51 protein-coding genes, 1 tRNA gene and 1 riboswitch (2 of these 53 running past the window's edge) are annotated in these 57671 nt (G+C 37.4%); of the genes, 19 read left to right on the forward strand and 33 right to left on the reverse strand.

Features of this window, described 5'->3' with window-relative positions:
• Window positions 1–109, reverse strand: a riboswitch (SAM riboswitch) (it extends 2 nt beyond the left edge of the window).
• A 213-nt stretch (window positions 110–322) separates the two neighbouring features.
• A complete protein-coding gene (locus tag HDC90_RS02050; protein WP_184463362.1) occupies window positions 323–1336 on the forward strand; it encodes a hypothetical protein in 1014 nt (337 codons plus the stop codon).
• 122 nt (window positions 1337–1458) lie between these two features.
• Here HDC90_RS02050 and HDC90_RS02055 read toward each other — a convergent pair whose 3' ends face one another.
• Window positions 1459–2574, reverse strand: coding sequence for a PLP-dependent aspartate aminotransferase family protein (locus tag HDC90_RS02055; protein WP_184463364.1), 1116 nt, complete (start codon window positions 2572–2574; stop codon window positions 1459–1461).
• A gap of 123 nt (window positions 2575–2697) precedes the next feature.
• Here HDC90_RS02055 and HDC90_RS02060 point away from each other — a divergent pair, with 123 nt between their 5' ends.
• From HDC90_RS02060 to HDC90_RS02075, 4 genes are all read left to right on the forward strand, one after another.
• Window positions 2698–3192 (forward strand): hypothetical protein, encoded by a 495-nt coding sequence (locus HDC90_RS02060; protein ID WP_255497446.1) that lies wholly within the window; start codon window positions 2698–2700, stop codon window positions 3190–3192.
• A gap of 396 nt (window positions 3193–3588) precedes the next feature.
• Window positions 3589–4782 carry an aminofutalosine synthase MqnE gene (gene mqnE / locus HDC90_RS02065; RefSeq protein WP_184463366.1) on the forward strand — a complete coding sequence of 398 codons (1194 nt, stop codon included), beginning with the start codon at window positions 3589–3591 and terminating at the stop codon, window positions 4780–4782.
• Window positions 4783–4882: 100 nt separating this feature from the next.
• The gene (locus HDC90_RS02070; protein WP_184463368.1) at window positions 4883–5506 is read left to right on the forward strand and encodes a histidine phosphatase family protein; all 624 of its coding nucleotides are present in this window, start codon (window positions 4883–4885) and stop codon (window positions 5504–5506) included.
• 90 nt (window positions 5507–5596) lie between these two features.
• Window positions 5597–6337 carry a menaquinone biosynthetic enzyme MqnA/MqnD family protein gene (locus tag HDC90_RS02075; protein ID WP_184463370.1) on the forward strand — a complete coding sequence of 247 codons (741 nt, stop codon included), beginning with the start codon at window positions 5597–5599 and terminating at the stop codon, window positions 6335–6337.
• 338 nt (window positions 6338–6675) lie between these two features.
• Here HDC90_RS02075 and HDC90_RS02080 read toward each other — a convergent pair whose 3' ends face one another.
• Window positions 6676–6990 (reverse strand): HPF/RaiA family ribosome-associated protein, encoded by a 315-nt coding sequence (locus HDC90_RS02080; RefSeq protein ID WP_184463372.1) that lies wholly within the window; start codon window positions 6988–6990, stop codon window positions 6676–6678.
• Between the two features lie 448 nt (window positions 6991–7438).
• Here HDC90_RS02080 and mutS point away from each other — a divergent pair, with 448 nt between their 5' ends.
• The 4 genes from mutS (at window position 7439) to HDC90_RS02100 (ending at window position 11941) form a co-directional block, all read left to right on the forward strand.
• Entirely contained in the window at window positions 7439–10051 is a 2613-nt protein-coding gene (mutS, locus tag HDC90_RS02085) for a DNA mismatch repair protein MutS (RefSeq protein WP_221451775.1), read from the forward strand.
• Between the two features lie 74 nt (window positions 10052–10125).
• Window positions 10126–10653, forward strand: a complete 528-nt coding sequence (locus tag HDC90_RS02090; protein WP_184463374.1) for a C40 family peptidase — start codon at window positions 10126–10128, stop codon at window positions 10651–10653.
• 163 nt (window positions 10654–10816) lie between these two features.
• On the forward strand, window positions 10817–11284 hold the full coding sequence (locus HDC90_RS02095) for a TlpA family protein disulfide reductase (RefSeq protein ID WP_184463376.1): 468 nt from the start codon (window positions 10817–10819) through the stop codon (window positions 11282–11284).
• A 6-nt stretch (window positions 11285–11290) separates the two neighbouring features.
• Window positions 11291–11941 carry a thioredoxin family protein gene (locus HDC90_RS02100; RefSeq protein ID WP_184463378.1) on the forward strand — a complete coding sequence of 217 codons (651 nt, stop codon included), beginning with the start codon at window positions 11291–11293 and terminating at the stop codon, window positions 11939–11941.
• Here the strand turns inward: HDC90_RS02100 and HDC90_RS02105 are convergent.
• Complete coding sequence (locus HDC90_RS02105; protein WP_184463380.1) at window positions 11892–13076, reverse strand: DUF1624 domain-containing protein; 1185 nt, start codon at window positions 13074–13076, stop codon at window positions 11892–11894. The genes HDC90_RS02100 and HDC90_RS02105 overlap by 50 nt on opposite strands.
• A 282-nt stretch (window positions 13077–13358) precedes the next feature.
• Here HDC90_RS02105 and HDC90_RS02110 point away from each other — a divergent pair, with 282 nt between their 5' ends.
• A complete protein-coding gene (locus HDC90_RS02110; protein ID WP_184463382.1) occupies window positions 13359–14783 on the forward strand; it encodes a glycoside hydrolase family 125 protein in 1425 nt (474 codons plus the stop codon).
• Window positions 14784–14920: 137 nt separating this feature from the next.
• The gene (locus HDC90_RS02115; RefSeq protein WP_184463384.1) at window positions 14921–15121 is read left to right on the forward strand and encodes a hypothetical protein; all 201 of its coding nucleotides are present in this window, start codon (window positions 14921–14923) and stop codon (window positions 15119–15121) included.
• Here HDC90_RS02115 and HDC90_RS02120 read toward each other — a convergent pair.
• The 3 genes from HDC90_RS02120 to HDC90_RS02130 form a co-directional block, all read right to left on the reverse strand.
• A complete protein-coding gene (locus HDC90_RS02120; protein ID WP_184463386.1) occupies window positions 15116–15469 on the reverse strand; it encodes a nuclear transport factor 2 family protein in 354 nt (117 codons plus the stop codon). The genes HDC90_RS02115 and HDC90_RS02120 overlap by 6 nt on opposite strands.
• A gap of 103 nt (window positions 15470–15572) precedes the next feature.
• Window positions 15573–18017, reverse strand: a complete 2445-nt coding sequence (locus HDC90_RS02125) for an outer membrane beta-barrel family protein (protein ID WP_184463388.1) — start codon at window positions 18015–18017, stop codon at window positions 15573–15575.
• Between the two features lie 199 nt (window positions 18018–18216).
• Entirely contained in the window at window positions 18217–20574 is a 2358-nt protein-coding gene (locus HDC90_RS02130; RefSeq protein ID WP_184463390.1) for a glycoside hydrolase N-terminal domain-containing protein, read from the reverse strand.
• Window positions 20575–20719: 145 nt separating this feature from the next.
• Here HDC90_RS02130 and HDC90_RS02135 point away from each other — a divergent pair, with 145 nt between their 5' ends.
• A complete protein-coding gene (locus tag HDC90_RS02135) occupies window positions 20720–22873 on the forward strand; it encodes a GH92 family glycosyl hydrolase (RefSeq protein ID WP_184463392.1) in 2154 nt (717 codons plus the stop codon).
• A gap of 446 nt (window positions 22874–23319) precedes the next feature.
• Here the strand turns inward: HDC90_RS02135 and HDC90_RS02140 are convergent, their stop codons facing one another.
• Window positions 23320–23730 carry a hypothetical protein gene (locus HDC90_RS02140; protein WP_184463394.1) on the reverse strand — a complete coding sequence of 137 codons (411 nt, stop codon included), beginning with the start codon at window positions 23728–23730 and terminating at the stop codon, window positions 23320–23322.
• Window positions 23731–23908: 178 nt separating this feature from the next.
• Here HDC90_RS02140 and HDC90_RS02145 point away from each other — a divergent pair, with 178 nt between their 5' ends.
• Both HDC90_RS02145 and HDC90_RS02150 read left to right on the forward strand, forming a co-directional pair.
• Window positions 23909–25954, forward strand: a complete 2046-nt coding sequence (locus HDC90_RS02145; RefSeq protein WP_184463396.1) for a sensor histidine kinase — start codon at window positions 23909–23911, stop codon at window positions 25952–25954.
• The gene (locus HDC90_RS02150) at window positions 25941–26576 is read left to right on the forward strand and encodes a response regulator transcription factor (protein WP_184463398.1); all 636 of its coding nucleotides are present in this window, start codon (window positions 25941–25943) and stop codon (window positions 26574–26576) included. The genes HDC90_RS02145 and HDC90_RS02150 overlap by 14 nt, the downstream gene beginning before the upstream one ends.
• Here the strand turns inward: HDC90_RS02150 and HDC90_RS02155 are convergent.
• The 9 genes from HDC90_RS02155 to HDC90_RS02195 all read right to left on the reverse strand — a co-directional run bounded on the left by HDC90_RS02155 (window position 26568) and on the right by HDC90_RS02195 (window position 33894).
• Window positions 26568–27179 carry a hypothetical protein gene (locus HDC90_RS02155; protein WP_184463400.1) on the reverse strand — a complete coding sequence of 204 codons (612 nt, stop codon included), beginning with the start codon at window positions 27177–27179 and terminating at the stop codon, window positions 26568–26570. The genes HDC90_RS02150 and HDC90_RS02155 overlap by 9 nt on opposite strands.
• A gap of 778 nt (window positions 27180–27957) precedes the next feature.
• Window positions 27958–28176, reverse strand: coding sequence for a helix-turn-helix transcriptional regulator (locus tag HDC90_RS02160; protein ID WP_184463402.1), 219 nt, complete (start codon window positions 28174–28176; stop codon window positions 27958–27960).
• Entirely contained in the window at window positions 28176–28790 is a 615-nt protein-coding gene (locus HDC90_RS02165) for a DUF2975 domain-containing protein (protein ID WP_184463404.1), read from the reverse strand. Before HDC90_RS02165 ends, HDC90_RS02160 begins: the two co-directional genes overlap by 1 nt.
• Window positions 28791–29735: 945 nt before the next feature.
• Window positions 29736–30488: a hypothetical protein gene (locus tag HDC90_RS02170; RefSeq protein WP_184463406.1), complete on the reverse strand. Its 753-nt coding sequence runs from the start codon at window positions 30486–30488 to the stop codon at window positions 29736–29738.
• Window position 30489: 1 nt separating this feature from the next.
• Window positions 30490–31182, reverse strand: coding sequence for a hypothetical protein (locus HDC90_RS02175; RefSeq protein ID WP_184463408.1), 693 nt, complete (start codon window positions 31180–31182; stop codon window positions 30490–30492).
• Between the two features lie 341 nt (window positions 31183–31523).
• Window positions 31524–32021, reverse strand: coding sequence for an Arm DNA-binding domain-containing protein (locus HDC90_RS02180; RefSeq protein ID WP_184463410.1), 498 nt, complete (start codon window positions 32019–32021; stop codon window positions 31524–31526).
• 248 nt (window positions 32022–32269) lie between these two features.
• Window positions 32270–32342: transfer RNA gene (locus tag HDC90_RS02185), tRNA-Lys, on the reverse strand.
• A gap of 180 nt (window positions 32343–32522) precedes the next feature.
• Window positions 32523–33221 carry an NUDIX domain-containing protein gene (locus HDC90_RS02190; RefSeq protein WP_184463412.1) on the reverse strand — a complete coding sequence of 233 codons (699 nt, stop codon included), beginning with the start codon at window positions 33219–33221 and terminating at the stop codon, window positions 32523–32525.
• Between the two features lies 1 nt (window position 33222).
• Entirely contained in the window at window positions 33223–33894 is a 672-nt protein-coding gene (locus tag HDC90_RS02195; protein WP_184463414.1) for an HAD family phosphatase, read from the reverse strand.
• Between the two features lie 189 nt (window positions 33895–34083).
• On the opposite strand from HDC90_RS02195, the gene HDC90_RS02200 reads away from it, so the two are divergent.
• Complete coding sequence (locus HDC90_RS02200) at window positions 34084–35235, forward strand: aldose epimerase family protein (protein WP_184463416.1); 1152 nt, start codon at window positions 34084–34086, stop codon at window positions 35233–35235.
• A gap of 195 nt (window positions 35236–35430) precedes the next feature.
• On the opposite strand, the gene HDC90_RS02205 is transcribed toward HDC90_RS02200, so the two are convergent.
• The 12 genes from HDC90_RS02205 to HDC90_RS02260 all read right to left on the reverse strand — a co-directional run bounded on the left by HDC90_RS02205 (window position 35431) and on the right by HDC90_RS02260 (window position 49294).
• Window positions 35431–36600 (reverse strand): alpha-hydroxy acid oxidase, encoded by a 1170-nt coding sequence (locus tag HDC90_RS02205; protein ID WP_184463417.1) that lies wholly within the window; start codon window positions 36598–36600, stop codon window positions 35431–35433.
• 148 nt (window positions 36601–36748) lie between these two features.
• Window positions 36749–37570 carry an amidohydrolase gene (locus HDC90_RS02210; protein WP_184463419.1) on the reverse strand — a complete coding sequence of 274 codons (822 nt, stop codon included), beginning with the start codon at window positions 37568–37570 and terminating at the stop codon, window positions 36749–36751.
• A gap of 13 nt (window positions 37571–37583) precedes the next feature.
• Window positions 37584–37913, reverse strand: a complete 330-nt coding sequence (locus HDC90_RS02215) for an L-rhamnose mutarotase (RefSeq protein ID WP_184463422.1) — start codon at window positions 37911–37913, stop codon at window positions 37584–37586.
• 1 nt (window position 37914) lies between these two features.
• Entirely contained in the window at window positions 37915–38769 is an 855-nt protein-coding gene (locus HDC90_RS02220; protein WP_184463424.1) for a fumarylacetoacetate hydrolase family protein, read from the reverse strand.
• Between the two features lie 33 nt (window positions 38770–38802).
• Entirely contained in the window at window positions 38803–39567 is a 765-nt protein-coding gene (locus HDC90_RS02225) for an SDR family NAD(P)-dependent oxidoreductase (protein ID WP_184463427.1), read from the reverse strand.
• Between the two features lie 322 nt (window positions 39568–39889).
• Window positions 39890–40663, reverse strand: coding sequence for an IclR family transcriptional regulator (locus HDC90_RS02230; RefSeq protein ID WP_184463429.1), 774 nt, complete (start codon window positions 40661–40663; stop codon window positions 39890–39892).
• A gap of 211 nt (window positions 40664–40874) precedes the next feature.
• Window positions 40875–42365, reverse strand: a complete 1491-nt coding sequence (gene araA / locus HDC90_RS02235) for an L-arabinose isomerase (protein WP_184463431.1) — start codon at window positions 42363–42365, stop codon at window positions 40875–40877.
• 427 nt (window positions 42366–42792) lie between these two features.
• Window positions 42793–43494, reverse strand: a complete 702-nt coding sequence (locus HDC90_RS02240; RefSeq protein WP_184463433.1) for an L-ribulose-5-phosphate 4-epimerase — start codon at window positions 43492–43494, stop codon at window positions 42793–42795.
• On the reverse strand, window positions 43491–45191 hold the full coding sequence (locus HDC90_RS02245) for a ribulokinase (protein ID WP_184463435.1): 1701 nt from the start codon (window positions 45189–45191) through the stop codon (window positions 43491–43493). Before HDC90_RS02245 ends, HDC90_RS02240 begins: the two co-directional genes overlap by 4 nt.
• A gap of 156 nt (window positions 45192–45347) precedes the next feature.
• Entirely contained in the window at window positions 45348–45866 is a 519-nt protein-coding gene (locus tag HDC90_RS02250) for a DUF2911 domain-containing protein (protein ID WP_184463437.1), read from the reverse strand.
• A gap of 107 nt (window positions 45867–45973) precedes the next feature.
• The gene (locus HDC90_RS02255; protein WP_184463439.1) at window positions 45974–46816 is read right to left on the reverse strand and encodes an AraC family transcriptional regulator; all 843 of its coding nucleotides are present in this window, start codon (window positions 46814–46816) and stop codon (window positions 45974–45976) included.
• A gap of 48 nt (window positions 46817–46864) precedes the next feature.
• Entirely contained in the window at window positions 46865–49294 is a 2430-nt protein-coding gene (locus tag HDC90_RS02260) for a TonB-dependent receptor domain-containing protein (RefSeq protein ID WP_184463442.1), read from the reverse strand.
• A gap of 209 nt (window positions 49295–49503) precedes the next feature.
• Here HDC90_RS02260 and HDC90_RS02265 point away from each other — a divergent pair, with 209 nt between their 5' ends.
• Window positions 49504–50031, forward strand: a complete 528-nt coding sequence (locus HDC90_RS02265) for a GNAT family N-acetyltransferase (RefSeq protein WP_184463444.1) — start codon at window positions 49504–49506, stop codon at window positions 50029–50031.
• 13 nt (window positions 50032–50044) lie between these two features.
• Here the strand turns inward: HDC90_RS02265 and HDC90_RS02270 are convergent, their stop codons facing one another.
• Together HDC90_RS02270 and HDC90_RS02275 are read right to left on the reverse strand one after the other, a co-directional pair.
• Window positions 50045–50917 (reverse strand): alpha/beta hydrolase, encoded by an 873-nt coding sequence (locus HDC90_RS02270; protein WP_184463446.1) that lies wholly within the window; start codon window positions 50915–50917, stop codon window positions 50045–50047.
• A 148-nt stretch (window positions 50918–51065) separates the two neighbouring features.
• Window positions 51066–52043 carry an NmrA/HSCARG family protein gene (locus HDC90_RS02275; RefSeq protein WP_221451776.1) on the reverse strand — a complete coding sequence of 326 codons (978 nt, stop codon included), beginning with the start codon at window positions 52041–52043 and terminating at the stop codon, window positions 51066–51068.
• A gap of 99 nt (window positions 52044–52142) precedes the next feature.
• On the opposite strand from HDC90_RS02275, the gene HDC90_RS02280 reads away from it, so the two are divergent.
• A complete protein-coding gene (locus tag HDC90_RS02280; protein ID WP_184463448.1) occupies window positions 52143–52520 on the forward strand; it encodes a helix-turn-helix domain-containing protein in 378 nt (125 codons plus the stop codon).
• 61 nt (window positions 52521–52581) lie between these two features.
• Here the strand turns inward: HDC90_RS02280 and HDC90_RS02285 are convergent, their stop codons facing one another.
• From HDC90_RS02285 to HDC90_RS02295, 3 genes are all read right to left on the reverse strand, one after another.
• On the reverse strand, window positions 52582–53199 hold the full coding sequence (locus HDC90_RS02285) for a response regulator transcription factor (RefSeq protein WP_184463450.1): 618 nt from the start codon (window positions 53197–53199) through the stop codon (window positions 52582–52584).
• A gap of 9 nt (window positions 53200–53208) precedes the next feature.
• Window positions 53209–55149, reverse strand: a complete 1941-nt coding sequence (locus HDC90_RS02290) for a tetratricopeptide repeat protein (RefSeq protein WP_184463452.1) — start codon at window positions 55147–55149, stop codon at window positions 53209–53211.
• 128 nt (window positions 55150–55277) lie between these two features.
• Window positions 55278–55451, reverse strand: coding sequence for a hypothetical protein (locus tag HDC90_RS02295; protein WP_184463454.1), 174 nt, complete (start codon window positions 55449–55451; stop codon window positions 55278–55280).
• Between the two features lie 149 nt (window positions 55452–55600).
• On the opposite strand from HDC90_RS02295, the gene HDC90_RS02300 reads away from it, so the two are divergent.
• Both HDC90_RS02300 and HDC90_RS02305 read left to right on the forward strand, forming a co-directional pair.
• A complete protein-coding gene (locus tag HDC90_RS02300) occupies window positions 55601–56881 on the forward strand; it encodes a hypothetical protein (protein WP_184463456.1) in 1281 nt (426 codons plus the stop codon).
• A 15-nt stretch (window positions 56882–56896) separates the two neighbouring features.
• On the forward strand, window positions 56897–57671 hold the 5' portion of the coding sequence (locus HDC90_RS02305) for a hypothetical protein (protein WP_184463458.1). The gene runs 434 nt beyond the window's last position; the window shows 775 of its 1209 coding nt (coding positions 1–775); the start codon lies at window positions 56897–56899; its stop codon lies off the right edge, out of view.

Raw genomic sequence — 57671 nt, forward strand, 5'->3', positions numbered from 1 at the left:
TTTATATCTCCAAATAACACCATGTTATCCGGTCAGGAATTGGCACCTTCTCTTTCTGAGGGTTGCCAGTGGGTCATCGAGCCAGTCTCTCGCCACTTCTTTATAAATCAACCTGTGAAGATTGACTTTTATTTAGCTTTCTGCCAAATAATATTTCAAATGTCTGAATTAAATTTTAATTGACAAAATAAAATTTCGAATTTAATATAACATGCTGAAAATGAGTGATGTTTTTTTATATCGGTATGGCAAACTAAAACTTTTAATATAAAATTAACGCTTAAAATTCTAAGTTTGTGTTACCTATCTAAATTTAATCATGATGAAAAAAATAAAAGTTTTAGGTTTAGGCCTGCTATTAACTGCAATGTGTTTAAGCAATGCAAACGCCCAATTTGGTGGTTTAAAAGACAAATTACTAAAAGTTGGCACAGCCCAGGGTGCTAAAGCTTTAGGGGTAGACAAGTTTTTAAAACAACCTGCGGCCATTACTACCAGCTTTGAGGATGTAAACAGAGAAGGTGAGCAGCTACCAGATTTTACAAATACACTTAAATTAAAGGCTCAGCCCTTATACCTTTTGCCTAAAAATCCTGACGGTGGCTTTGTACTCTGTGAAGGCCTGTACGAAATGACCAATAAAAGCTACTGCCTAAAAGCCGGAACTTTTGCACCATCAAAAGGCGATGGATATATGTTTGCCCCAGTTTTAGGGCCAAAAGAAGAAATTGTGGTTTCTATACTTAAAAGCGCAGAAAAACATCCTGATGTTGAACAACATGATATTCAAGCGTTATTGTGGACCATTATTGCCAGAACAAAATTTGCCGATTTTAACGGACAGGTTAAACTTACTGCCGTAAAATTATTAACCCCAAAACAACTTACACAATTAGAGGGAGGTGCTTTAGGTGTTTTACCTTTTGATGTAATGGAAAAAGCCAAAGACCAATTACCTGCAGGCGTAAAGGCCGTTTTTGAAGCAGAAAACAATATTCGCCAACTGGTAGCTTCTGGAAATTATACTTATGCCGACTTGGAAAAGTATGCTATTATAGCAGGCATGGCTCCTCCAAGAAGCGATGTGCCAAGCGGTATCTGGACCAAACACCCTGATGGCTACTATGTGCGTTATTTTCCATCAGGTTATTCCATTACCAAAGTACAGGTATATGTGCCAAAAGAATTATTGGCAAATGGAGCTAGGCTCGTTTATGATGCAGCAGGAGATATTGCCTGTCCAGCCAATACAGGATCGCAACGTTTAGCGCAGACTAATGAACCTTTAGAAGCAAATTACGCGTTGAAACTGACTACAGTTTGTAATCCTAAATAGGTTTAAAAATAATATTCGTCATTGCAATGAGGAACGACGAAGCAATCTTAAAGCGCACGCTAGTAACGATCGTTGTAAGACTGCTTCGTCGGCTGAAAAAGCCTTCTCGCAATGACGATTTTTTAACTCAACGCCTGCGCCAAATCGGCGATAATATCTTCTACGTGCTCCAATCCAACAGAAATACGAAGTAAATTTTTAGGTGTTTTACTATCAGGGCCTTCTACCGAATAACGATGCTCAATCAGACTCTCTACACCACCTAAACTAGTGGCCTGAGCAAATAACTGAACTTTATTTACCACTTTACGTGCAGCTTCAACATCTCCTTTAACCAGAAATGACATCATTCCGCCAAAATCTTTCATCTGTTTTTTTGCAATGTTGTGCTGTGGATGATTTTCCAACCCTGGATAAAAAACGGCTTCAACACTCTGGTGTCTGCTTAAATAGTCGGCTATGATTTTTCCATTTTCACAATGGCCTTTCATACGGTAGGCCAGGGTTTTAATACTTCTGGTTAACAGAAAACAATCGAATGGCGAAGGAACCGCTCCACCTGTTTGCTGGATATTTTTGATTTTTTCCCACAGCTCATCTTTTTTCGCAGTTACTAAAATTCCGCCTAGCACATCGCTATGGCCACCAAGGTATTTAGTGCTGCTATGCATTACAATATCAGCGCCTAATAAAATCGGATTTTGTAAAATAGGAGAAGCAAAGGTGCTGTCGCAAGCTAATGTGATGTTTTTGGCTTTAGCTATTTTAGCTATTTCCTCAATATCCGTTACCTTTAACAAGGGGTTTGATGGCGTTTCAATCCAAATTAATTTGGTATTGGGCTTAATGCTCGATTGTATTAGATTTAAATCCGTCTGGTCGATAAAATCAAACTCCAAACTATCGTTAAAAATAGTAAGAAGCTGTTTTTTAATACCCCAATACATATCATCAGGTGCAATAATGTGGCTGCCAGGTTTCAAGGCCTGAAATAAAACCATACCACAGGTGTTGCCGGAAGAAAAAGCAGCTGCATCTTCGCCATATTCTAATTTGGCCACAGTGTTTTCTAAAGCAGACCGGTTTGGATTGCTTACCCTGCTATACATATGCCCTCCAGGATAACCGCCGTCCTCATCGCGAAAAAAAGTTGTTGATAGATTAATAGGCGGGGTAACATCGCCAGTAGTGCTTTTTACAAGATTAGAAGCGTGAATAGCAAGGGTTTCGGGTTTCATGATAATTGATATTGATCGGATTGATATGAGGATGCAATTTAATAATTTGGCGCTAATTTAAGGTTCGTAATGGTTTTGGCAAGATTTATGTAACAAGTTTGACGAAATTTAAATTAAACAAAAATGAAAAGATTATTTATAGCTATCGCAATAGCATGTTCTACTTTAGTAATGTTACAAAGTTGTAACACGGCAAAAAGAGTAACTGCAGGTGTAACAGGTAGCAGAGGTACAGTTGTTCGCGACTGGGTAGTAAGTAATGTAGCTTTAGAAGGTTTACCTGATGGTGCTGTGCAAGGCTTATTTGGCGAAAAATCTTACAAATGTTTCCAGGGAAGTACATGGCACTTAACCAACAGCAGCAATGGTTCTTATACTTTACCGGCATCAAGCGCTTGTGGTTCTGTAATGCAGACTATTTTCTGGTCGGCTGCACCTAAAGACCAAACTTTCCAATTCAAAAAAATCTTTGAAGGCGATAAAGCGAAAAACGTAACAGAAGGTTATCGTTTGATATTAACTGACCTTTCCAGTACACAAATGATCTTGAAATCGCCAATCGAATTTGGAGGCAGAACTGCAAACATCACATTAACTTTTGTACCTGCAGCAAGATAATATTTACATTGAAAAACATATCCCAAAGCACTTCTGAAAAGAGGTGCTTTTTTTGTTATTGGACATATTTGCCACGGAAACACAGATTTACACGGGTTTAGCATTTACTTTCTATGCACAGCCTAAAGCAGTTATTTGTTTTAGCCACAGATCATTCAGGGATAAATTATTTTGTTTTAGCAACATAAAGGTGTTTTTTCTGTGCCTTCCATGTTTCCGTGGCTGGTATTATTATGCTTAAGTGAGTTTTTAATACGATACTCAATCAATATCTGTGTTTATCCGTGTTCATCTGTGGTTAATTATTACAATTGACATCCAAAAATCGAGGTTTGTTACAAGAAAATGATTTTCAAATCGGCTCATTATTGTATTTTTGTTCAAAATAAATCAGGAATGAATACAACTGAGCAAGTTGAAAAAATATTAGCTGATACCAACTTATCAACTGAATTACAAAACATAGCACACAAAGTCCTTCACAGAGAACGGATTACCTTTGATGAAGGTGTTTACCTGTACGAACATGCAGAACTGGGTTATCTTGGTGTGCTGGCCAATTTTATCCGCGAACAGAAACACGGAGATAAAACTTATTTCAACCGGAATTTCCATTTAGAACCAACCAATCTTTGTGTTTACGACTGCAAATTCTGTTCGTACTCCCGTTTAATCAAACAAAAAGAAGAAGGCTGGGCCTTAACAATGGAGCAAATGCTTGATATTGTTAAAAAATACGATAACGAACCTGTAACTGAAGTGCATATTGTGGGGGGCGTACTTCCACAATACGATGTGGCATTTTATTCAGCGTTGTTTACAGCCATTAAACAACACCGTCCAGATCTTCATGTAAAGGCATTAACACCTGTAGAGTACCACTATATTTTCAAAAAAGCTAAAATTGATTACGCAACAGGTATGCGCTTAATGAAAGAAGCTGGATTAGAATCGATACCGGGTGGTGGTGCAGAAATTTTTCATCCTGAAATCAGAGAGCAGATTGCAAAAGATAAATGCACTGGTCAGCAATGGTTAGATATACATGAAGAGTGGCATAAATTGGGTATGCGTAGTAATGCCACTATGCTTTACGGTCATATTGAAAAATATTGGCACCGGGTAGATCACATGGAAAAGCTCCGCGAACTGCAAGACCGCACAGGTGGTTTCCAAACCTTTATTCCTTTAAAATTCAGAAATCAGCATAACCAGATGAGCAATGTGCCTGAATCATCAGTAATTGAAGATTTAAGAAATTATGCCATTGCCCGTATTTACATGGATAACTTCGATCATATTAAAGCCTATTGGGCAATGATCAGTCGTGAAACAGCTCAGCTATCGTTAAATTATGGTGTTGATGATATTGATGGAACTTTAGATGACACCACTAAAATTTACTCCATGGCCGGTGCCGAAGAGCAAACACCAGCAATGAGCACAAAAGAGTTGGTTAACCTGATCAAACAAGTGGGCAGAAAAGCAATAGAACGCGATACGTTATATAACGTGGTTACAGATTTCGAAAATGTTGTTTTCGAAGAGGAAAAGAAACCTCAATATTATAAGCTACCAGTAGTGAATTAATAATTGAATGACGAAATGATAGAATGAGCGAGTGCTTATGATAATGGATGTTAGATTTGCATTCACTCATTCAAAACTTACGCATTCAATAATTTGATAGATGAAAGAAATATACATCATACGCCACGGCGAAACGGAACTTAACAGACAAGGCATAGTACAGGGCAGAGGTATAAATTCTGACTTAAATGATTTAGGCAGGGCACAGGCAGAGGCTTTTTATCAAAAATACAAGGATATTCCCTTCGATAAAATTTACACTTCTGATTTAAAACGTACCTGGCAAACTGTCCAGAAGTTTATTGATTCAGGATTATCCTGGGAAAGGCTGTCTGGATTAGATGAGTTGGCCTGGGGTGTTTGGGAAGGAAAACCAAATACAGAAGATGCCCGCGATGCTTTCCGCGAGATGTTACAGAGCTGGGAGAATGGAGATTATACCGCTCATTTTGAGGGTGGCGAAAGTGTTCAGGATGTTTACGAACGTTTAAAACAACCCATGGAAGTTTTAATGACCCGACCTGAAGAAAAAACCGTTTTGCTTTGCATGCATGGAAGGGCGATGCGCGTTTTCTTGTGTTTATTGTTAGGCAAACCCCTTAGCGGAATGACTGAGTTTCCACACCAAAATACTGTGCTTTATAAAATGGGTTTCGATGACGGGAAATTTACTGTTCTCGAATTTAATAGTGCTGTTCATTTAGACGGAATAGTAATTGGATGATCCCAATATAACTCGTCATCCTGAACTTGTTTCAAGATAGATGCTGAAATAAATTCAGCATGACGATAATAATAAAAATAACATAACACCTTGAATAAGATAAAAATATCGGCTGTTGCCTATACCAATACCAAAGCTTTTATATACGGATTAGAACATTCGGACATAATAAATAAAATTGACCTAAGTTTAGATATTCCTTCAGATTGTGCGGCCAAAGTAATTAATGGTCAGGCTGATATTGGTTTAATGCCAGTAGCAGCTATTCCCTTGGTTCCCAATGCGAATATTGTGGCCGATTATTGTATTGGAAGTGATGGAGGGGTAAATTCCGTGTTTATTTTTAGCGATGTTCCTGCGGCGGAGATTAAAACCGTAAGATTGGATGCTCATTCCCGCACATCAAATAACTTAGCCAAAGTATTGCTTAAGTTCCATTGGAAGAAGGAAGTGGAGTTTACTACTGATCCAAATGCAAAAACTGATGCTTTTGTTTTAATCGGCGATAGAACCTTTGGTAAAAAAGAAGACTTTGCTTACGCTTACGATATGGGACAAGAGTGGAAAAACTTTACCGGATTACCCTTTATGTATGCTGCCTGGGTGGCCAACAAAGAAATCTCACAAGAATTTAAAGATGAATTTAATGCCGCTTTAAAATTTGGTTTAGCACATAGAAAAGAAGTTTTACAGGGATTACCTGAGGTACCGAATTTCGACTTGGAAGATTACCTCTACCACAAACTTCAATTTGATGTTACCGATGACAGAAAGAAAGCTTTAAAGCTGTTTTTGGGATATATAGAAGAACTGGAAAAAGTTAGTTTATAACAAAAAGCAATCTATTTAAGATTGCTTTTTGTATCGTCATGCTGAACTTGTTTCAGCATCTTAATTGCCATTTAATTCTTTTGCGTATTTAATTGAGTCTATAAAAAAGATATTAATATTTTACTTTTGTAGGTCTTATAAGCATGTCTTTTTTTGCAATCATCACAAGCACAGTCGTCTGCAGGATGTACATAGTGACAACCCTTTGCACAACCATCTGGATATCTATTGTATAGCATAGTTATTTCCCATTGATTTGGTACCGACGTTCTCCAATCCACATCTTTTTTATTAAATGATTTATTCTTCAAGAGATTCAAATTTACTGAATCTATATCTTAATACGCTTTCATCTTTCCTGCCACTTTTTCGAGTGTACTTTTTAATTTGGTAAGTGCACCGGTAATGGCCAAATCGTAGGTATTACCCAGATTGGTAACGGCTATAGGGTCCTTTCCCGTAATTCTGGCCTCCAATAAACATCTTTTATCATCTAAACCATCTTTACTGCCATTTTCATCAGAAAGATGAACTTCTAAGCGCGTAACTAAATCGCTGTATCTGCTTAAACCTTCATTTAATTGAGTTTGGATTTTTTCGTCGTATTCCTGGTGTATCGTTAAATTTTTGTCGGTATTCAATTGGATCGTCATAATTAAAAAATTAGGTTAAATTATATTAATATTAACATATAAGAAGGTGAATTGTTTCTAAAGGTTAACTGGTTAATCGTATTAATGGGTTAACTGTATAGGTACCCAGATCTATTATGCAATTGGGTTAAAACAGACCCTTGTACCTAAACCTGGTAGGAGCGAACACGAGTGTAACGAAGTAAATCGGATAACAGGACTTGATAACCCTAAATGCGCAGCACCCTTCATTTCCAAATCATGGTTAACTGCTTGTAAAGCGATTATTGTTTATTGATCATTGATTCTTAATTTTTAGGTCAATTATTTAAACCATATAAATTGGTTAACTGTGATATCCCTGCGATGAACCCATTAAACAAACTAACAATCTTTCAACTTTTCAACAAAACAGTTGTAAAATGTTTATTCGTGTTATCTTTATGGCTTTTGTAAATTAATTTCAGTTTTGGCTAAAGACACAAATAAAGAAACCCCGTTAATGCAGCAATACAACGCGATTAAAGCGAAGTATCCGGGCGCACTTTTACTATTTAGAGTTGGCGATTTTTATGAAACCTTTGGCGAAGATGCCATTAAAACGGCACAGATTTTAGGCATAGTACTAACCAGAAGAGGAACTGGCCCTAATGGCGGTGCTTTAGAACTGGCTGGTTTTCCGCATCACTCGTTAGATAATTATTTGTCTAAACTGGTGAGGGCAGGGCAACGCGTAGCCATTTGCGATCAGCTGGAAGACCCTAAAACAACCAAAACCATTGTTAAGCGAGGTGTAACAGAGTTAGTTACGCCCGGTGTAGCTTACGGTGATAATATTATAAACCAAAAATCGAACAATTTCCTTGCCTGTGTTTTCTTTGATAAAACACAACTGGGCGTTTCATTTTTAGATATATCGACGGGTGAATTTCTAATTGCTCAGGGCAATAGCGATTATATTGACAAACTTTTACAAGGCTTTAAGCCAACAGAGGTTATTTTTCAGAAATCTAAAAGGCAGGCATTTACCGAAAACTTTGGTGATCGTTTTTACACTTTTGGTTTAGATGAATGGCCTTTTACAACGGATTTTGGGAACGAAACCCTGATGAAACACTTTGAGGTTTCTTCGTTAAAAGGTTTTGGTATAGAGCGTTTGCAGAGCGGAATTGTTGCTGCTGGTGTTATTTTACATTATCTGGGCGAAACCGAGCACCGGAATCTACAACACATCACTTCGATTAGCCGTATTGAGGAAGACCGCTATATGTGGCTAGACCGTTTCACCATTCGCAACCTCGAATTAGTGAATTCGCCAAACGACAATGCGGTAACCTTGTTCGATATCCTCGATCATACCTGTACCCCAATGGGTGCACGTTTGTTGCAGAAGTGGATCATTATGCCATTAAAAGAATTGAAGCCAATCGAGGAGCGACTTGGAATGGTGGAGTATTTTGTAAAACATGAGGAACTACAGGGCGAATTTCTAAGTAACATTAAACAGATTGGTGATTTAGAACGTTTAATTTCTAAAGTAGGCTTGCAACGTGTTGGTCCAAGAGAATTGGTAGCACTTAAACGGGCACTTTACCATATTGAAGCTGTTAAAAAGCTGGCTGCCGATTCTAAAAACCCATTCCTGATTAAAATAGCCGATCAGTTAAATCCGTGTTTAGCTATCCGCGAAAGAATTGAAAGGGAACTACAGGCCGATCCTCCAGCTTTATTGGTTAAAGGAAATGTAATTGCTGACGGAATTGACGAAGATTTAGACCGTTTACGTAAAATTGCTTTTGGTGGTAAGGACTACCTGGTGCAGATACAGAAACGCGAAGCTGAAGCAACGGGAATTCCATCGTTAAAAATTGCTTTCAACAATGTTTTTGGTTATTATTTAGAGGTTACCCATACCCATAAAGATAAAGTACCAGAAGGATGGATACGTAAACAAACGCTGGTAAATGCCGAACGCTACATTACACCTGAACTTAAAGAATATGAAGACCAGATTTTAGGTGCGGAAGAGAAAATACAGGCTATTGAAATCCGTTTGTATAACGAACTGATGTACGAAACAGCCAGTTATATTAAACCAATCCAGCTCGATTCGTTTTTAATTGCACAGCTCGATTGTTTATTGTGTTTCTCACAGTTAGCCGCTAAAAACCATTACAACAAACCTAAAGTTACCGAAAATAAGGTGCTTGATATTAAAGGTGGCCGTCACCCGGTAATTGAAAAGCAGTTGCCTGTTGGCACAGAATACATTACCAATGATGTATACCTGGATACAGAAAGCCAGCAGATTATTATGATTACCGGCCCCAACATGGCGGGTAAGTCGGCCATTTTAAGGCAAACCGCGCTTATTGTATTAATGGCTCAAATGGGGTCTTTTGTTCCGGCAAAAGATGCAGAGGTGGGTATTGTAGATAAGATTTTTACCCGCGTAGGGGCATCTGACAATATTTCTTCGGGCGAAAGTACATTTATGGTCGAAATGAATGAAACCGCAAGCATCCTGAACAATATTTCGGACGATAGTTTGATCTTACTCGATGAGATTGGCCGCGGAACGAGTACCTACGACGGTATTTCAATCGCCTGGGCAATTGCCGAATTTTTACATCAGCACCCAACAGCTAGACCAAAAACCTTATTCGCTACACACTACCATGAGTTAAACGAGCTGGCCAATACCATGCCGCGCATTAAAAACTTTAATGTTTCGGTAAAAGAAATGACCAATAAGGTAATCTTTTTACGCAAACTTGTACCTGGTGGTAGTGAACATAGTTTTGGGATACACGTGGCGAAAATGGCCGGGATGCCCACAAAATTAATTGGCCGTGCTAACGAGATATTGAAAAAACTGGAAATAGACCGTACAGAAGGCCAAAGCATAAAAGATAGCATTAAAAAAGTACAGAATCAGGCTTATCAGTTACAGATGTTCGCTATTGATGATCCTGTTCTGGTGAAAATCCGCGATACACTGAATAATTTAGATGTAAATGCATTAACGCCCGTAGAAGCCTTGTTAAAACTAGATGAAATACAAAGATTGATTAAGAATTAGGAAAGATTAGAAGTTTAGGGCGGAAGGTTTAAGGGCAAAATACCATTAATCTCTAATACATTAATATTACATTTATGCAGCTTACTATAAATCTTACACCCTATACCTTTCACCTCAAAAAGAATATATTCTTTTTAATTGCAATCATATTCTTCCTTTCGTCATGCGGTACGCGAAAGTATACGGTTAAAAATGATACGAAAGCTTCTAAAGCAGCAGATGCAATGGCAAATTTACGAAACAAATCGCTCTATCGTTTCATTACCGACTGGACAGGTGTAAAATATCGTTTTGGAGGTTTAGATAAAAGCGGCATTGATTGTTCTGGTTTTGCTTTTTTACTGGAGAAAGAAATTTATGGGGTTACACTTCCGCGTATTTCACGCGAGCAGGCCAATGTGGTGAAACGTAAAAATATCGATAACTTGAAAGAAGGAGATTTAGTGTTTTTCTCTTTTGGCGGCAATGATGTAGATCATGTAGGTGTATACCTCAACAATGGTTTTTTCGTGCATGCAAGCACTACCAGAGGCGTAATTGTTGATGATTTAACTTTGCCTGCCTATCAGCGTGTATTGGTTAAATCGGGCTCGGTGAATTAAATCCAATCGTTATTTCGGACGGTCAATTTCTAAGAGAATATTATAGGCGGTTCGTCATTCCCAACTTGATTGGGAATCTTAAAGCTTCTTGCATTACGATTCCCGCCTGCGCGGGAATGACGAGCGTTTTAAAACAAACTTTATCATTTTTTGTTATTCATTTATGCGTATATTTTCCATAATCTGCTTATCTTTAATTGCTTATTGCGCTACGGCGCAGGTAAGGTTGCTCAAATTGGATGAGTTGGATAAACGCATTGCGAATGGAAAAGATACAACTTATGTAATCAATTTCTGGGCAACCTGGTGTTCGCCTTGTGTGGCCGAGTTGCCGAATTTCGAGAAATTACGTTTAGCCAATTTAAAAAAACCGGTTAAGGTGCTTTTGGTGAGCCTGGATTTTAAATCAAAATTGCAAAAGGAAGTAATTCCATTTGTACAACAAAATAAAGTTAACGCTGAGGTATTTCTTTTAAACGAACCCGATCAGCAACAGTACATTGAACGGATAGATAAAAAATGGTCGGGCGCTATTCCTGCTACATTATTTGTAAACAAGAAAGCCCGACGTTTTTATGAAAAAGAATTTACGGAAACTGAACTGAAAAACACTTTGTTAAACTTAAAATAGATCGTAATGAAAAGATTGATTTTAATGGCTTTTATGCTGATCTCAGGGGTCGCATTTGCACAGACTGAAGGTTATAAAGTGGGCGATGTAGTAAAAGATTTCTCACTTAAAAACGTAAACAACAAAATGGTTGCGCTGGCCGATTATAAGGATGCAAAGGGATATATTGTAGTTTTTACCTGTAATACTTGCCCTGTGGCAAAAGCTTATCAGGCGCGTATTTCGGCTTTAAACGCCGCTTACGCTGCAAAAGGTTATCCGGTAATCGCGATTAATCCAAACGACGCAGAAGCCGTCCCTGACGAAAGTTTTCAAAAAATGCAGGCACTTGCTTCAGAAAAGAAATTCAATTTTCCTTATCTATTAGATCCCGATCATATCGTAACCAAACAATTTGGTGCGACCAAAACACCACACGTATTTGTACTGAACAAAACCGATAAAGGAAATGTGGTTGAGTACATTGGTGCGATAGATAACGATCCCGAAGAGGCAAACACTACAAAAGTAGAATATGTTAAAAATGCAATCAATGAATTATCAACAGGCAAAAAGCCTGCAATTGCATCAACTAAAGCCGTTGGCTGTAGTATAAAATGGAAAAAAGCTAAATATAACTTAGCCACCATTGCCGATGAGTTTGCTTATATTGCTTAAACCAGCTGCACGGAAGATACAAAGAGGCTACAACACAAAACCATATTAAATACACTATTGGTAAACTAAAGCCAAAGGCGGCTGGTCTAAATAAAAATGGTACCTGCACAATTTCTTTGCTGCTATAACCTGTAGCAAAAAATGCCAATACCAGGAGGGTATGCAACAGGTAAAAGTGTATTACATAATAAAAGAAAGGTACAGCGCCATACACCGAAGTTATCCTGGTAAACCGGTTATTCAGGTTTTCGGCGAAAGCTAAGAATAGCAGCGCCGGACCTAAAGTCATTGCGGTATATTGTAAAGACGGCGGATATTTGTTTACATTAAAAAAGGAAAGTAGATTCTTAAAGAAATCGTGGTATTCTTTTCTCGGAACTGGATCGCCATATATATTAATCAGCCTTAAGGAGAAAAACACAAATATAGTGAGCAAGCCTACAATTAGTAAATTACGCTGCCGGCGGTCGGCAGCATAACCTTTTTTGTACCATACGCCAATTCCATAACCCACAAACATTACGCCCGTCCACGGGAGGATGGCATAAAATACGCCAATGAGGTGATTGGCCGAAAGGGGTACAACAGTTCCGGATGCCGTGAAAAATATTTTTAACATCAAACCTTCGGCGCCTGTTGGAGCAGGGAATAAGTTGAAAAGATTATGCCCAAAAACCAATATCAGGCCGATTATAAGCACGGTTTTATGCGAAAAGCGGCTGGTCAATGCCAAAAATATCATACTGGTGCCAATAGCCCAGATCACCTGAAGAATAATAAAATTATAGAATGGATTAAAGGTTAATCCGAATGTGATTACCACAACTTCAATCAGGATTAACCACAACCCGCGCTTTAATAAAAATAAGCTCGCCTGGGCCGCTGTTTTGTGCTGTGCTGATAAATAGGCTGATAATCCTGATAGGAAAACAAAAATTGGTGCACAGAAATGCGTAATCCAACGGGTAAAAAATAATATTCCTGTAGTGGTGTCCGGATTTAACGGATCTCCGGTCATGGCCCCAATATGGAAAAAATCTCTCGTATGATCGAGCGCCATAATGATCATCACTAATCCGCGGAGTATATCAATAGATAAAATCCGTTTAGATAAGGTAGCGTTATCAGCATCCATAAGCTTAGGTTTGGAAATTTAAATATACCCATTCAAAAATTATTTTTACTGGTATACTTTATTACCTTTAGATTCATCAAAAATGTTATCTGGATCTATTTCAATATGATGTAGAGGAAAATCGATTTAGGAATAGTTTAATTAGCTATAATGATTTTGATGTTCGAAAAATTATCATAATATTTGTTAAGCACTAACCGAATAATATCTACCACTACTATTTATCGTAATCGATAGATTTCGCTTAGTATAAATTAAACCAAAATATCATAACACATCATAATGAAAAGAAGAACATTTATACAAAACACAGGCTTGTTGGGGGCAGGAGTTGTCGCATCAAAATTTTCTTTTGCTGCTAATCTGGCGTCAGAATTCCCTGTGGTGCGTGTAGCTGCAGCAAAACGACACTTTCAAAGTAAAGCTGTAGATGCTGCAATTAAAACGTTCCAGGCAAACGTTAAAAATCCCGAATTAGCCTGGCTGTTCGAAAACTGTTTCCCAAATACTTTAGATACTACGGTTTATCATTCGGAAAAAGATGGCAGACCAGATACGTATGTAATTACTGGAGATATTGACGCCATGTGGTTACGTGATAGTTCGGCGCAGGTTTGGCCATACCTTCAATTTGTAAACGAAGATGAACCACTTAAAAAATTAATTGCCGGCGTTATTATCCATCAAACTAAGTGTGTTTTAAAAGATCCTTATGCAAATGCTTTTTACGGCGATGCAGATAAGGTAGGTGAATGGAAAACCGATAAAACGAATATGCAGCCTGGTGTGCACGAGCGTAAATGGGAAATAGATTCCTTATGTTACCCAATCCGTCTGGCTTACCATTACTGGAAAAAAACCGGAGATAAAACACCTTTTGACAGCAATTGGAAAAAAGGAATCGAAGCTACTTTAAAAACCTTTAAAGAGCAACAGCGCAAAACGGATAAAGGGCCATACCATTTTCAGCGCGAAACTACCCAGCCAACCGATTCATTGCCAATGGCCGGTTACGGTTTTCCTGTAAACCCCGTTGGCCTTATCTGCTCTGCATTTCGTCCGAGTGATGATGCCACCATTTTTCCATTTCTGGTTCCCTCAAACTTTTTTGCTGTATCGAGCTTAAAGCAGGCAGCAGAAATGATTAAAGCTTTACAGCACGATCAGGCTTTGGAAAGTGCTTTATTAAACCTCGCTGATGAAGTGAGTACTGCATTACAAAAACATGCGATCGTTAATCATCCGAAATATGGTAAAATTTACGCCTTTGAGGTTGATGGTTTTGGAAGCTCGTATCTGATGGATGATTCTAATGTGCCGAGTTTACTGGGCTTACCTTATTTGGGTGCAATGAAAATTGAAGATCCGATTTATCAGAATACCAGGAAATTTGCGCTTTCTAAAGATAACCCATATTTCTTTAAAGGTACAGCTGCTGAAGGTATTGGAGGACCGCACGCTGGTCAGGATATGATCTGGCCAATGAGTATTACTATGCGTGCACTAACTTCAAAAGATGATGCAGAAATTAAATCCTGTATCGAAATGTTACGCAAAACACATGCAGGCAAAGGTTTTATGCACGAGTCTTTTAATAAAGATAATCCTGCAAACTTTACGAGGGCCTGGTTTGCCTGGTCTAACACTTTGTTTGGCGAGTTGCTTTGGCGGACTTACCACGAAAAACCAGCATTATTAAAAGTTTAATATATTTGACCGTATTGAATGGTGTTGGTTCCTGATTTTAATATTCAGTTCAATCCCCAATCAATACGGTTTTATTTTAGATTAAGGTTTCTCCTACAGTCGTAAAACATATTTCAGCCTTCATTTACCTTTTACAAATGATAACAATAAGTGATAACTTGCCTACTTCTACACTTTTAGAACTGAAAGTAGGGGATGAGATTACAAACGAGCATGATCGATTCGGTACAATAAAAGATATCGAGATCAGTGAAACGGATGAATTTTTGATGTTTCTTTTTCAGTTGGAAACCAGTTACATTATCGTAAAGAAACTCAAACAGGTTTGTTTACTATAAAATTGGTCGGGGATCAAATATCACCTGGAACGATTTAATCTTCTCATCTTCTAAATGGTACCAGCCACAGGCAAATATGGTTTTCTGCCCCATATCAATGTCGTACCATAAGCAAACATCTTCATGATCTAAAAATACTTTTTTAACCTTGTATTTGAATTTCATTTTCTTCATGTCTTCGATATAAACATCGGCTCCTTTTCTTTCGCCCATAACACCTTTAAACGTCATGTCGTCTTGAAGTTGCTGTCTGGCCAGATCAAAGTTTTCGGTATTTAAGGCATTGATAAAATCTAGTACAATAACGCTGGTATTGTGCTCGGTGAGTAATTTATTGGATGTGTCCATACTTAAATCTATGCACTTTTAAACAAAAAATAACAGGAAATGTTTTGCAATTGGGTGATAGATTTTTTAATATCTAAGCTTATCTTTATTGCTGCTTGTTCTATTAATTATTGATTAAATCGTCGTTGTTTACGCCTCTTTTTTTCGACAGGTTTTCTTTTAACTTCCCGAAATTATAAGTGAAGCCAACATAAGTTACTCTAAATGGTGAGGTGGTTGTTGATTGAATCTTAAAATTGGCATCCTCAGTAAACGACCTGTTTGTCCTCCACTTGTTAAAAAACTTATTAAAATTGATTGTTGCACTTAGTTTTTCGTTGAAGAATTTATAGCCGAAGTTGATCTGATAAAAAGGAAAAGTATTAAAGGTATTGATCAGGCTATAGGCTGGTTTATCAATACCACCATTACCACTGATAGAAAACGATTTTATCACTTTGTAATTGAAATACATGGCAACTTGCCAGCTAAAACCCTGTTCCTGTTGGGTTGAAATAATGGTGTTTTCAATTTTATTATAACGGAGTGTTGAGTTTATACCACCACTAATTTTTCTTAAAGAGGTAGATAGCGTGAGTATGGCACTTGCTTCTCTATTTTTTCCAACGTTGCCATATTGTGTTGTACTTACTCCGTTAAGCTCGTTGAAAGTAGTATATTGTATAATCATATTTCCCGAATAAGATGCACTTAAGCCGAATGTGATAAAATTACCCCCTTTAAGTAAGCGGTTTTGGAATGATAGCGTATGAATAGTCTGTGCACTTAAATCGGGGTTGCCATAAGAAATATTCAAGGGATCATTATTGTTTACAAAAGGATTTAAGGTATTGATATAAGGACGCTGCAAACGTTTCGTATAGCTTAATACAACCGTATAATTTTTGCCTAATTTGGTATTTGCAGAGAAATCAGGGATCAAGGCCGTGTAATTTTGCCTTACCTCGGTATCTGAACTAAAAAAATTGCCATTTACGCTAGTATTTTCTAAACGTATGCCTGTACGGAAGTTTAACTTTTTGAGTGTAAATGACAAAGAGCCATAGCTGCTGTAAACTTGTTGTTTATAAGCAAAGTTATCAGAGTTAAAGTAGTCAGGTTCGAACGGTAGATTTTCATCTGTTTTGCTTAAACTTAAATAGTTGGCTTTTGCATTTCTAAAAACAAACTTCACTCCGGTTTCCAGTTTTATTGATTTGGTAAATGGTTGGATGAAATCGGTTTGGATAGTGTATTCGCTATTTTTTGAATTGCTTTCATTCTGCCTGAACAGGTCTGACCTAGCTGTATTCATCAAACTATTGTTTAAGCCGTCATTTTTACTGAACTGACCATTAAACCTAAAACTCAGCTCTTTATCCGGACTGCTTTTAAATTTTTTAATAAAATCGCTTCCAATACCAAAAGAAGGAAAGTTATTCCTGATATTTTGGTCAAATAAGTCATACTGTATTGCTGTACCTGCAAAGGTAGTGGTAATATTTTGGTCGAGTCTACTTTTATTGTTTCCTCCACCAATGTTTGCATAGGCCACTATAGTTTGTAAACTATCTATGCTGTAACTTGTTTCAAAAAGGCCGTTATTTGAAAAACGGTTGGTAATGCGCGCTCCCTCTAAAAATCTTTTCTGGTAAGCAGTTGATTGTAACGGTGTGGTTTCGCTTGTTATCTGCGACTTATTATTGTAATTTCCACTTAAGAAATAGGTTCCTGTCATGGCAAATTTACCAGATTGGATACTGAAATTGCTACTGCTTTGGTAGTTGATATTTGAATAATAAGCACTTAAATAGCCATTGTAACCTAAAACAGCTTTTTTGGTAATAATATTGATCAAACCTCCTATACCTTCAGCATCATATTTGGCTGAGGGCGCGGTAATGACCTCAATTTTGGAAACTACAGCTCCAGGAAAGCCTCTAAGTGCATCTTTAACATTAAGTGCAAACATGGCTGTTTCACGTCCGTTGAGTAATACTTTATAATTAGACTGGCCATTCAATTGTATATTCCCTTCGCCATCTATGCTCAACATTGGTATCTTTCTGAAAATATCAGTTAAGTTTTCACTTTTAGCAGATGGATCTTGATCTACATTATAAACAAGTTTATCTTTATCTTGAGTAATTAAAGCTTTTTGACCTGTAATATTGATTTGTTCAAGCTGGTTAATGGAAGGTTTCATCAGAAATAACTTTATATCTGCAGGCATACCATGATAAAATTTAAAGTTGTTCGTTAGTGAAGTATAACCAAAAAAAGTAATCGAAAGTATATAGATACCTGTGTCTGCATTGATGGTAAACCGCCCGTTATCATCTGAATAAGAATTAAATACGATAGATTTAGCTACATCATTTTTAATCAAATTAACGGTAGCATAGGGGATGGGCTTCTGAGTAGTCATATCTTTTACCACACCACTAAATTTCACCTTCACTTGTGCCTTTACACTTAAAAAAGGTAATACAAATGGCATCACAAAAAGTACGAATAGTTTCGTATATTGATTGACAAAAAAGACATAACAGTTAATTCCAGATTTCATTTATTACTTGAATTTTATTGGTTTTTTAAATAGACGCCTTATAAATAAAATGGTTGCATCTAATTTGAAAATGAAATATTTTTAGATCAATTCAAAGACAGTCAAATTTAAACCAGGTCGTTAATATTAGCAATGACTATAAACAGCTATTTTTAGCTTGGAGTTAAATAGTTAAAAAACTGTTTCACTGCATTTTTGCTTATTTATTCAATCCTTCAAAATGATATATTTTCCCTATTTCTGTCTTAAAACTGTATTTAAAATCATTTTCCGCTTTGTCATTTGTAACTCCATTTAAGTTTGCTTTTAGTGCATTTGGACTTCTTATAATGCAGTTTTCGCCAGATAATGATTTAATAGAGAGCTTTAGAATTTTACCATCTTTCCACTGCAGATCGGTAATTTCGAAATTACCCCTGGCCCTTAAACCCTGGATACTTCCGGTTGACCATTGGTTGGGCAGGGCTGGTAAAAATTGCAACTCACCAGCCTGGCTTTGTAAAAGCATTTCTGACACACCTGCGGTATAACCAAAATTACCGTCAATTTGAAAGGGTGGGTGTGCGCAGAATAAATTGGTATAAATTCCACCTCCTTTGTTATAATCGGTACCTGAGCCACCAACAGGAGTGATAAAATTCTGTAATATTTTATAAGCATGATTGCCATCCTGCAACCTCGCCCAAAAATTAATTTTCCAAGCCATAGACCACCCTGTTGATTCATCGCCACGGGCAGTTAAAGTTACTCTTGCGGCTTTGGCAAGTTCTGGTGTTTTAATGGTACTGATCTCTCTTCCGGGATGCAAACCAAAAAGATGTGAAATATGCCTGTGTTGGTCGGTGGGATCATCGCGATCGGTTTCCCATTCCTGCAGCTGGCCCCATTTTCCGATTTTAGGTTTTAATAAGTGCGCTTTAAGATCTGCAATATGTTTTTTATAATCAGCATCAATCCCTAAAACTTCAGCAGCTTCAATATAGTTGGTAAACAGATCAAACACAATTTGTTGATCGTGTGATACCCCATCTTCGGTTGGTCCGTGTTCTGGCGACCAGCCCAAGGGCGATACCAATGTCCCGTCTGGCCTTCTTTTTAAATGATCATCCCAAAATTCACAGATTTCTTTGATAATCGGGTAAGCAAAATTCTTCAGATAATTTTTGTCTTTTGTAAAGGCATAATGCTCCCAAAGCGCTTGTGCATACCAGGCACTTCCAGGCGTATTCCATAAAAAACTCATGCCACCAAAAATATTGTTTTCTGTTTTTACCGTCCAGCCTCTTGTATTGGGATACTGCTTACGGGTGGCTATTGCACTAACCTCTCTCATGCTATTAATGTAATCCAGGTAAGGGATCTGACATTCTGAAAGATTGGTCGGCTCAGCCAGCCAATAATTCATCTGGATATTGATGTTAGAGTGGTAATCGCTGCTCCAGGGCGGGGTATTGCTTTCATTCCAAAGACCTTGCAAATTGGCAGGCAAACCACCTGCCCTCGATGAGCTGATTAACAGGTACCGGCCATATTGAAAAATTAAAGCTTCAAGTGCCGGATCGGCCAGTTTTTTATAATTGATCAGCCTTTGATGGGTAGGTAGATTCTGATTGTTCGCATTGCTGGGGCCCAGGTTTAAGCTTAAGCGGCTAAACAGCTGGCTATAATCGCTAATGTGTGCATTTAACAGTTTATTGTAACTTTTGGCTTTAATTGCATTTAAAACGCGTTCAATTTTAGGCGCAGGTTCTTCGCCTTTCCAGTTTTGCTCACGTTTATTAACGTAATTGGTAGCTGCAGTAAAAATAAGGGTAAACGCATCTGCATTTGTTATTTTTAATTTTTCCTTGTCACCATTTTTGATTGCCTCGAGCTTCCCATTTTCTACTTTAAGTATAGCGGTTGCCTGATATGTCATGCCGTTTGGTAGTTTACCAGTAAGCTGAATAGTATTTCCGCTCACTGTTATTGTACCCTGATGTGCATCTTTTAAACTAATGCTGGCTGAATAAGCTTTTTTCTGGTTAGCGGTAAAACGCAGCACCATCACTTTATCCGGAAAGCTACAAAAATACTCACGTTTAAACTGCGTGCCGTTTTGTGTGTAATTAATGGTATGTACTGCATTGGTAATATCCAGCTTGCGGCTGTAGTTAGTAAATGCTTGATCTTTATTATTGAAATCGATAAAGAGATCGCCAAAAGCTTGATACATGCCACGGTCATTTTCATCGCCCGTCCACAAAGTATTATCGTTAAACTGAATGTGTTCCTGATCAACACCGCCAAAAATCATCCCGCCAATGCGGCCATTACCAATAGGATATGCCTCTGTCATCCATTTTGTTGCAGGTTTATTATCCCACATGGTGAAAGCATGATTTTCTTTATTTTGAGCCAAAAGGTAGTTTGCTGAGCTGAGGAAGAGTAAACACGATAATACGGTGCAAACAATATTTTGCCTGTAATTTGGAAGCATGTTGGTCATTTGATTAGTGTGTAGCCAAATATATAGATAATCAAACGATTGTGCTGCCAGCCAAGTAGATAAATACATATCGATTATTGGTATACTATTCAATTATTTAAGCATCAGATAATTTGCAACAGCGAATTTTAGTTGGTAACTATTATGATATTTTGGATTGGATTTTAATAGATTTTCTATATTTGATACAACATACTAAAACGTTTTATGTAAAATGAAATCGCTAACCAAATTTCTAACCTTAATCTTGTTTTTGAACCTTATGGGGCTATATACTGCTCAAAGTCAATCCAAAACATCTTTTACCAAATACGTAAATACCTTTATCGGTACTGCTCCTTTAACTGATCCTAAAATTTTAGGATACGAATTACCACAGGGTTGGCGATCTTGGGCAGGCCTAACTTTTCCGGGCAGCTCATTACCTAACGCTATGGTACAATTAAGTCCGATTACTGAATTTGGATCTGGTGCCGGCTACGAATACGAAGACGATACCATTTATGGTTTTGCGCACACCAATAAAGGGCATTGGAACCTGTGTAATATACCTATTTTACCGTTATCAAACCCAAATGGTAAATTTGGATCAAAGTTTTCGCATAAGAATGAAAGTGCAGCACCTGGATTTTATCAGGTTTATCTGGACGATTATCAGGTAAATGTTAGGCTTACTTCGACCTTAAGATGTGGTTTTCACGAATATACATACAAAAACAGTACCGACAGGCAAATCCTATTTAGCATGGGAAAAGCCAATAGTGGTGTTAACACCTGGAATATCGAACAAGTTGGCACTTCGGCCATACAAGGTTTTCAAGGAGGAGAGAATATTTACTTCTATGCAACAGTAAATGGCAAGATCGAAAAACTTGATCAGATTGATGTAGGTAAACGCTCTGGTTATGCCATTGTTCACCTCGCCGATGGAAGTAATGGACCTGTAGAACTTAAAATCGGTTTATCTTTTGTAAGTGTAGCCAATGCTAAAGAAAATCTGGCAAAAGAGATCGGCAATAAAACTTTTACGCAGATCCGGCATGAGGCTACTGAAAAATGGGAAGCGCTTTTGTCAAACATTCAGGTTAAGGGGGGAACTGAGAAACAAAAACAGATGCTGTATTCTTGCTTGTATAGATCTTTTTTGTGGCCAGCGCTAAGGAGTGATGTCAATGGCGAATTTAAAGATGCAAAGCACAATGTGGTAAAAGGAAATTTCAATTATTATACTGAACCCTCACTCTGGGACACCTATCGCAATAAAGACGTACTATTAGGGCTGATTACGCCTAAAGTAACCTTAGATGTAATTAAATCAATGAAAGATGTTGGCGATAAAACGGGTTTTATTCCCACGTTTTTTCATGGCGACCATGGCGCATCTTCAATTGCAGGGGCTTATTTGAGGGGAATAGATGATTTCGATATCAAAGGTACTTACCAGATTCTGTTACGTAATGCCAATGTGGATGGTGGCGCCCGTCCATTTGTAAAAGAATATATCGAAAAGGGATATATTTCAGATCCCGATGTTAAAAATCCACATGTAGAAACCAAAGCCAAGGCAGGTGTTTCTAAAACGCTGGAGTATGCCTATGATGATTATTCGCTGGCCCAAATTGCTAAAAAACTAGGCGATAGCAGTAATTATCACATCTTGATGGCGAGATCAAAAAATTATAAAAACATGTTTGATCTGGGCACTCGGTTTATGAGGGGCAGGTTAGAAAATGGCGAATGGATTAAACCTTTTAATCCGCAATATCCTTACTACGAATACATGTACAGAGAAGCCAATGCGTGGCAGGTATCGTTTTATGCTCCTCATGATATGAAAGGTTTAATCGAACTATACGGTGGCGCAAAAGGGTTCGAATCCAAGCTAGATTCTTTGTTTACTTTACCCTGGAATCCGAAATATATTGCCAGGAATGTAGAAACCATGATTGGTCAATACTGCCAAGGTAACCAACCAGATCACGAAGCTCCTTTTGCTTATACTTTTATCGGGAAACCAGAAAAATCGCAAAAAATAATCGATAAGATTTTAAACGAATTATACGGAATAGGACACGATGGCTTGGCACTTTCGGGAATGGATGATGCCGGCGAGATGTCTGCCTGGTATGTGTTCAGTTCTTTAGGGCTATATCCGTTCTCTGCAACTGATCCATCTTATATTGTCACAGCACCGCTGTTTGATGAAGTGAAGTGGAAAACAAGTACCGGAAAAGTATTAACGATAACTAGACCTGGGAAGGGAAGGGCTATCACCAATATTAAAGTTAATGGGAAAGCAAATAACGGATATTTCATCTCCCACGATCTGTTTAAAAATGGGGGCAAGGTAGAAATTGGCACTAAATAGGATTAACAATGACCAAATATTGATCCTGCAATGATAAAATAGTGAGCTTGGTTATCTCTTATTCATTAAAAAACCTGAATATATCTTAATGAATATTCAGGTTTCAACATAGGTGATTGAGCGGCAATTAACTTTACAAAGGCAATTTTTATCGTTTAATAAGCGCCTATTTAAATTTTACTCAATAATACCTTTTCTATCATACCGAGCCTGTTGAAGTGCTTTATAGGCGTCTTCGACAGGCTCAGCTTCACACACTGATTATTTTTTATTAAACTTTAAGCAGGTACTTACTTGTTTTCATACTTACTATTTCGCCATTAGCTAATCGGCCAATTCTAGAAATGTTTATACATTGGTTGGACTTCAAGTATTTAAACATTTTAAGTAGCTATTTTATTAAAACACCTTAAATGTTGCGATTGTATTTATAATCGGCGTATGAATTAATAAAGCAATTCGATTTTACTTTTAGTTAAATCTATTGTTTTGCCTACAGAGTAATCGACTGCTAACTTTGCTGAGAATGTATTACCAGCCTGAACATCGGCTACATAACTATTTAGATTATAAGCAGATCCATCGTTAGCTATAACTGTCAATTTGAGTTTAACAGGATTAAGGGCGTATTTTTGAACAACATAATCAGTACCCGAAGTGTTCTTTATGTCAAAGTCAATTAAGACTGCAGATTGCGAAGGAACGTTTTCCTGTTTGGTAATTTTAGCATTGAAATTTGTTAGGGGGAACTTGCCATCAGAGGGCGTATCATCCTTTTTTTTGCAGGAAGCCAATAAAGCAACAACGAATAAGAATGTAAATACGCTTGTTAACTGGGTTTTAAACATTTTTTTCATGGAGTAAATAATTTTTATAGGTGAAATATTAATTACTCAAAGCTACTGGGGCAAAAGGGTAGCAGCAATGACTGGAAAAAGTCAATTTCTAACTAGCTGTTTTCAGCCATTTTTTATATTTATTTTTATATTTAAGATTTTATCTTAAACATTGCGGCAATCCGGTTGGTCATTCAGTATGAAAATAAATATATGCATCCTTTGCTTTTTGTTCTTCTTTTTAAAGGTGTATGCACAAAGCCCGGCAAATAAGCTAAATTATGCTGACAGTATTACCCAGGTATTAAAAAAGCAGTTACCCCCAAGCAGCAAACGCTTCTCCGATAGTTTAGTGAATCTTGCAAAACAGACCAAATCTGATAGTTTGAGAGCCCGTGTTTTCTTTAAACTAGGTTTCTATTGGCGCGACCAAAATCGTACAGTAGCTAAAAAATATTTAATTGCAGGCTTTAAGTGTGGCGCTAAATACCCCTATGTAAAAGCCGTTTATTACCATTATCTAGGTGCTTATTATTATCCTGTGGATGCCACAAAAAGTGAACTTAATTATATTGAAGCTGATAAACGGTTATCGAAATTTAATACTGATGAAGCATATTTTTTAAGAGCAAAAGGCTGGGGGAATTACGCTAATTTACAGCAACAAAAAGGCGATGAACTTCTTATGGCAGAAATCCTGTTAAATAAATGCATCCCCTTAATAAAAAAAGCAGGGGTAAATGAATTTTTGGCTAAATACTACGAAGATCTGGCAACTGTATTTATGAATCAAAAACAGTATGATAAAGCCGAAAAATATTTTCTATTGGCTATTGCTACTGTCAAAAAAATTGAGCTTTGGGATGTTGTTCATTTATATGATGCTTACATCGGAGCAACAGAAAACTATCTATATAACAACAAAATTGCTGAAGCCAAAAGAACTTTAGAAAAAGCCAAAAATTTAATGGCAAAATGTAATGACAGCTTAAGTCACACTGAATATTACCTGGCAGAATGCATATTTTATAGAGAAACTAAAGCCTATGATAAATCACTCCAGAGCGTAAACGCCGGGCTTAAAATTGCAGCTAAAATAAACGACGAATACCAAATAGAAGTCCTGAATATACAAAAATACAAAACACTTATCTCGCAAGGTCATTATCACCAGGCTGTAGCGCTGATCGAGGAGTTAGTTCGAAAAAACAGTTCGAAATCGCCAACAAATATGGTAGCTTGTTTTTATGATCTCTCAGAAGTATATGATAAAATGGGGAACCGTAATGCCGCTTATGTTTGGCTTAAAAAGTATAGTGTTTTAAATGATAGCTTAAATAAACAAGAGGTTTTGCGAAAGATCAATGCTTTGGAAATAAAATTCAAGACAGCTGAAAATGAAAAGACCATCATGAACCTCAACGCTGAAAATGAAAAGGCAAAGCTCATCACAAGAAACAGTAGGTTAGCAAACTGGCTCTTGGCTTTAATCAGTTTGTTTTTGTTAATTCTGGCTACAGTAAGTTGGTTCTTTTTTCGCAATAGTAAAAAACTGGCTATACAGAAAGATTTAAACCATCAACAGGATTTAAAAGATATTTATAGCCAGCAGCATATTCAATTGGTAGAAGTAATGTTGAATGCCAAGGAGGATGAGCAAAATAGGGTAGCCAGAGATTTGCATGATGGGGTTGGAGGTATGCTTGCGGTTTCGAAAATGAACCTGACACATTATATTAATGAAAGTAAAAACAACGATGCAGACCTTCAAAATGTTACTCTCCACCTTGAAAACACGATGAAGGAGCTTAGGCGTGTAGCACATAATATGATGCCCGAAATGTTGATCAGACTGGGGTTAGAAGCATCGTTAAGAGATTTATGCGAATCAATAGCTTCTGATAAATTAAAGGTAGAATTTCAGTGCCTCGGTATAGGTAATCATTTGAAATCAAGTGAACAAATCAATATTTATCGGATTGTGCAGGAAGCAATGGCCAATGCTGCAAAACACTCCGAGGCTAAAAACCTGTTGCTACAATGTTCTCAAAACAAAAACATATTTTTTATAACCGTTGAAGATGATGGGAAAGGTTTTGATACGAGCCATATCGATATCGTTAAAGGGATAGGCGTTCGGAATATAAAAAGCCGTGTAGAATATTTAAAAGGAAAAATTGAAATTTTGTCGCAAGAAAATAAACCTGGTACCTCCATTAATATAGAATTGTATGTTACAGCATAAAACCACCGTAGCCATAGTAGACGATCATCCAATCATAATAGAAGGCCTGATTAAATTGCTGCATAAAACATCCACCTTCGAAATTATTGGTGGTTTTACGAGTGGACAGGAGTTTATTTCCGCTTTAAAGCTAAGGCCTGTAAAAATTGTTCTATTGGATATTATACTCCCTGATATTAGCGGGATAGATATATGCAAGGAAATAAAAACCATCGCCCCTGATACTGTGGTTTTGGCATTTAGTAACCATCAGGAAAGAAGTGCAATAATGAAAATGTTAGCCAATGGCGCCAATGGATATATCCTTAAAGATGCACCTATTGACGAAATTGTAAACTGTATTAACATGGCATTAAACGGACACATTGCCTTTAGCAAGGCAATAAGTGAAATTATTTCCCGGCCGCTTTCAGATGGTAATCAAAGTATTGCTAATTTAACTGTACGCGAGAAGGAAATTCTAAAACTGATTGCTACTGGCTTAAACACAAATGGTATAGCAGAACTATTGTTTCTGAGCAAGTTTACAGTGGAAAACCATAGGAAAAATCTATTACAAAAAATGAAAGCCAAAAATGTTGCAGACTTAATGCGGATAGCTACTCAGGAGGGCTTACTTTAACATATCCAACCGCGACTTTTCCCAGGAACCGTTTTCATCAAGAATTTTTAGATAGCAGTTAAATGATTTGTTAGCATAATAAAGCTGATACAGCTTATCGGTTAGCGCTGTAAGAAAGTTGAAGAAAATTAAAAACTCTTCTTCTGCGTTATAAAGCCCGCCCCATTCATTCAATACCCATTTTAATTTTTTTCCATTATAAGTGGTGATCGAAAATTCCAGGTAGGGGATATTTACATCTGTTTTATTGTAATAGTCGAGCGGAAGCCCTCCCAATAGCCTTATTTCTCTTACGGGAACCCGAATGCAGTTGATTTCCGAAAACAATACAGAACCGAAACAAGAACTGGAAAAGCCCTCGTTACTTAATGAAATAATTTCTGCCGACTGTCTTCTGGAGGCCAATTTAACCAGGTTGTAAATTGCGATTAACGTTAATGGTAATAAGATCAGCAATAGCCAGGCTGGGAACAGCGGGTGCAAATCTGGTAGTAAAACGATCGTTGTGCCTGTTAACGGAATGGTTAATAACGCTGTAAAAAACCAAAACAGAAGTATTGAGTTTTTTTTGCTGTTATTAAAACGGAAGCGATAAATATGCATAAATGACTACCTATAAGTTAAATTTATTTTAGATAAGTCTGTTAAAGATAAGCTAAATAAAATTATTATATCTTAAAATTGGGTAAACAGGTTATTACCTATCGATCAAATAAATGTTAGTTATGAATTTAAACAGATGTAATGACTACTACATAATCGGCATTTCTGATATCCTTGCCGATTTCTGAAGCTTTTTTTCATTGTTTTACTTTCATTTTAGTATATTGGGATAATCAAAAAAAGGACGATGCCCCAAATCAGTCCATCTGATTAAAAGTTCCAAAATAAATAATCCAAAATCCACCTTTACGCCACCTTTACTCCACGTTTAAGCCACCTTCTGGCCAGCTCTGCTTAAGGCTTGCTATATACATGCTTTACCCTTGCATTGATGGAGTTAGGGTATCGTTGCAGATCAGGTTAATCAAAGATTTGCCTCGCTTTAAATCTGGAGGTTAACAATAGCTAAATAAAAAGGTAAGAGAAAGTTATCTTCTGGTATGGTTGGTGTATAGTTGTGTCGGAGCAGCTTGGATAAAGAGCCTAAGCATTATTTTAAATCTGTATAGTGAAAACTCCAACCACTATAGTTTAAGGTGCATCTGACTGCATACTTGGTCAGGAATTGAGTTGCTTGAGTGGTGAATATTTTGATGAATCTGTTTTTTTCATTCAATGAGTATTATTTCCTTAAAAAAATCGCATGGCTCATTTGTAGCCTATGGAAATCCATCTTCGTCGCCCCAATCTATTTTCACCATTGTAAATACAGAAAAAATTAATTGTGCTCGATGTCATTTCTATACTCTAAAATATCCCCTGGTTGACAATTCAATGCTTTACACACCACCTCGAGAGTACTTAGTCGTACAGCTTTGATTTTACCTTGCTTCAAGATAGATAGGTTCGACAACGTAATATTCGTAAGTTCAGAAAGCATATTAAGGGACATCTTTCTCTTTGCCATCATAACATCGAGATTTACAACAATACCCATTATACAGTTAATTTTTGTTCTTCTTCCAATTCAATTCCAAGCTTGAATATTTCTATCACTGAAAACAACATAATTCCTGCAATGAAAATACCATAATTAAAAGATGTTGATAAATTAAGGAAAGGTCCAAGTTTTAAGTTATCCTCAATTACATGGTTTGCTACCAGCATTAATACAATCTGCACGATGGGCATTATAGTAATAATTCCAGCAATTAATCTAAGATGAATGATATTATTATTGATAAAATGTTGGTTATTCTCGAAGTTCTTAAAGATTTGCCTTATATGATAAGTTATAAAAATGAAAATCCCCATAAGTAAAATGTATACACCAGTCATGCTAGCGATGTTTTTCCAGTTTGATTCAATGTGAAAAACCAATGTTCCTGAATAACCGTCTAGTTTCGCATTCTCAAAATTGCTGTTGAGCGACTCTATCTTCCTTAAGTTAAGCTGCGCAAAATCTACCGGCAGCATTAGTATAAATTGCTTTCTAATATTTGCTGATGCTAAAAAAGCGGCTATAAATATTGTACCAGCAATGATTTCTAAATACCATATCACGTTTACAGCCTGTGATATTCTTTTAAGAATTGATTTTGATGTTGTCATGATTGTTTAATTTATATGGCAATAATAATAAATATTTATTGATAATCAATAAATATTTATTATTATTTTAGTATACGAATTTGTAAAGGCTCAGGATTGGAGTAGAATGAATTATTCAATACTTAAGCCAACAAACAAGCTTAGTCTATTGCATAAAATAAAGTTTATAAAGAGCATGTTTTTAAATAGCCTTAAAGAGATAACCAAGTTCTTTACCGAAAAAGGTTGGTCTTTGGGTGGCAACTCATGCAAATTGCTTTGGAGAGAATGACGAACGTAATTCTGATTCAAAAGCACACAACGAAATCCCATAAAATCAAAAAACCTTGCAATCTTTTGATTTACATGACTTTAGTTCTTTTTGATATTGTTTCTGGTGATCCCGCTGGGATTGGCTCAGTCGCTTTAGGCCCGCACACATTGCCTGAGCCTTCCTGAATCGAACCCGGGCCCGTGCTTCGGTTCGAATCCCAGTAGAAATAAAACAAAAAAACCTCACATCTCTGTGAGGTTTCTGGTGATCCCGCTGAGATTTGCACCTAGTGCAATTAAACAATATCTGTACGATTTTGAAATTCGACTCCCCGAATAACACACCTTTTTTATAATACTTTTTAGCTGCAAATGCTATATTATAAATATAATAATAAGTTTCTAACAAAAAAACTGAACTGATTTTTCCCCTAATTCGGCGAAAATTTAATGGTGAGCATTGTTAACTACCCACTTTATAAGTTAAATTACGGTTTGTGGAAAGTAGATAGTTTAAAGGAACCACATCTTTATCATAAACCCCTGTAAAGCATTTACAGGGGCTTTAGTTTTTATAACGGCTAGGGTTACTGACAATTTTATTTGACTTTGAGATTAAAGATCTAGAAATCATTCTTCTTCTAGTGACCTTTGAAGAAGGGCGGTCAATGAAATCTTCCGTAACTACTTTTTCTATCTAATATCTGGTAGATCCAACATTTCTTTTGCTTCCGTTCTAAGTTTTGCTTGGTCTTCATACCATTTTTCCAAATCTTTACGACCATTGAAAAACAAACAATTTTCAGGAAAGGAAAATGAAGAAAGTGGAACCGCCTCTTTTTTTACAGAAACAACGGTGTAAGCCTCAACTTTTTTATCGTACGGATAAAAAAATTGCATAATAAAATCTGTCTTTCTAAATTTAGAATTCGCCCTAAACTTAAAACTATTAAGCGATTTGCATACGTACATAGAATCCTGGCGATTTGTTGACTTATGTGTTGCGATTACTTTCTGACAGTGATAGCCAGAAATATCCTTGTATTTATCTACATATTCAAAGCGATAATAGGATGAAGAATCGGCCAGTCCGGTAGTATCAGTATGCCTGGTGACGATTGAATAACTCTCTTGAGAACTTACACTCCATTGGGTTCGATGTTCCAGATTAATCAATTCATAATTAGGATAGGATGTTACTGAACTTCCTCCCTGAGATCCATTATGAACAACTTTTTTAATTTCAATTTCAGGAATAAATGTAGAATCTGTAATAACTCCTTTTATCCAATTGCCAGAAAACGTATGGTGAAAAAAAAAGGAGGATGTTTCATTCTCCTTTCCTGGTTTAACCACAATTATTTCAGCTTCTACCAATTGTTGTGCAGAGACATATAAATTGGAAACCAATAAAAAAAGAAAAGCCAACACCAAACTCTTTTTCATGTTATTCTACAGTTACAGTTAGTGTATTATTGCTTCCACCTGCGCTGACCTTTCTACTTCCTTCCCAATATCCGCCCCCGTACCTATAGTACAAAGTAATTCTGGAAGTAAAACTTACAGAACCATCGACATAGCTTGCCACTGGATCAATAACTCCACTATAAGTCAATGCACCAGAAGCATCACTTGCTTTTGTGGCAGTTACAACCGTATTGGCTGTTGTGTATTTAAAGCCCCCTTGAGATTTTATCTTATTAAATGTTAAATTAACACCAATGGTTACAGTAACAAAAAAATAGATCTGTGTAGATCCCAATATGTTAACTGTGCCCCATGGCACATCTCCTCCATCATCGTCCATGATCGTGTTATTGACCCTAGCATTCGCAATCGGTAAAGTGGCAAGAATGGGTCTACTTTTGCTGAATATGGATACATTATCGTGTTTGGGGACCAAACCATTAATAATACTATCAGCTTCTGCATCGGAAAGCTCTATTGGTTTAATTCCAATCGGAATATCTTTCTCAGCAACAGGTTTTAATCCCGCCAGCAACATTGCTTTTTCTAACTTCTGTTGTTTAGTTTCATAAGTAGAATCTTTAGCAATGTCCTTCTTGCAAGCGCCAAGCAAGATTGCCGAAATTAAAATTAAACCACCCCAATTTTTAAATGGTTTTTGAATTGTTTTCATAGTTTTTGTTTTTTAGTTATTTGTTGTTTTTAATTTGTTTAAATCAATTAAACGACAAATAGAGATCGTTGAATTTAGCTGCACATATTTAGCAAATAAACCTTACAATTAAGCAGAATTAAATTATGCTACAAAAAAATCAGGAATGAGATTTCGGCATAAACGCCCAATAGATCAATTAGCCTTATTTAATTCAAAAATAAAGAGCTTAGGACATTCTACATTTTTTTTACACCAGTACCCTACTATTTTACACCAAATCTAAAATAAGCTCCATAATTAAAAAACATATACAATAAAACAGCTATTCTTCTGGATAATACAGCGCTTTCTATTGACCTTTACTTGCCAAAAATGAATAATATACTTTTAACATTAAAATCCTTTTTGCTATACTTTGAGGCCAGATAGTCCTCAACATGCCTTTTCAGTACCTCAAACCTTTTAAGCGTTCCGGGAGCATATTCCTCTTTTTCCACCAATGCTTTCATCTTTGCATTGTGTATTTTAATAGCCCCTAAGATGGTGTGTGTACTTTCTTCCTTGCCTAAATATCTGCATTTAACACTATTGGCAGTTACTTCGGCTCCATCCACACTAAGAAGGGGATGCGCTGCATAAACCGCTGCTTTCATGTTTTCCAGATAAGCATTAAGGGTTTTAACATCTTCCTTTGTATCAACTTTTGCACTCCACCGTTCCAGCTCGCAAGTTCTGCTGGTCGACATTTCCGCACGAATCCCGTCCACTGTAATTCTTAAAAAGATAAAGTAAACAGTCCCTTTTGTGTAGTTCTTTGGCCTTTTCAAAAAGAAAAGCACGCTAAAATTAGTTTTCATAACGATAACATTAAGGTTAAACAAAAATAGCTTTGCAGTTTCATTCACACAAGATGTTCATTCATTAAACTAGCTGAAAATCAATGCTTTAGTACGAATTAGGGGAGTTTGATATTATAAAGAACGACGCTCCGAATGACGCACATTTTATATGCGATTTCGTGCATATTTTGGTATAACCCGTAAAAGCAAAAACCCTGCAATCATTTGATTTGCAGGGTTTTAGTTCTCTTTGATATTGTTTCTTGTGATCCCGCTGGGATTCGAACCCAGGACCACTACATTAAAAGTGTAATGCTCTACCAGCTGAGCTACGGAATCATTTCCTTTTGTTTAAGGAGGTGCAAATATAGGGATTTATCCTTTCCATGCAAACATTTTTTAAAAATGTTTTTGATGTTTTTTTATAAGGTTAAAACTAACCACTATAACTACTTGATTTTAAATTTTGTACAATTAAAAATAATCTTAAAATTTATTTTACCCCATCAACAAGCCACATTATTTACTCGCTTTGGGGATAAAGTTTAAAAACGACTGGAATTGTGCCTTGTGTTTATTTTTATCCAGTTTAAAATAAAAAGCCCCACGACGCGAACTTGATTTATCCTTTTCAGTCTGTTTGATTAATAAGCCACTGGCTGTAATCTTACGGATAAAATTTCGGTTATCAATTGGCGAATCGTAAACCTGTTCGTACAAGGCCTGAAGTTGTGGTATGGTAAATCGTTTTGGCAACAGCTCAAACAAAACAGGATGTAGGGCAGCCTGATAGCGAATTTTATCCATCGCTGCCTTAACCATCACATTGTGGTCAAAAACTAGTTCAGGAACTTCTTTAAGTTTAAACCACTCGGCGTGGTATTGGTTGTTTATCTGTTTATGGTATTTATTAATGTCTATTAGTGCAAAATAAACTACTGAAACGGTTCGTTCGATAGGGTCACGATCTGGATGGCCATATGCATGCAGCTGCTCGAGGTATACGTCGTGTAAACCGGTTAATTCCAGTAAAATCCTTTTGGCAGCCCCGTCAAGATCTTCTTGCTCACCGATAAAACCACCCATCAAGCTCCATTGATCTTTTACCGGTTCTATTGCTCTTTTGATCACCAAAAGTTTTAGCTGATCGCCGTCATAACCAAAAATAATGCAGTCTACTGCAACAAGAACAGGTTTTTGATTTAAATATTTTCCCATATTAAAATAGCGTATTTAGTTTAGCGTCGTTATAATCTGTAATATAGCCTAAGATATTTGGATAGCCTTCAAACTCTTCGATTGTATGTGTGGTGGTTAATACGATACAGGGCATACCTGCATTTAAAGCAGATTCTACACCTTTCGGCGCATCTTCAAAAACCAGGCATTCTGCTGGTATAATATTTAATGCTGCCGCTGCCTTTAAAAAAGTTTCTGGATCTGGCTTGCTTGTTTTTACATCATCTGCACTAATTATTGCATCTAAATAATGACGGATATTTAAGCCATCTATTACAAAATCTATATTAAAAGGTATTGCTGCAGATCCGATCGCCATTGGAATATTGGCCTGTTTTGTACGTTCCAAAAATCGATCTAATCCATCAATCAAAGCCAAATGCGCCATATAACCTTGTTGATAACGCTTTTCTTTATCGATAGAAAGGCGTTCTATTTCTTCAGCATTAAATTTACCTTTTCCGAAAACGCGTTCTAAAACTTCGTGGTTCTTCCCATACATTTCTTTTTTTACGCTTTTGTAATCGAGTCTGGCACCTAAGTCTTCTGTCATAATGCTGTACCAGGCTAAAGTATGGTATTCCATATCATTAATCATCGTACCGTTCAAATCGAAAAGAAAAGCTTTAGGCTTAAAATTCAAATCATACATATAGCTGCTAAATTATGTGATTTTTTTTACTGTTGAGAATCCTCTTCGATATTATGAAAAAATAAATATAATCGTTACTTTAACGTTAATAATTTTTTCCTACATTAGCCTTAACCAAAAATAAATCAATATGAAGCCGTGTCTAATTTTGTGCGCAATTGCAGATCCGCTTTCACAAATTTTTAATCCATGAAAAAAATATTCTTTAAGGCTTTGCCTTTCGCTACGTTATGTTTAGCTCTTGCTTTTACTTCATGTAATCCTAAATCTGATAAAGAAACACAGGCAAACGTGAAAACCGATTCGTTAAAATACAGCAGTACCATTGATGGTAAAACCGTTAAACTTTACACGTTGAAAAACAAGCAAGGTGCTTCGGTATCGATTAGCAATTATGGTGGTAGGGTAGTTTCGTTGCTGGTACCCGATAAAGACAATAAATTAACCGATGTGGTATTGGGTTACGATAGCGTGGGTGCTTACCGTAAAAAAGGCGAGCCGTTTTTTGGCGCTTTAATTGGCCGCTACGGAAACCGTATTGGCAAAGGTAAATTTACTTTAGACGGCAAAGAATACCAGTTACAGCTTAACGATGGTGTAAACACTTTACACGGCGGTACCGATGGCTTTTTCGGCAAAGTGTGGGACGCGAAACAACTGGATAGCACCAAGCTTGAATTGAGCTACGTTTCTAATGATGGCGAAGCGGGTTATCCGGGTAAACTGGATGTGAAGGTAACTTATACTTTAACTGACGACAATGCGCTGCAAATTGATTACGTAGCAACCACTGATAAAAGCACCATTGTAAACTTAACCAACCATGCTTATTTTAACCTAAATGGCGAAGGTGATAGCACTATTTTAGACCACGAGCTAACCATTGATGCAAATGCTTATACACCAGTTGACTCGACCTTGATCCCAACCGGTAAATTGCAACCTGTTGCGGGTACCGCTTTCGATTTTAACAAAGCCAAACTAATTGGTAAACAAATTGAAGATAAAGACGAGCAATTGAAATTTGGTAAAGGTTACGACCATAACTTTGTCTTAACCCACCACGATGGTAAAACACCGGTAGCCGTGGTTAAAAGTACCAAAACAGGCATAGTTTTATCGGTAATTACTACCGAGCCTGGTTTACAGTTTTACAGTGGTAATTTCTTGACCGGAGCCGATAAAGATGGTAAAGGCGGTAAATCTTACCCACACCGTTCGGCTTTCTGTTTAGAAACACAACACTTTCCTGATGCACCAAACCATCCGAATTTTGCTTCAACCGTGCTTAAACCGGGCGAAACCTATAAAACGAGTACCACTTATAAGTTCTCGAAATAAGATAGCTGGTTAAAAAAGTTAGCTATAACCAAAGACCTCACAGGTTTTAGAAACCTGTGAGGTCTTTTTTTATTTACGCCTAGCGCTTTCGGGCCACAGAGGCACGGATAATCACCTATAAGGGCTTTTTCTGCATTAAGATTGCCAGTCAAGCTGGCAATGACGAGTAGTGCAAAGGGGGATATCCTGCTTAAATTATAATTCTAATAACCTTTCTGGAAATTGCGAAATTTTTTCTATCGTGAGCTGTTGCATAATCTGATACAAATGGGCTTTAAACATATTAATGGTATGATTTCCGCCTTCATTACCCAATGCGCCAACGCCATACATAAACGGACGGCCCATAAAGTTGAATTCAGAACCTACCGCATGCGCCCTGGCTAAATCAACACCCGAGCGGATCCCTCCATCTAACATGATCTTAAGTTTAGATTTATAGGCTTCATTTCCGGCGAGTTTAATTAAAGAGTTGATCGATGATTCGCCCGCATCAATTTGTCGCCCACCATGATTCGAAACAATAACGCCATCAACACCAATCTGTATAGCTGCCTGCATATCTTCATCTGTAGCAATGCCCTTTAATACCAATGGTCCTTTCCAGATTTCGCGGATGGCCGAAACCTTTTCAATGTCAACTTTCCCGGTAAACGTTCTGTTCATAAACTGCCCGAGCTGCGACATATCCATTCCTTTTTCCATATATGGCTTTAAGGTAGCAAACGAAGGGATGCCATGCTGAAGTGTTTTAATACCCCATAATGGCCTTGCAAATGCCTGTAAAATATTGTTTACCGACATTTTAGGTGGTATAGAAAGGCCGCTTTTAATTTCTTTATACCTTAATCCGAAGGCGGGAACATCTACCAGCACAACCAAAACGGGGCACTCTACCGCTTTCAATCGCGATAAAATATCATCCCTCAATTTATTTTCCGTAGGGTGATAAAGCTGAAACCAGGCTTTTCCTTCAGAAACTTCGGCAATGCGCTCGATACTGCTGGTAGATACCGTACTCAGTGTATAGGGGATATCGTGTTTGGCTGCAGCTTTGGCCAGAATTTCAGGCGCATTTGGCCACATTAAACCCTGTAAACCAATTGGAGAAACGCCAAAGGGCGCACTGTATTTACGGCCAAAAAGCTCAACCGACATATCAATATCTCCACCTACACGCAAATAATTGGGTTTTAAGTATATATTATCAAAATCTGTTTCGTTACGGGCCAGGTTTAGCCCTTCGTTACAGCCACCTTCTAAATAATCGAATGCAAATTTCGGTATTCTTCTTTTTGCTTTATGTCTAAGGTCAGCTACCGAAGGATATTGAGGATGGTAAGGAAACGTAATTTTTTTGCTCATTATTTAATTATTGTCTTGGCCGCAGGCATGTTAAAAATCGAAAACTAACACAATATGTTGTAATCTCCGTCCTGCACTATAGGCTATATTTCGTTTTTTAGAGAATTTAGGCACCAGGTATTAGCGCTGGCAGCGTAAAAAGCAGTCTTTAAAGCCTGTAAAATCTCTTTGCATTATCTAAAAAGATCAATTTTCTTTCTGCAACTGTAAAACGTTCTGTATATTTATTTACCAAATTAAACCAATCCTGGTAAGGTCTGCTGATTAACATCACCGGCCAATCGCTACCATACATCGCCCGTTCAGGGCCAAACTGTTCAAATATAACGTCGAAGCAGTTAAACAACTCTTTTTCAGTCCAGTTTTTCCAATCAGCTTCGGCTAATAGGCCCGATACTTTGCACCATACATTTGGGTTGGCCGCCAAAGTTTTAATATTTTCTGCCCATACCTTCAAATCTTGTTTTTTTACATCTGGCTTGCCGCAATGATCCAATACAAATGGCTGATCGGGAATTTGATCAACCATTTGTATAATGGCTTCCAACTGATTGTGGTAACACAATAAATCGTAAGTATAATTGTATTTTTTTAATTGCTTAATACCTGCAATAAAAGCCGGATTAAGGATAAAATCTCGGTTCTCGGCCTGCAGAACATGTCGCCAGCCTTTAATGGTTTTATGATTTTGCCAAAAGCCTAACCGTTCATCCAGATTGGGGTTAAGCAAATCAACCCAACCCACAATACCTTTTATAATTTCGTTCTGCGCTGCCAATTTTAAGAGGAAATGGTTTTCCTCTTCTGACTGACTGGCCTGCACAGCAATACAGCCGGTAATATGTAGATCGTTATAGGGTTCCACCAGGTTTTCAGGAAAAAAATCTTTGCGGATGATTTGCATATCGTCATTAATCCAGTTATCTCTAACCGGGTCGAAATTCCAAAAATGTACGTGGGTATCAATCATATTAAAAAAAGCACTAAAGTTTAAATATCTGGTCCATTAAGATCCATTTTTCACCAGGTTTGGCACCAGGTAAAGCCTGCTGGAATTTCCACATTAAGGTTTCCCATTCCTGCACTTTTGGGTTGGCTAAATCGGCGGCACCTTTCGCCTCAAAAGAAAAGCTTTCATTCACTTCCATAATCATAAACAGCCGATTACCAGTGAGGTATATATCCAGGTTTTCGATCCCAGAAGAGGTGATACTTTCTTTAATTTCAGGCCAAACCGATTGGTGGTATTGCTTATATTCTTCAATAAGCTTTGCATCATCAACCAGATCAAGTGCCAGGCAATATCTTTTCATATTAATTTTCGCTGTAAGCTTTAACAGTTTGCTTGCTAGTACCTAAACCATCAATACCTAATTCAACCACATCGCCAGGTTTTAAATACCAGGGCTCAGGTTTTTGACCTAAACCAACACCTGCAGGCGTACCTGTTGTAATTACATCGCCCGGTAAAAGGGTCATAAACTGACTGATATATGAAACCATAAATGGCACATTGAAAATCAGGTTTGAAGTATTACCATCCTGCAATGTTTTACCGTTTACAGTTAACCAAAGGCGTAAGTTGTGCACATCAGCAATTTCATCCTGAGTAGCAATAAATGGCCCGATAGGCGCAAAAGTATCGGCGCTTTTTCCTTTAACCCACTGTCCGTTGCGCTCTAACTGGAATTCGCGTTCACTATAATCGTTGTGCAAAACGTAACCTGCGATATGCGCTAATGCATTTTCTTCACTTACATAACTGGCTTTTTTACCAATTACAATAGCCAATTCTACCTCCCAGTCGGTTTTTTTACTATTTTTAGGAATAACCAGATCATCATTCGGGCCTACAATAGCTGAAGTAGCTTTGAAGAATAGAATCGGCTCTGATGGGATAGGAGCATTGGTTTCGGCTGCATGATCTTTATAGTTTAAGCCTACACAGATAATTTTAGAAGGACGTGCCAATGCCGGACCAAGGCGTACCCCTTTATCAACTTGAGGCAGATCAGCAGATGCAACAGCTGATTTTAGTTTTTCTAAGCCATCACCACCAAAAAATGCTTCGTTATAATCGCTAACCAATGCAGATACATCAAAATAATTATCGCCGATAATTACACCCGGTTTTTCTGCTCCTGCTTCACCAAATCTTATTAATTTCATTATAAAATGCTTTATCTTATTTAAAAATATTTATTAATTGTTTAAGGTCGTAAATCCCCCGTCAATTGGGTAATCGCAACCCGTAATAAATGACGCTTCGTCACTACATAAATATAGGGCCAATGCTCCAATTTCTTCAGGTTTGGCCATTCTGCCGATAGGTTGGGTTTTAGAAAGTTTCTCGAACATTTCAGGGATATTATCTGGATAGTTTTTCTGTAAAAAGCCATCTACAAATGGCGTATGCACCCTTGCCGGAGAAATAGAATTACACCTGATGTTTTCGCCGATGTAATCTTTGGCCACACTCATGGTCATGGCTTTTACCGCGCCTTTTGCTGTACTGTAGGCAAAACGATCTGGTAGGCCAATTAATGCAGCAATAGAAGCCATGTTGACGATCACACCACCACCAGCTAAACGGATTTGCGGAATAGCGGCATACAAACAGTTGTAAACACCTTTAACATTTACACGCATTACCCTATCGAAATCGCTTTCTTCGGTGTTATCGGCTTTACCAATGTGTGCAATACCCGCATTATTTACTAAAATATTGATGCTTCCAATTTGTTCAAAAACAGCTTTAACCGCCTGGTGGTCTGAAACATCGCAGGCATAACTGTAAGCTCGACCGCCATTTGTTTTAATCTCACCTAAGGTATCCTGGGCCTGTTCAGTCCCCAATTCGATGATATGAACCTCAGCACCCTGTTTGGCTAAAATAGTTGCAATAGCTCTTCCTATGCCACTTCCCCCGCCTGTAACTACGGCTTTTTTATTTTTTAGTGAAAACATGTATATGATTGGTTATAAATTATAATTGATTAGGATACAAATAAAATAAATATTCTTGATTAAAAATTTTATCTTCTTGCCTAAATATTAACAGATATTGTCATGCGCCGTTCTGGATATTCAAATGGCCTTACCAAGTATTATTACTTATATTTTACGATTGTACCTGTATTTAATATAGGGCCAAATATTACACAAAAAGCAATTTTGCCCGCAGTTGAAAATATTACAGAAACGGGAAGCAGAGAGGCAATTCAAAACGGCATTTTCCCGCAATATACTAACCATTAGAAACTTAAAGCTGCTTACGGAAGTTACGCACTCAAACTCCAATCCGCCGTTCTATCTTTTTAGCACATTTGTAGGCTTCACTAAGGATAACATCGCTTGCAATTGTCTGATTTACATTCGGCGCATTTAACACCGAAATCGTTAAACAAGCAATAATGCCGTCTTTGCTTTCAATGCCAACAGGAATAGAAATATTGGTTACACCAGATACCGAATCACTATTTTTAGAATAAGAACCTGCCTGGTGAATATCCAATAAAGCATTTAAAAAGTCTTCTTGCTGCGCTTTGGTATATTTCTTAAAAATAGCATTGTTTTTTAATGCTGTATTACGTTCTGCATCAGCCATATATGCTAACAGAACCTTGCCCGGTGCGGTTGAAAGCAATGGAAATAAATTGCCTTCTTCGATAGAAAGCGCAATTGGTCCGGGGCTTTTGGCATGAATAATTACCATCACCTGATTCATGTATAAAATACTCAAATGGCACGACTGGCGTATAGTATTGGCCAGTTCTTCTAATGGAAATTGCGCCGCTTTACGGAGCTCATCAATAGGTGAGTGCCGATGCGAAAGGTAAAAAAGCTTTAGCGATAGTCTGTATTTCCCCGAAACCTCATCACGTAAAATATAACCACGACTTTCTAAACTCATCAACATCCGGTAAATTTCGTTAGGTGTTTTTTCAATACCGATTGCTATTTCAGTTTGAGACAATGGGATAGATTGTGCGGATAAATACTCCAATATGTCAAGCCCTTTATCCAAAGCGGGAGCTTGGTACTTCGATTCTTTTTCGTTCATTCAGGTTTAAATTTGGTTGTAGCGTATTCTTACGATTTCAAACATACAAAATGCTTTCTTATTTATAGAAGAGAAGATTTTGTATAATTTAAATATGAATTCATGCCCTTATTAAACAGCTTGCCAACGGATGATTTTACATGACGATTGCATAAAAAAAGCCGATAATCAAATGATCACCGGCTTCAGCATTGAGCTTGCTTTATTGAAATTACTTATAAAAAACCTCGTTCCAATGCAGTTCATTTCTGAACTGATTGATTTTGGTATCGGCACCGATATTCACATATTCCAAACCGGCAATATTCGCAAAATCCAATAAATGCTCGGTGGTTAAATTCTGGCTATAAGCAGTATGATGTGCACCGCCTGCATAAATCCATGCCGCACAACCCGTTTTCATATCCGGAAGTGGTTTCCATAGTACACGGGCAACAGGCAGGTTAGGCAGGTCATTCTCTGCTTCAACTGCTTTAACCTCGTTTACCAGTAAACGGAAACGGTTACCCATATCAATTAACGATGCGTTTAAGGCATCGCCGCCGCCTACATTAAACACCAAACGGGCAGGATCAGCTTTACCTCCAATACCTAATGGATGAACTTCCAAACTGGCTTTTCCACTCGCCAAAGAAGCATCAACCTCAAGCATATGCGAGCCTAAAACCATCGAATTTTCCGGATCGAAGTGATAGGTATAATCTTCCATAAATGCATTACCACCAGCTAAACCTGCACCCATTACCTTGCAGGCGCGTACTAATGCCGCAGTTTTCCAATCACCTTCCCCTGCAAAACCATAACCATCAGCCATTAAACGCTGTGCTGCGATTCCTGGCAACTGGATCATACCGTGTAAATCTTCAAAAGTATCAGAGAAGCCTTTAAAGCCCCCATCTTCTAGAAATTTCCTTAATCCCAATTCAATTTTGGCCGCCTCGTAAACGGATGAATGCCTTGCACCACCTGCTTTTAAATCATCAGCTATTTCATAAGTAGCTTCATATTCTTTCAGTAAAGTCTGGATAGCATCTTCACTTATTCCATTAATTACGGCGACCAAATCACCTATGCCATAAGTATTTACCGCAAAACCGAATTTCATTTCAGCTTCCACCTTATCGCCATCTGTAACCGCAACATAACGCATATTATCGCCAAAACGAGCAAATTTAGCGCCCTGCCAATCGTGCCAACCTGCAGCAGCCCTACACCAGGTATCGATCTGTTTAGCCACTTCTTCATCCTGCCAATGGCCAACAACTACTTTGCGGTCTTTACGCATCCGCGACACCATAAAACCAAATTCGCGGTCGCCATGTGCGCTTTGGTTCAAGTTCATGAAATCCATATCGATAGTATTCCAAGGAATATCGCGATTAAACTGCGTGTGTAAATGCAATAAAGGTTTTTGCAATACATTTAAACCTCTGATCCACATTTTAGCAGGAGAGAAGGTGTGCATCCAAGTAATTACCCCAATACAATTCTCATCAATATTGGCTTGTTGTAAGGTTTCGAAAATCTCTTCAGTCGTTTTTACAATTGGCTTGTACACTACCGAAACAGAAATACTTCCATTCTGGTTTAACGAATCGGCTACTTGTTGGGCGTGGGCCGCTACTTGTTTCAAGGTTTCTTCACCGTACAAATGTTGTGTACCGGTAATAAACCAAACTTGTAATTTTTTTAAATCAATCATTACTATTTATGTTACTTTTAATTTATTCAATTCTCTCCGGCATATGTCCTCACAGACCGAAATATTTTATTTTTACTTTCTGGATCTCTGTCTCCACAAACCATTATTCATATTCTTTTTTTGAAAAGCAAGGTTCTGTTTTTTATCGGTTAGGATAGTCCTGCTTTCCGTTTTATTCGCCCGCCTGCGGTTGGGCTCATGCGCACTCCAATCAGGTTTAGGTTACTTAGGTAAACCTTGCAATGTTAAACCCGACAGCAGCGGCAGCTCCCGATTTAAGCACTTTTTTGTCTTTTATTTATGGCGCGCTTGCTTGTTTCGCAGGTTTCATCGGGACTATAGCGAATGGCGGGACTTTCGTTCCCTAAGTACCACTGCAATTGCTTTCCAAAACCCTTAATTCAATTTATGCAACCAAACTCAAAACTTATTTCTGCCCATAATAAGCGCCATCACCATGTTTACGTTCATAATGTTTCTCTATTAACGAATCTTTAAGTTTTGGAGCTTTCGGATTGATCTGTTCTGTTAACAAAGCCATTTGTGCTACAGTTTCTAAAACTGCACTGTTATAAACTGCTTTCTCTGCCGTTTTCCCCCAGGTAAAAGGAGCGTGGTTACCTACCAAAATCATTTCCACTTCTTTATAACTCAGACCTAAACTTTCGAAATGGTTCATAATCTGGAAACCGGTCTCATACTCGTAATTCCCTTTGATCATTTCATCGGCCATTGGTGGCGCACATGGAATATCTACAGTTAAATGATCGGCATGCGTGGTTCCAAAAATTGGAATGGGCCTTTGTGCTTGTGCCCACGCGGTTCCATAAGTAGAATGTGTATGCACAATCCCACCGATTTCTTGCCAGTGTTTATATAAAACCGCATGGGTTTTAGTATCTGATGAGGGGCGTAAACTCCCCTCAACCGTATTTCCGTCAAAATCTACGATTACCATTTTTTCCGGCGATAAATCCTCGTAAGGCACACCGCTTGGTTTAATCGCAAAAACCCCTTTTGATCGGTCTGCTGCACTCACGTTTCCGAAAGTAAAAAGCACTAATCCCAGTTTAGGTAATTGCATATTGGCCTGGTAAGCCTGTTCTTTTATATCTTGATAGTTGCTCATGATAAGTAAGGTTTTACATCTTTTTTGTTGTATTTCTCGAGGTATCTGCCTAAGCCTAAATATTGTTGGTAATGCTGGCGGTAAAGTTTTTGTTTTTTGATATTTGGCTTATATTCTTTTTCAAAACCTGTTCCCATGGCTACCATAGCTGCTTCGATATTTGGATAAATACCTGCTGCTACTGCAGCGAACATAGCCGCACCTAATGCGCAGGTATGCTCGAAACGGTGAATCCTGATCGGCATTTCCAACACATCGGCCATCATTTGCATAATATAAGCTGATTTTTTCGCTACACCGCCAATACCAATAATCCCTTTTACAGGCACACCTTGCTCTTTAAAACGATCTACAATAGCCTTGGCACCGAAACACGTTGCAGCAGCTAGAGCACGGAAAAACCGTGGCGCATCGGTTCCTAAACCTAAACCGGTTATAGCGCCTTTTAGTTCCTGGTTTGCATCTGGTGTTCTACGACCGTTTAACCAATCAATAGCCAGTTCTGCATAATCGTCATCTTGCAAAGCAGCAGCCTGCTTGCTTAAGTTAGCAATAATTTTTCCTTCTAATTCTGCCTTTAAAGCATTCGCTGTCGCCTCATCAATTACATCAGATTCTGTAAGTAAATGATTTAATGGCCAGCTAATTAAATTCTTGAACCAGGCATACACATCGCCAAAAGCCGATTGTCCGGCCTCTAATCCGGCCATCCCGGGAATTACTGAGCCATTTACTTGTCCACAGATACCGTTAATCAATTTGCCATCTAAATCCTGGTTAGGAGCTACTAAGATATCGCATGTGCTCGTACCCATTACTTTACTCAGGTAATAAGGCTCAATCTGCCCACCAACAGCCCCCATGTGTGCATCAAATGCACCAACACCAACAACCACATCAGTATTTAAGCCTAGTTTTGTAGCCCATTCTTCGCTCAATGTTCCAGCAGAAACATCAGAAGTATAGGTATCGTTAAATAATTTTGCTCTAAAACCAGCTAAAAGGGGATCGAGAGTGCTAAAGAAATCTTCAGGAGGTAAACCGTTAAATTCTTCTGCCCAAAGTGCTTTATGCCCGGCAGCACAACGGCTGCGTTTCATCTCTTTGATATCTTTTCCACCACAAAGTAAAAACGGAATCCAGTCGCAGTGCTCAACCCATGATGCTGCGCCTTTTTTTATAGTCGAATCAACCCTTAAAATATGTAGTAATTTAGACCAGAACCATTCTGATGAATAAATACCACCAACATATTTAAGGTAATTAGTGCTGAACTTGGTAGCATGCTCATTGATTTCAGCGGCTTCTTTAACTGATGTATGATCTTTCCAAAGTACAAACATGGCATTTGGATTTTCTTCAAAACCTTTGGTCAAAGCAAGGGGAGTACCCGTTGCATCAACCGCCACCGGGCTAGAACCAGTTGTATCAACTGAAATTCCCTTTATCAAATGTGCAATTTCTGCACCACCTGCTTTGGCTATGCAATCTTTTATAGTGTGTGTTAAACCTTCAATATAATCTAAGGGATGCTGGCGGAACTGATTAACGGCGGGCTTACAATATAAACCTTTCTGCCATCTTGGATAAAGAAAAACCGACGAGGCTAATTCTTTTCCGTTTGCGGTATCGACTAGAACAGACCGGACAGAATCTGACCCGTAATCTACTCCAATTACATAGTTTGCTGTGCTCATAACAATAAATAAATGTCTAATTAACGTTTATTTATTTGAATTAAAAAATTTTATTGATTTTTTAAATATTCTTACATCCTGGTTAAAAGAAAAAGCCTCTTGGTAGGTGATCAGAAGGCTATTAAATTTGGTTAAAAAATAATATTTAATGCACACTTACTTAATTATGATCGGTAACACGATATTTTCCCATTTTAATAAAAAACTCTTATTTGTGGTCTGGTAAGTCAGTAAATCTTCTTTTTCTTTATTTTTAAATGGTTTTACAGGCACCCGCAACTGATCCTGTTTCATATTATACTTAAATGCTCCCCATTGCTGAGGTTCTTTATTGAATATGGCAATCCAATCCTGATTTTCCTTTGGGATAATAAAGAAAGCATATTTACCTGCAGGAAGGTTTTTTCCCTGAACTTTTATATCCTGATCTGTTTCAAAAGTTGTGGCTTCATTGGCACCCGCACGCCATACAGAGTCGAATGGGACAAGACTTCCCCATATTTTTCTTTCTTTTACTGATGGTCTGCTGTATGCGATGATAATATTGGCTTTTCCAATCACTGATTTTACGGTGTCGGGGAGGCTTACCCTTGGCTTTTTGGTTTGTGCAGATGCCCCTCCACAAATTCCTGATATGATCAGAAGGGCTATAGTTGCGATTTTTAATTTTCTCATGCTAATGGTGTTTATTTGAAATTTATGCTTTCTAAAATATGGTATAAAACCAGTACCTTTCTGTACTATTCTTCACTTATCCGGTACATTTAAGATTAAGGCGGTGATTAAGAAGCGAATTTCTTTCTGTAAGCGGTAGGACTAATCCCTCTGAGTTTTTTAAATGCCCGGTTTAAATGGCTTTCATCGGTAAAATTTAATTCATAGGCTATTTCATTGATACGCATATCGCTACTTAATAATCTATTTTCTATCAATCTTACCTTATAATTAGAAATATATTGCTGTAAGGTTTCGCCCGTCTGTTTTTTAAAATAGCGTCCTAAATAATTTGCTGAAATTTTAAGATTGTCACTTATTTTTTCCACTCTCAGATTTTCCTGACTGCGTATATTTTCCTGGATATAATGAAGAATATCAAGTACAGGCTCGCCGGTATTTTCTTTTACATTTTTTGGCAATTTTAAGGCGATGTTCCTGGCAATAATGAGCAACAGCGTATTTACAATCTGCTGAATAATCTTATTATGGTAAATCTGCTCATAATCCATTTCTTTTCTAATGCAATCAATCATTGCCGCAACCAAAGGTTTATCTACGCCATTTTTTAAGATACAGCCGGGCCTATGACTGGCATTTTGAAGAATCTGTTCCATCCGCTGCACCCAGTCGTTATCTTTATCCATCCTCGGTTTGACATATACATCATTAAAGTGAAGGAAAAAGAAAGTAGTGGAAGAATGGGTGCTAAAAGTATATTGATCTGCGGGGGTGCTTAAAAACATATTGCCTGGCCGGTAATTAAAACTGTGCCCATTCATGGTATGAACCCCGGTGCCTTCAATAATATAAACCAGTTTAAAAAAATTATTTTTATAGACCGCTTTAGGAAAAATATCGAATTTTTTAAAACTAATTTCGAAAAGCCTGTATAAATGTTCTCTTGCCATATATTAAAGATAATGATAAAATGAAATTACGAAGATTAAGATACCCCCTTAATTCTCCTGCTTTTCGGCACTATGTTCAATGTTCTTTTTCTGGAAGATCTCTTTTCCAAAATTATATGCAAAGCTGATACTTCCCCTCGCACCAATTGTTTTTCTTTCAAAATCAAGTAAAACCCCATTGCCATCTCTCAAAAAGCTCCATTTCCTTGTTGCTAAAATATCCCTGCCGCTTAAGGATAATGATACTTTACTGTGGAACAGATTGATTTTGCTACCTGCATCTAATGCAAAACTGCCATAATTTCTGTCTTGAGCGGTTTTAAAAGGTGCCTGGTAACTTCCCCGTAATTGTAAAGAAATATTTTTAACTACAGTAAAATTGTTGGTGATATTGGCGTTCCAGCTCAAACCACTGCTCTTTGCTATATTAAATTGAGGCGCCGCATCTGTGTGGTTATTGTAGAGATTGGCATTAATAAGAAAATCCCAGCTTTTTACCACATTAAAGCGGCTAATTATTTCAAATCCTCCGGTATAAGCATTTGCTATATTGGTAGAAGTTGTAGTAATTACCCCATTTACAGGCGCACTTTCTACATGTGCAATATAATCGTTTGTTTTGCGGTAATATAAGCTCGAACTTAGATTTACCCTGCTCCAGCTTTTATGGTAGCTTAACTCGAAAGCATGTATATCTTCGGGTAAAATATTCGGATTGCCCACATCAAAATTTACGGGATCTGAAATATCGGGTATCGGACTGTAATTACGTGGTGTAGGCCGTGTAACCCTGCGCACGTAACTTAACTGTAACTGGCTGTTTTCTTCAATTTTCTCTGTAAGCGTTACACTAGGGTATAACCTTAGATTGCGTACTTTCACAGGGGTATATAATGGATCGCTATATAAATTGTATCCATTTACATATCCGTCCAGATTGGCATATTCTGTTCTCAGGCCAACTAAATAATTAAAGTCTTTTATCTGATTTTGGTAATTGATATAAAATGCATGAATTTGATTATGTCCGTTAAAATACGCCCTGTAAGGATAATATTCGCTATAACGCAATGCATTGTTATCTAATCTGTAAACTATCTGATTTCGTTCGTCCAACCTCCATTGGCTCCGGTAGCCAGCATCTAAACTTCCCTTTCCAACCGGCAATGTATAATCTATCTGCACATTATAATAACTGTTGCGATTGTTGTTAACAGGATGAACAGTGCTCGTGTTGTAAGTTGTTGCCTGATCATGTAGATTATAAATATCCGAAAAAAAATATTGGTCAATATTTCCATTACCATGCGCGTAACCAATACTAAAAGTAAGCTCTTCTTTTGGTTTGTTAAAGGTTTTTACAAAATCCAGGTTCAGGTTATACGTTCTTCCGTTCCCCTTTGTTGTGTTGGTATTATTGATTAACTGCAGGGGAGATCTGGCTGCACTGAACTGTTTGATTTCAAGCCATTCATTTTTATTATTGCTATTGACGTTGTATCCACCAGAAAAATTTAACAAACTCTTGGGCGTGATGTAATAATCTATTCCGGCTTTTATGTTGTGGGCATTAGTTATGGTGGCAGATGGAAAGGTTTCATTAGAGAATAAAACATCCGTTGTTGGATTTAAAAACTGTAGATATTGATGTCCGTTGCTAAATATATTATTGTGCTGAAAATCATAATTCGTGTAAACATTTACCTTACTATTCTCAAAACTCAAGCTCAATCCACTTGTATAATTATTTCTTGTACCTGCTGAAGCATTTACCGAACCATTAAACCCCAATTTCTGGTTCCTCTTTAAAACAATATTGATAAAACCTGTATCGCCCTGGGCTTCATATTTAGCAGAGGGGTTGGTTACCAACTCTATACTTTCAATTGATGCGGCTGGAATGGACTGTAGGATCTGCATAATATCGCCACCGCCAATTAACGAAGGTTTCCCATCAATCAGCACATTCAATTTTGAAGAACCACGCAAACTCAGGTTCCCGCTACCATCAATACTAAGTGTAGGAATATTCTGTAATAAATCGGTAGCTGTACCTCCCTTACCGATGAGGCTTTGTTCTACCGAAAATTTCTTTTTAATAAGACCGATCTGTTCATTGTTTTTTGTTGCGTTTACTGTAATTTCTTTGAGTATATTCTGGTCGGAGGCATTCATTCTAAGCTCACCCAGATTTATCTGATTACTTTCTGCCGAAACTTTAATGCTATCTTTGATAAATGTTTTATAACCAATATATGCTGCCTTAAGCCAGTAAATACCATTTGGAATACCTGTGATGTTGAAATTACCAGCCGAATCTGTCTCTGCTATTTTGATCAGCGCATTAGTACCATAAGCAGATAAAGAAACCGTTGCAAATGGTATAATTTCGTTCATTTTTGCATCACGAAGTCTTCCACTTACCCTATTGCTACCCTGTGCCATTCCGTATAAGTCCCATGCTATAAAAAACAGCATGAATATTATAAATTTAGTGTTTTTCATTGTGTGTTGCTGATAAAGCATGTTTATGAGCAATACAAAAGTATAGGAGAAGTTGGCCTTCTTTTCTGTACAATTATGCACTTATTCTGTACAAAATTATACCATCAATACTTGACTTATTTTAGATAAAAAGTATAGAAAATATTTATAAATTGAGTAAACAAATCTACTTGCACAAATTAATGTTATCTATTAGAAATCTAGAAAAACACGAAGTAGAGCGCACCAGGGAAATCGACCGCTCAGAAGAGATTTTCGGAATTTATCAGTTTCGTAACAACCAGTTGAATCTGGTCCCGCATCGTGAAAGCGTTTTGGGCTTTGAGCAGAATGAATTGAAAGCAATTATCAGCCGTCAAATCAAATTAATAGAAAATGGCGGGCAGGTTTTTAGTGCTTTTGATGCGGAAAAAATGATCGCTATTGCTTCGGTTGAAAATAAAAAAAGAGGCTTATTGCTAAATTATTGTAAAATGGATATCCTCTATGTAAGTAAACTTTACCAGGGGAAAGGGGTGGCCAGCCAACTCTTAGATGCATGTAAACAGGCCGCAAAAAACTTCGGTGCAGAAAAACTTTATATCTCTGCAACGCCTACCAAAAATACAGTCGATTTTTATTTAAAAAGAGGAGCACGGCTGGTATTAGAATTAGATCAAGTTTTGTTTGCTGAAGAACCTGAAGATATCCACCTGGAGTTGGATATTTAGTATCTAATAAAACTTATTCTTTTTTTGTTACAGGATATAAAAATTTAAATGAATTGGAAACCGCCTGATGCATAATTGTAGCATGGTTCTCTTGTGGTAAAAAATCAAAATATACTTGTACATTTTTGTTTTTGAAACCTTTTATTTTTTCGGCTAATAGATTGGCATCTACTTCCATTACCCGGGGTATTGCGGTTGGTGTTAGGCCTTCTTTACCAACAGCAATATAAACCGTGGTTTGTTGATTAAAAGCACTTTCACTCAATTTTGAATCCTGATTTAACAATGAGCCATTATTCCACCATAAACTGGGGCTAATAATAATGTATTGATTAAAAAGTGCAGGTTTTTTGATTAAAATTTCTGTTGCCAGCAAGCCTCCTAAAGATTGGCCGATAATGGTTTTGCTTGTATTCGTTTTATATTTTGACTGAATATAAGGCTCAAGCTCTTTTTCGATAAAGGAAATAAATTGATCAGAATGGCCTGTTGTTGGGTAGCTTTTCTTATCGCGCTCAATTGATGTAGGAAAAGTGAAATCCCTTTTACGATCGACGGTTGCAATGCCAACCACAATTGATTTTGGAACCTGATTTACCCATTCAAAACTATTAAACTGTACAAGGCCTACAACATGAATGAAATCTTCATCGGCAGAACCATCAAGCAAATAGATTACCGGATACCTTGTAGTATCATTTTGTTTATAACCTTCTGGAAGATATATGTTTAAAATTCTCTTTTCAGCAAGTGCTTTTGATTGTATTTCATCTATTAGGCCTAAAACAAAAGGTTTATTTTTAGCAGTATCTGCTGGTCTATTTTTTTGTCCGAAAACTACGGCCGTACAAAAAGTTAAAAGAAGAATTAAAAATGCTTTATTCATATATTTCTTAATAGGATACACGCTATAATGAGATACACTCAACTTGTGTATATTTTTTTTGGAAAAATACAATTTTCAATCGGCCTGATAAAATTGATACGGATTGGAGTGTCCGAATTTACATTTATGATTGTATAAGGGTAAGCAATTAAAATACAAGTTTCTCTCCTTGCCAGCCTGTACGCCGTAAAAACTGTTCCCAGGTAATGCTTTTATCATTCAGGTGCCGACTCCATTGCAAATCACGGTCTTTTCTGAAATAACCATATTCAACTGCGTATTCTGCCATTCCGAGAATTTCATTAACCAAAAGTTCGTTAGTACCAAATTCCGGGAAATGATGAAGCATCTGCTCCCGCGTAAACGCCGAACTATAAACAGCCTTCTTTCCTGTAACCCGGACAAAAGTATCAACCATCTCTTGTGGAGAGATGATATCGCCGATTACCGGCAATGACTTCCCTTTATAGTACGCTGGATGCGAAAAAATTTCGAGTACAGCTGGGCCTGTGGCTGTAAGGGGATCTACAAATGGTGCACGGAAGTCTTTTGGCAAATAAATAGGGAACACCAGTGTATCTCCCTCCATACGGGGAGGGTAAAACTCCATAAGGTTGGTATAGAAAAAAGCCATGTAGATAAAAGAGCTTGTGATTGGAAGTGTACGTATATATTCTTCAATTATGGCCTTATCTGTGAAATGCGGCGCAAATTTCTTTCCCTCCGTAATTTTATCTACATTTTCCAGGCTGCCAAAGATAACATGTTGCACTCCCGCCTCAACTGCTGCATCAGCTAGTTGTATGCCCAATTCCGTCTCATGAGTTTGCGGAGGAGCAATACCTGGTGTCATCATGAAAACACCATACGATCCCTGGAATGCTTCAGCAAAATCTTTTTTATAACCTAGATTAAGCGGCAAACTAATGAGTTCTGCTCCCTTTTGGGCTAAAAGCTGTGCCTCAGGTGAGTCAATCCGGCGGGTAATGCCACGCACGCGATACCGTCCGCTTTCTAATAGCGTATGTGCAGCACTCAGGCCTTGCTTCCCTAAAACGCCAACTATCGTAATTAGCGGTTTTACTTTTTGTTCCATTGCCTCTTGTACAATTAAATCTGATTTCAATATCTATTTATTTAAACTATAAAAATTATAGTTGCAAAACTATCTTTAGTAAGTTAAATTTGCAATAACTATCCAAAACGATAGGCCAAAAAATTACCGATGAAAACAGAATGTATTGCTGATAATGTAAAATTAGGAGGGAAGGTTTATCCCTGTACGGTGAGCCTTGCAATGGATTTGATAGGTGGTAAATGGAAAACGGTGATCCTATATCATTTAAAGGATACAGAAAAACGTTACAATGAACTTCGGAAAGAAGTACCACATATTACAGAAATGACCTTGAGTTTACAGCTAAAACAGCTAGAAAAAGATGGACTGGTATTAAGAAAAGTTTATGGTAAAAAGCCACCTATTAAAGTAATTTATAGTCTTACAGATTTTGGGAAGACATTCATACCCGTTTTGGAGGCAATTACCTTATGGGGAAATCAGATCGTATTAGAAAAGGGAGAGTTTTTAACATCTGGCATATAGATTTTTACAGAAATACTTCAAAAAATTGGCCCGAACCTCATTTAAGCTCAATTTTAATGTATTATTCAAGCAGTCCCAGCTTTGTAGCCTTGCCAATTAGCATAGCCGTATTTTTTACATCAAATTTTTCTAACAAACTTTTGCGATGTGTATTTACCGTTGGTATGCTGATAAAGAGTTTTTCTGATATTTGTGCATTGGTTAGTCCTTCTGCAATTAACAGTAATACTTCTTTTTCTCTTCGGGTTATCAGGAGCTGATTAGGCGCTGGTTTCCTCAATGCGCTTAGCACTTCTAAGCTATAATATACTTTGCCTTTGAGCACGCTGTTTATGGCTTCCATTAACTCTTCCTTTGTGGCATTTTTTAATACATAGCCAGTAGCGCCATTATCGATCATGTTTTTGATAATGGTCTGTTGGTTAAAAGTACTTAGGCCAAGTATAGCAACGGAGGGATATAATTGTTTGACTTCTTTACATAAATCTATTCCACTTTTATCGGGCAGGTTTATATCCATTAAAATTACATCAGGTTCGTGCAGCCTTAAAAAACTTAGGCAAGATTCTGCATTGGTAGCGTGGCCCATCCAATCGATCGTTTTTTCGTTTTGCAACAAAGAACGGATGCCTTCAATCACCATGTAATGATCGTCTACTACAAAAACGCCTATTTTCATTGTTCGCTCTTAAATATTAATTTCTATCATTACCGAAGTACCTTTACCCGGATTCGATTGCAGATCTATACGGCCTTTTAAAAAGTCTACGCGGTTTTTAATATTAGGCCAGCCCATTCCGCCAGATTGTTTCAACAGCTCGGCATCAAAGCCATTTCCATCATCTTCTACGGTAACTGCCAGTAGTTTTTCCTGATCAGATTGGTGGAGCTGTACCAGTACATTTTTGGCATTGGCATGTTTCATCGCATTATTCAGCAGTTCTTGTACAATGCGATAAATGGTAATTGATGTGGTTTGTTGGATGTCTGCATTTTGCATCCCTACTGATTGGTAGTTTACGTGCAGCACACCGCTACGATCTATTTCTGCACAAAATTCTTTCAATGCTGCATCTAATCCATATTTCACTAGTATTTCTGGCATCATATTATGGGCTACACGTCGCATTTCTTTAATGGAACTATCCAACATATCTATGCTACGTTCAAAAGCATGTACGTTGTCAGGGGTCATTATTAAGTTCTCTCTCATATTATTTAATGAAAATTTTATACCGCTCAACATACCACCTAACCCGTCATGCAGATCTTTGGCCAAACGGGTACGCTCTTGTTCTTCTCCCTTTAATATAGCCTCAGTAGCCGTAAGCTGTTTTTCCGTTTCTAATTCATCAATTTTTGCCTGCTGCAATTTTTGGCGGTGTTTGTAGTTGCGATAGCCCAATAGAGATATAATCAAAATCGCCAATACGCCACCCAACAATACATAGTTCAAAATATTTTTTTGCCTGATATCGGCCTGTTGTAGTCTTATTTGAGATTCTTTCTTTTGCGTTTCGTATTTTTTTTCAAGATCGGATGACTGCTGAGCTAAAATACTCTGGTTATAATGATCTGAAAAATCTTCTGATGCTTTCTCAAAAGCATAAGCTTTTTCCGGCTGTCCCATAGCAAAATACACATTCGCCAAGATATTTTGCACATCTGCTATTCCTTGCTTATCTTCTGTTCTTTCTCTCAGTGCTAAAGCCTCCAACAAGTTATTTTCAGCTTCTTTATTTTGCCCGCGTTGTAAATAGATTGAGCCAAGTGCAGCCAAGACATTTGATTGAATACTTTTATCGCTAATCTCTTTAGAGATTGCCAAACATCGTTTACCATAAGTAAGCGCATCACTAAGCTTGTCGGTTCGCAGGTTAATGGAACATAGATTATAAAGTGCATAAACTTCTACTCTTTTGTCTCCCGCTTGCTTTGCCATTTCGACGACTTCGTTTGAAATCTTGATGGATTTATCAAATGCTTTGGTGAGATTGTATGTTTGAGCAAGATTATAAGATTGTATCATTACCCTACCTTTATCGCCCATTGCTTTTGCTATATCAATTGCTTTTTGTCCATAAATAATAGCTTTATCGAATTCAGATCGCGAAAAATAAATTCTTTGCAATTCAGCATACGCATCCTGTAGCAGCCCCCGATCGTTCATCCGCTCAGCTATGCTCAACCCTTTGAGGCAATAAGCTACTCCATTTCTATTATCACCGTTATTATCATATACTCCCCCAAGGGTTAAATAACCAGCAGCAATATTGAATGAATCTTTGGTACTTTCAGCAAACTGAACAAGTCTTTTAGATTTTTCGAGTGCAAGGCTGTCTTTTCCTTCAATCCTGATGAGTGATATTTCTCCTGTTAGCGCCTTAAAAAGACCTTTATTATACTTGAGTTTTTTACTGAGATTGATCGCTTCTAAACAATATTTATAGGCAGACGCAATATCATTGTTTTTATTAGCCTTGGTTAGTTTTATAAGCAAAGAAACTTTTGATGTATCTTCTTTTGATAGATTCAATAACCTTTTAAGACTATCAATTTTTTGTAGGTCTTGGCTATAGCTATTTAGAAAACACAATAGCACGAATAGGCTTGCAAGTAGTTTTTTCATTGAGCGCAAATTAGGTATAGCAGTTTTTGTTTTTTATCATCTTTTTTAATGGTTTTTAAAAAAGATAAGGCTATCTCTACAGTTTGAGACAGCCTTAGGTAAGAGAATCATTAAAAAAATCTGACACTCTACCTAATATTACTAATTATACCTTTCATTGTATCATGTCCGGCCTTTGATAATTCCGATGTTCCTAAATCTAGATCAAGAGCTGCAGTAGCACTGCCACCTATAATTCTGTTTTGTTCTTCTTTTGTCAATTCTTGCAACTGCAATTCATTGATCATTTTTTTGTGTTCCATTTTGAATAAGTTTTTAGTTAGAAATGTATTTTGAAGATAACAATTTTCTTCATCTTTTAATGATTTCCTCCTCCTTAAAAATCATCTTTTTTAACGATTGATGTGCCTTGCCAGTCGTTCTACTTTTACGCTGTTAATTAATTAAGGCCATGAAGACCTCATTTCTACCCTTGCTTTGTCTGTGTTTTGCAATGGCAACTTTTGCACAAAAAAATACATTCGGCATTGTTGGCTATACTGTTCCTTCAGGATATGAATTGGCAAAGCATGATAATGTGCTTACCTATTATAAAGAAGACAAAAGTACTGGAGCGTATTGCAATATCTTTATTTATAACGTAATGCCCGGACAGGGAGGGGTATCTCAGGATTTTGATTATGCATGGTCTAATCTGGTGCAAAAACCATTTAAGGTAACAGGTGCTGCTAATATGCAGCCCGAAGCCGCTTTAAAAGGATGGATTTTTTTGCTGGGTACCGCGAAATACAATGATAATGGGGTGGCTACGCTAGCAATACTGATCAACTTTAGTGGTGAAAGCAAGATGCAAGGTATTTGTATTCTCTCTAATTCAGATCAGTATAAAACTGATATTGAAAGTTTTATTGCATCGGTAGATGTAACAAGAGCAACTGCTACAAATAATAGTGATAATGTTTTAAGTAATACAAAAGAAAATACGCCTAAGGTTAATTCTATCAATACAAATTCACAATCAGTAAATAACAATATAGTTAAAGGGCCTAAACCAGAAGTATGGATGAAAAGTAAATCTGAATATGATATGACGAAAGGAATGTCGGTTACTAAAAACGACTTGATGATTATTTACCCCGATGGGAAATATTACCCTTTTATGCCCGTAGAAGGCTATGCGGGATTTTATAACAAAAATAAAAGTTGGGGTAAAGCAGTTTGGAATGGCGACAGGTTAAATGTAACTGAACCTATCTCTAACAATCAAAATTACTTTGATAAAAAATCGGCTACTCGAATGCAAATTAATACTGACAGCAAGCCACATTATTATAAATCAAAACCAGTAGATGGTTTGCGCATTGAAGGGGCCTATACTGAATATGCCAGCCTTATACCTTCTACCAATAACGAAATACAAAGTCTCATTTGGTTTTATAAAGACGGGAGCTTTGATGATAGGGGATTACATGTGGTTAATGTTAATAAACCTAATGAATTTCCTGCCTTTGCGCCTGGCAAAGGCAAATACAAAATTGAAGATTATAGTATGTTTTTAATGTACAATGATGGCCGTGTAAGGCAATTTGGATTTTCAGGGTATTTGGATAGCGACCCTGCTACGGTAACTGATGTTTACTTTATTTACCACAACATTTTTTATCGTAGAGACAAAGGATATAACAGTAATCTTAAAAATTTAGGTATGCAAGCCCCCATAACAATTAAATAAATCAATTCAATCGAAATGAAAAAACTACTTTTTTTAATCATAATAAGTACCAGTTTTAGCGCTTATGCGCAAAGGGAAACTTTTGATATTGTGGATTTTATTACCCCAAAAGGTTGGCAACGAAGTGAAAAAGCCACAACGCTTGCCTTTTCTAAGGAAGGCGACAAAGGAGAATTCTGCAGCATTACCATTTACAAAAGTATAGATGCTACAGATAATGCGCAGGCCAATTTTGATATGAGTTGGGAGGCATTGATACAGAAAGCCTTAGGAAATGGAAAAGCAGTAATGCAACCCGGAAGTACCGACAATGGCTGGGAAACCAAAATAGGATCATCGCCTTTTGAAAAAGAGGGCATAAAGGGAGCCGTAATTTTAATTAGTAGCAGCAAGGATAAAAAATTAGTGAACATTGTGAGTACCACTAATACGAACGCTTTTCAAAAGGAAATAGAAACTTTTCTGGGTGGAATTGTATTGAAAGGACAGCCAAGCACTGCACAAAAAAGTGCATCAAATAATGCTGGTCAAACCAAAAATTTAACTTCCGGTCCAAAATACGATTTGTGGATGGCACATAAATTAAAGGTAGGTGGCTCGTTAGCCGAATATTCATTTCAGTATGTGGTATTATCGTCTGATAACCGATGCTTGTTTTACTTTCCAGAAAAAGGACTGAATAATGTTGAGCAGGATTTCCCTTCATCTAGCGACAGTTGGGGTAAGGTAAGCGACAAAGGTGATAAACTGGTATTGGTGAATAAGTTCGGTAACATGGAATTGTACAAAA

The sequence above is a fragment of the Pedobacter sp. AK013 genome (genome assembly GCF_014205835.1).
GTDB lineage: Bacteria > Bacteroidota > Bacteroidia > Sphingobacteriales > Sphingobacteriaceae > Pedobacter.

Coding starts and splice junctions, on each gene's coding strand:
- HDC90_RS02100 (WP_184463378.1), top strand. CDS start 11,291: ATGAAAAGATTGATTTTAATGGCTTTTATGCTGATCTCAGGGGTCGCA.
- HDC90_RS02095 (WP_184463376.1), top strand. CDS start 10,817: ATGCGTATATTTTCCATAATCTGCTTATCTTTAATTGCTTATTGCGCT.
- HDC90_RS02295 (WP_184463454.1), bottom strand. CDS start 55,451: ATGGAACACAAAAAAATGATCAATGAATTGCAGTTGCAAGAATTGACA.
- HDC90_RS02115 (WP_184463384.1), top strand. CDS start 14,921: ATGATAACAATAAGTGATAACTTGCCTACTTCTACACTTTTAGAACTG.
- HDC90_RS02150 (WP_184463398.1), top strand. CDS start 25,941: ATGTTACAGCATAAAACCACCGTAGCCATAGTAGACGATCATCCAATC.
- HDC90_RS02175 (WP_184463408.1), bottom strand. CDS start 31,182: ATGAAAACAATTCAAAAACCATTTAAAAATTGGGGTGGTTTAATTTTA.
- HDC90_RS02125 (WP_184463388.1), bottom strand. CDS start 18,017: ATGAAATCTGGAATTAACTGTTATGTCTTTTTTGTCAATCAATATACG.
- HDC90_RS02280 (WP_184463448.1), top strand. CDS start 52,143: ATGAAAACAGAATGTATTGCTGATAATGTAAAATTAGGAGGGAAGGTT.
- HDC90_RS02230 (WP_184463429.1), bottom strand. CDS start 40,663: ATGAACGAAAAAGAATCGAAGTACCAAGCTCCCGCTTTGGATAAAGGG.
- HDC90_RS02110 (WP_184463382.1), top strand. CDS start 13,359: ATGAAAAGAAGAACATTTATACAAAACACAGGCTTGTTGGGGGCAGGA.
- HDC90_RS02155 (WP_184463400.1), bottom strand. CDS start 27,179: ATGCATATTTATCGCTTCCGTTTTAATAACAGCAAAAAAAACTCAATA.
- HDC90_RS02290 (WP_184463452.1), bottom strand. CDS start 55,149: ATGAAAAAACTACTTGCAAGCCTATTCGTGCTATTGTGTTTTCTAAAT.
- HDC90_RS02255 (WP_184463439.1), bottom strand. CDS start 46,816: ATGGCAAGAGAACATTTATACAGGCTTTTCGAAATTAGTTTTAAAAAA.
- HDC90_RS02200 (WP_184463416.1), top strand. CDS start 34,084: ATGAAAAAAATATTCTTTAAGGCTTTGCCTTTCGCTACGTTATGTTTA.
- HDC90_RS02195 (WP_184463414.1), bottom strand. CDS start 33,894: ATGTATGATTTGAATTTTAAGCCTAAAGCTTTTCTTTTCGATTTGAAC.
- HDC90_RS02250 (WP_184463437.1), bottom strand. CDS start 45,866: ATGAGAAAATTAAAAATCGCAACTATAGCCCTTCTGATCATATCAGGA.
- HDC90_RS02210 (WP_184463419.1), bottom strand. CDS start 37,570: ATGATTGATACCCACGTACATTTTTGGAATTTCGACCCGGTTAGAGAT.
- HDC90_RS02105 (WP_184463380.1), bottom strand. CDS start 13,076: ATGGATGCTGATAACGCTACCTTATCTAAACGGATTTTATCTATTGAT.
- HDC90_RS02220 (WP_184463424.1), bottom strand. CDS start 38,769: ATGAAATTAATAAGATTTGGTGAAGCAGGAGCAGAAAAACCGGGTGTA.
- HDC90_RS02260 (WP_184463442.1), bottom strand. CDS start 49,294: ATGCTGTTTTTTATAGCATGGGACTTATACGGAATGGCACAGGGTAGC.
- HDC90_RS02190 (WP_184463412.1), bottom strand. CDS start 33,221: ATGGGAAAATATTTAAATCAAAAACCTGTTCTTGTTGCAGTAGACTGC.
- HDC90_RS02120 (WP_184463386.1), bottom strand. CDS start 15,469: ATGGACACATCCAATAAATTACTCACCGAGCACAATACCAGCGTTATT.
- HDC90_RS02285 (WP_184463450.1), bottom strand. CDS start 53,199: ATGAAAATAGGCGTTTTTGTAGTAGACGATCATTACATGGTGATTGAA.
- araA (WP_184463431.1), bottom strand. CDS start 42,365: ATGATTGATTTAAAAAAATTACAAGTTTGGTTTATTACCGGTACACAA.
- HDC90_RS02160 (WP_184463402.1), bottom strand. CDS start 28,176: ATGGGTATTGTTGTAAATCTCGATGTTATGATGGCAAAGAGAAAGATG.
- HDC90_RS02060 (WP_255497446.1), top strand. CDS start 2,698: ATGAAAAGATTATTTATAGCTATCGCAATAGCATGTTCTACTTTAGTA.
- HDC90_RS02245 (WP_184463435.1), bottom strand. CDS start 45,191: ATGAGCACAGCAAACTATGTAATTGGAGTAGATTACGGGTCAGATTCT.
- HDC90_RS02180 (WP_184463410.1), bottom strand. CDS start 32,021: ATGAAAACTAATTTTAGCGTGCTTTTCTTTTTGAAAAGGCCAAAGAAC.
- HDC90_RS02170 (WP_184463406.1), bottom strand. CDS start 30,488: ATGAAAAAGAGTTTGGTGTTGGCTTTTCTTTTTTTATTGGTTTCCAAT.
- HDC90_RS02265 (WP_184463444.1), top strand. CDS start 49,504: ATGTTATCTATTAGAAATCTAGAAAAACACGAAGTAGAGCGCACCAGG.
- HDC90_RS02135 (WP_184463392.1), top strand. CDS start 20,720: ATGAAATCGCTAACCAAATTTCTAACCTTAATCTTGTTTTTGAACCTT.
- HDC90_RS02145 (WP_184463396.1), top strand. CDS start 23,909: ATGAAAATAAATATATGCATCCTTTGCTTTTTGTTCTTCTTTTTAAAG.
- HDC90_RS02165 (WP_184463404.1), bottom strand. CDS start 28,790: ATGACAACATCAAAATCAATTCTTAAAAGAATATCACAGGCTGTAAAC.
- HDC90_RS02055 (WP_184463364.1), bottom strand. CDS start 2,574: ATGAAACCCGAAACCCTTGCTATTCACGCTTCTAATCTTGTAAAAAGC.
- HDC90_RS02215 (WP_184463422.1), bottom strand. CDS start 37,913: ATGAAAAGATATTGCCTGGCACTTGATCTGGTTGATGATGCAAAGCTT.
- HDC90_RS02050 (WP_184463362.1), top strand. CDS start 323: ATGAAAAAAATAAAAGTTTTAGGTTTAGGCCTGCTATTAACTGCAATG.
- HDC90_RS02205 (WP_184463417.1), bottom strand. CDS start 36,600: ATGAGCAAAAAAATTACGTTTCCTTACCATCCTCAATATCCTTCGGTA.
- HDC90_RS02140 (WP_184463394.1), bottom strand. CDS start 23,730: ATGAAAAAAATGTTTAAAACCCAGTTAACAAGCGTATTTACATTCTTA.
- mqnE (WP_184463366.1), top strand. CDS start 3,589: ATGAATACAACTGAGCAAGTTGAAAAAATATTAGCTGATACCAACTTA.
- HDC90_RS02080 (WP_184463372.1), bottom strand. CDS start 6,990: ATGACGATCCAATTGAATACCGACAAAAATTTAACGATACACCAGGAA.
- HDC90_RS02225 (WP_184463427.1), bottom strand. CDS start 39,567: ATGTTTTCACTAAAAAATAAAAAAGCCGTAGTTACAGGCGGGGGAAGT.
- HDC90_RS02090 (WP_184463374.1), top strand. CDS start 10,126: ATGCAGCTTACTATAAATCTTACACCCTATACCTTTCACCTCAAAAAG.
- HDC90_RS02270 (WP_184463446.1), bottom strand. CDS start 50,917: ATGAATAAAGCATTTTTAATTCTTCTTTTAACTTTTTGTACGGCCGTA.
- HDC90_RS02130 (WP_184463390.1), bottom strand. CDS start 20,574: ATGTATTTATCTACTTGGCTGGCAGCACAATCGTTTGATTATCTATAT.
- HDC90_RS02300 (WP_184463456.1), top strand. CDS start 55,601: ATGAAGACCTCATTTCTACCCTTGCTTTGTCTGTGTTTTGCAATGGCA.
- HDC90_RS02070 (WP_184463368.1), top strand. CDS start 4,883: ATGAAAGAAATATACATCATACGCCACGGCGAAACGGAACTTAACAGA.
- HDC90_RS02240 (WP_184463433.1), bottom strand. CDS start 43,494: ATGAGCAACTATCAAGATATAAAAGAACAGGCTTACCAGGCCAATATG.